A 57,671-nucleotide genomic window follows, 5' to 3' on the forward strand; every position below is an offset into this window, starting at 1 on the left:
GAATGGAGGACGGCGACACAAGCTCTCCCACGGGCTCGAGCGCCCAGAGGTGTGTCGTGCTCCCGTCCGCCGCCGCACCCGCTACCTTAGCAGATGCGGACGTATTCAAGTTACAAGGTGGATCGGCGAAGCCGAGACGGAGAGGGGTCACCCCTTGTGCAACACCTTCATTGCCGCCTCGTGCAGTTCGGGCGTGCCGGCAGCTATGATCTCGCCGCCGTTTTCGGCCGGACCGCCCTCCCAGTTGGTCACCACGCCGCCGGCCTTCTCGATGATCGGGATCAGCGCCACGATGTCGTAGGATTGCAGCCCGACCTCGACGACGAGGTCGACATGGCCGGCCGCCACCATCGCATAGGCGTAGCAATCGGTGCCGTAGCGCGGCAGCCGCACGGTGGCTTCGAGTCGGTTGTAGGCCTCGCGGCGGCCGCCGAGGAACAGCGCAGGCGTCGTCGTGCAGAGCGTCGCTTCTTCCAGCGCAACCGTTTTGCGTGTCGCGAGCTTGCGCTTGCCGGTCGGGCCTTCGTGATGGGAGCCGCTGCCGTTCGCGTAGAACAACTCTTTCGTGAACGGCTGCGCCATCATGCCGGCGACCGCGTCGCCATCGATCGTCAACCCGACCAGCGTGCCCCACAGAGGCAGGCCCGAGATGAACGAGCGCGTTCCGTCGATCGGGTCGATGACCCAGATATGCGGGCTGCTGGTGTTTTCGGCGCCGAACTCCTCGCCCAGGATGCCGTGGTCCGGATACTCGGCGTTGATGACGGCGCGGATCGCCTTTTCCGCCTCGCGGTCAGCCTCGGTGACCGGGTCGAAGCCCGATTTCAGCTTGTTCGACACGGCGCCCTGCTGGCGGAATCTGGGCAGCGTCTCGGCAGCGGCAGCCTCGGCTATCTTGCGGAAAAACGCCGCGCTCACATGCAGTTCTGGTTTGGTCATGATGCCCCGATAAGTACTGGTCCAGCCGTTGCGGCGAATTGGCACATAAGAGTGAATTAAAAAAGGATGAAAACCCGATTGACATTTGTGCAGCGCACAATAAATTGTCAGTCGGACAGGTTGTTCCTGTCCATGCCCTCCTTGGGCGTTTCCTCCCTAGACTTCGACCGCGTCGTGCAAGCGATGCGGTCTTTTTTCAAGCCGAAACGTTTCGCGCCGTCATTCCGCCGCCAGCGGCAGCCCGTAGAAATGATGCTCGGGCAGCGCCATCAGGTCGGCGATGAAGCGCGCTAGATCGTCGGCCAAGGCGTCGAAGCCCGCCGATTTCTGCAGCGTCCGCTCGTTCATGTAGAGACCCCGATTGACCTCGATCTGCAGCGTGTGCAGGCCCCTGGCCGGCCGGCCGTAATGTTCGGTGATGAAGCCACCCGCGTAAGGCTTGTTGTGGGCGACGGTGTAGCCCATGGCGATGAGCAGGCCGATCGCATGTTCCGTCAGCGCGGGCGAGGCCGAGGCGCCGAAACGGTCGCCGACGATGAAATCCGGCCTCACACCGTTTTCGCCGACGCGGATGCTTGCCGGCATCGAATGGCAGTCGACCAGCACGGCGAAGCCGAACCGCGCGTGCGTTCGCGTGACCAGCCGCTTCAACTGTTCGTGATACGGCTTGTAGACCGTCTCGATGCGGTCGAGCGCTTCCGAAAGCGGCAGCCGGGCCGGATAGATGTCGAGACCCTCGCCGACCAGCTTCGGCACCGTGCCGAGCCCGCCCGCGACCCGCGCCGAACGGATGTTGGCGAACGACGGCACCGGTTCGGCGAACATGCGCGGGTCGAGTTCCCAGGGCTCGCGGTTCACGTCTAGGTAGGCGCGCGGGAAGTTGGCCGCCAGAAGCGGCGCGCCGAGCGCCACCGCGCTGCCGAAAAGCTCGTCGACGTAGCAATCCTCGGAACGGCGGATCGCGATGCGGTCGAGCCGCGCCATGCAAAGGAAACGCTCGGGATAATGGCGGCCGCTGTGCGGCGAGTTGAAGACGAAGGGGACGCGCTGTTCGGCTGGACAACGAATTTCGAACGGGGCCACCGCCGAGAAATCCTCCGCTACCGTCATGACCCCTGCCCGAACTGCCGCATGCTACGCTTCATCGTGTTCGAAAGGTGCCACCACGCCGCCTGCCTGTCCAGTCTCCCAGGGGATTCCTTTAGGTCACCGATACCTTGTTTCGCCAGCATTCACTTGATGTTTACTCTCGGCTCTTCATATAGAAGACATGGTTAACGGGCTGCGTCGCGCGGACGCATTCTGATTCGGACGGGATACATGGCCAGAATTCTGCTCGCTGAAGACGACGACGACATGCGCCGGTTCCTGGTCAAGGCGCTGGAACGCGCCGGCTACGATGTCAGCGACTTCGACAATGGCGCCAGCGCCTACGAGCGGCTGCGCGAGGAACCGTTCTCGCTGCTCCTGACCGACATCGTCATGCCGGAGATGGACGGCATCGAACTCGCACGCCGCGCCACCGAGATCGATCCCGACCTGAAGGTGATGTTCATCACCGGTTTTGCGGCTGTCGCCCTCAATCCCGATTCGAAGGCCCCCAAGGACGCCAAGGTGCTGTCGAAGCCGTTCCACCTGCGCGATCTCGTCAACGAGGTCGAGAAGATGCTGCAGGCCGCCTGAGCGGCCGAAAAGCCGCCTTTCGGCCGCGCGGGAAGGTTCACCGCGACCCGCTTTTCCGAGCAAAACCAGCTATTGACGCGCCCATGCAAAAATGGTGTATGCGCGGCTTCGGATGGGCGTGTAGCTCAGCGGGAGAGCACTGCATTGACATTGCAGGGGTCACAGGTTCAATCCCTGTCACGCCCACCATCCAGATCCCCAACTGCCTGATTCCAGCTATCCCAGCCTCAGCGCGATCACGCCTGCGATGATGCAGAGTGCTGCCGCGATGCGCCACGGCGTCATCCTTTCGCCCAGGAACACCAGCGAGATGACCATGGCGAACAGGATGGAGGTCTCGCGCAGCGCGGCGACCGAGGCGATCGGCGCTTTTGTCATCGCCCACATGGCGATCCAGTAGGAGGCGGCGCTGAGCAACCCCGCGAGCAGGCCGACCTTCCATTCCCTGGCGATGACCGCCAGGAGCTTCCGCCCCCGGTAGAAAAACCCGATCGAGATCGACATCAGGCCGTCGCACAGGAACAGCCACGCCGCATAACTGGAGGCGGTTTCCGCGAGCCTTGCGCCGCTGCCGTCGACCAGCGTGTAGCCGGCGACGAACACCGACGTGGCGAGCGCGAAGCCGACGGCGCGGCGGTCGAAATGTCCGATGCCGGCGCCGCCGCGAACCGACATCAGCAACGTGCCCACCGACAGAAGCAGGATGCCAGCGACGGCAAGCGGCCCGGGCACTTCCGCGATCAGGAAAATGCCGCCGATCGTCGTCATCAGCGGCGCGGTGCCGCGCGCCAGCGGATAGGCCTGCGCCAGATCCCCGGTTTCGTAGGCGAGGATGAGGAAAAGCCGGTAGCCGACGTGAATGATCATCGACGCGACGATCCAGGGCCAGACATGCAGTCCGGGCACCGCGACGAACGGCAGAGCGGGCAGAGCGGCGATCGACATGCCGAGCGACGTCAGCGAGATCGAAGCGAAACGGTCGGCGCGCACCTTGATGAGCGCGTTCCAGGTGGCGTGCATGGCGGCGGCGGCCAGCACGGCCAGGAAGACGGTGAGCGTCATTCCGGCATCGGCGTTTCGAGATCGATGTCGATCCAGACCGGATGATGGTCGGAGGCGATCTCGTCATTGTCGACGCTGACGGACCGGACCCGCGATGCGAGCGAGGCGCCGACGAAGCAATAATCCAGCCGCCGCTTCTGGACGCGCCCCTCGACCGTGCGGAGATGTGTGAAGGAACCGTCGGGCTGCTGCCCGGCGGCGACGGTGGCGTCAACGAAGCCGCCCGCAGCCATGCGCTCGTATTCGGCGCTGCCGGGCAGGCTGTTGAAATCGCCCATCCAGATCGCCTCTGGCGGGCTTTCGGGTTCCGGCTCGCCATTCGTCCAGTTGCGGTGCGGCTCGTCGTCGGCGCCGCTCCACGGCCCGCCCGCGGCAGGCGCCCGCTGGTGCAACTGGTTGACGAAGTCGAGCTGTTCCAGGCGCTCGCCGGCATCGATATGGGCGAGATGCAGGGAGAAGAAGCGGATCGGCCCGGCTGGCGTGCGAACCATGCATTCGAGTGCGGGGTTCTGCGTGTTGAGGCGCGCCGTCATGCGCCGCATCGGCAGCAGATGCAGGCGGGACCACACGATCGGCAATCGCGACAGGACCATGGTGCCGAATTGCCGCCGCCGGTTGACGACGCGGCCATCCCGGCGCGTGCTGGCATCCATGTCGAAGGCGGGACCGTAGACCCAGTAATGGTCGGGCAGCAGGCGGCCCAGCATTTCGGGCTGGTCGTCGTCGTTGGTGCGTTGCCAGTGCCGCTCGACCTCCTGCAGCGCGATGATATCCGCGCCGGCGACGACATGCGCGGCGCGTTCGAGATCATAGCGGCCGTCGGCGCCGAAGCCGTACTGGATGTTGTAGCTGACGAGTTTCAAGGCAACGGTCCGCAGCCTGCAGGAGACATTGCGGATTAGCCGGTTAACTTAACCGGCGCAACGCGCATCGGCGCGGCAACGCTTGGACCACGTCCACGAATGCCCCCCGGACGCCAGGCGAAGCCGTCAATGCAGGACGAGAAGGTCCTTCGACGAGAAGCTGATCTCGGTCTTTTCGCCGACCGAGGGCGGCGGCGTCGCCGGGCTGTTGAAGGTATCGAGCGAAACCACGCCGCTGCCGACGCCGACACGGACACGGATGACCGAGCCGAGGAAGTGGACATCGGCGATCTCGCCGGAGAGGCGGGCATCGTTGCCCGGCCGGCGACCGAGCGAAATGGCTTCCGGCCGCAACGCCAGCGACATCGTATCGCCGGTCTTCGAGCCATTGAGCCTGCCTTTCATGGCGATCTCCTCGGCGTTGATGCGCACCTTGCCGGCGGCGGCGTCGCTGACCGTGCCTTCCAGCACGTTGAGCGTGCCGACGAAGTTGGCGACGAACTTGGTCGCCGGGCGGTTGTAGATCTCGAACGGCGTGCCGACCTGCTCGGCCTTGCCGCCATACATCACAGCGATGCGGTCGGAGATGGAGAGCGCTTCCTCCTGGTCATGGGTAACGAAGATGGTGGTGATGCCGAGGTTCTTCTGGATCGCCCGGATTTCCTCGCGCAGCGACACGCGCACCTTGGCGTCGAGCGCCGACAACGGCTCGTCGAGCAAAAGCAGCTTGGGCTTCGGAGCCAGGGCCCTGGCCAGCGCCACACGCTGCTGCTGACCGCCGGAGAGCTGGTAGGGGTAGCGTTCACCGAACTGCGGCAGCTTGATGATCTCGAGCATCTCGGCGACGCGTTTGTCCTGGTCGGCCCTTGAAGCGCCGGCGACCCGCAGGCCGAAGGCGATGTTCTGCGCCACCGTCAGATTGGGGAACAGTGCATACGCCTGAAACACCATGCCGATGTTGCGCTGGTTGGGCTTCAGCCTGGTGACGTCCTTGCCGCCGATCATGATCTTGCCGGCACTCGGTTCTTCGAATCCGGCGACCATCCTCAGCACCGTCGTCTTGCCGCAGCCGGAAGGTCCGAGAAAGGAAACGAACTCGCCGGGTGCCACGTCGAGGTTGAAGTCCTGCACCACGGTGACGTCGCCGAACGACTTGTTGACGTGCTGGATGGAGAGGAAGGAGTCGGCCATCGGCTGGTTCCCGTCAGTTCGGTTTGTTGGCGGAGCGCGGCGCGTAGCGCGCCAGGAACTGGATCGCCGTCATGCAGCCCCAGGTGAGAAGGAAGGCAATGATGGCGAGCGCCGCCGGTTCGTAGGCGCGGTTGGCGCCGAGGTTCTGCATATAGGGGCCGAAAGCCGGGCGGTTGAGCAGCGACGCCATGGTGAATTCACCAAGCACGATGGCGAAGGTCAGGAAGGCGCCAGACAGCACGGCGATCAGCACATTCGGCAGGATGACGCGGCTTATGATGGTCACCCACCCCGCTCCCATGATCTGCGCCGCCTCGGTCAGCGTCGTCACGTCGATGGTGCGTAGGCCGGTGTCGACCGCGCGGTACATATAGGGAAGCGCCAGCACGGCATAGCCGATGACCAGCAGCAGATTGGTGCCGTGGATGGTGCCGAGGAACGGCAGCCACGAATTGGTGCCGTACATGCGGATATAGCCGAACACGATGACGATGGCCGGAATGACAAGCGGCAACAAGGTGATGAATTCGATGACCGGCCGCAGGTGAGGCACGCGCAGGCGGACCCAGTAAGCCGTCGGCACCACGATCAGGACGCCGAGGATGATGGTGCAGATCGCCGCCACGACCGAATAGGTGAAGGTCTGCTGGAACTGCGGACTGGCGAACACCACCCGATAGGCCTCGAACGAATACTCGCCGCGCTTCATGCGCATGGAAAACTCGAACGTCGCGATCAGCGGCACAATGAAATAGACCGCTCCGAGGAAGAAAGTGAGCCAGGCCCACCAGGCGCCGCCTTTCCTCATTTGAGCCACCTCTCCGAGCGCGTGCGGAACCAGATGTAGAAGATGTTCGCGACGCCGGTGATAAAAATCATGCCGAAGGCCAGCGCATAGCCGAGATTGGGATCGCCGAGCACGTCGCCGCGGATCTGCGCGTAGAGTTTGATGGGCACGATGTTGAGGGACGAGCCGGTGAAGGCGTAGGCCGTCGCGATGGCGCCGAACGCATTGGCGAAGAGCAGGACCAGCGTACCGAGGAAGCTCGGCCACAGCACCGGGATCAGCACCATACGCCAGAACTGCCAGGTCGTCGCCCCGAGCGTCGCCGCCGCCTCGCCCCACTCCTTCCGCAACCCGTCGATTGCAGGGGTGATGATGACGACCATCAGCGGGATCTGGAAGTAGAGATAGACCGCGATCAGGCCCCAGGACGAGAGCAGGTTGAAGTTTGTCGCGTACAGATTGAACCCGAACAGATCGCGCAGGATGAGGGTGACGAGACCGAGCCTGCCGAGCGTCGCCAGGAAGGCGAAGGCAAGCGGCACGCCGGCGAAGTTCGACGCCACGCCGCTGAAGGTCATGGTCGAGGCGCGCACCCAATCGGGCAGGCCGCCGCGAACGATGGCCAGGGCGATCGCCAGACCGGCAAGTGCGCCGAGGATCGCCGACCAGAAACTGATCTTGATGGAGACCCAGTAAGACTGGCGGATCGATTCATCGCTGAAGAGCTTGGCGATGTTGTCCAGGGTGAAACCGCCATCCCTGTTCTGAAACGCGCCGACGATGAGATACATCGTGGGCAGGACCAGAAACAGCAGCGCGAACAGGAAGAACGGCGCGACGCCCAGCCATTGCGTCGGCAACCGCATGCCGCGCGCGGCGTCGGGTGGCGGCGTAACCGCCGTTGGACCGCGTCGCACCGCGCCGGGTTCGATGGCTGTGATATCGCTCAAACGGATGCCCCGGATTCACATGGAGATACGGGCGGCCCGAAGGCCGCCCGTATCGAGGTTTACTGCACGTTGGCGCCGACGACCTTGTCCCAGTTCGTCGTGATCGCCGTCTTCATCTTGTCCTGATCCTCGAGGGTCGGGAACACGGCGGCTTCGTAAGCAGCAGCCGGCGGCATCTTGTCCAGCATCTCCTTCGGAATCACGCCCTTCTTGGCGAGATCGTTGAAGCGGATCGGATGGCAATAGCCGGCGAGCCAGCCAAGCTGGCCTTCATCCGAATAGAGGTGCTCCATCCACAGCTTGGCGGCATTCGGGTGCGGCGCGAAGGCGCTGATCGCCTGCACGTATACACCGGCGACAACGCCGGTCTTCGGCACGATGACGTCGACCGGCGGGTTGCCGTTCAGCGTGTCGCGGCCGCCGAGCGCGTTGTAGTCCCAGGTGATCAGGATCGGTGTCTGGCCCTGCGCCAGGGTCGCCGACTTGCCGATGACAGGAACGAAATTGCCCTTGGCGTTGAGCTCCTTGAAGAACTCGAGCCCGCTCGTGCCGGCGGCTTCGCCGGCAGCGCCGCCCTTCGACAGGCCGGCGGCATAGACGCCGAGGATAGCCTGGTTCGAGGCGCGCGGATCACCGGCCAGCGCGACCGAGTTCTTGTACTCGTCCTTGAGCAGGTCGGCCCAGTCGGCCGGCGGATTCGGCACCAGGTCCTTGTTCACCTGGAAGGAAAGCACGCCATAGTAATCGCCGTACCAGTAGCCCTCGGCATCCTTGGCGGTGTCGGGGATCGAGTCCCAGGTGGACACCTTGTAGGGCATCAGCAGGCCTTCAGCCTTGGCGGAAGGACCGAAGGACAGGCCGACGTCGATGACGTCAGGCGCCTGCGGGCCCTTGTTGTCCTTGTTGGCCTTGATCGCCTCGATCTCGTCGCCCGAACCGGCATCGGGATTGAGCTCGTTGACGGTGATCTCCGGGTATTTCTTCTTGAACGCGTCGATGACGGCGCCGTAGCCGCACCAGTCGTGCGGCAGCGCGATCGTCGTGAGCTGGCCTTCCGCCTTGGCCGCAGCAACCAGCTCGTCCATCGATTGTGCCGACGAAATAGCCGAAGTCACCATAAGTGCAGTTGCCGTAAGGGAAAGTATTTTTCCCGTGAATTTGAACATGTGTTCTCTCCGTTGAACTGACGCCATTCGACGCCTGCGAAGCCCGTTACCGCTGTCGAATGACAGTCGGATGAAAATCGTGTGACACGGACCCGCCCGCGGCGAAAAAGTTAACTACTTTTCTTTGTGAGTGACAATCTCGGCACCGCTGCGAAACAAACGCGGTGCTTTCGACTTGCACATGCCCTTTTTCCTCCTACCCCGTTCACGTTATTCTGACAGTTAAGCACGTCCTCATGTAGCCGGCAAAAGAGTTTTTGGCGTCCGTGGGCCGATCAGACCGTTCCGGCGATCGAATTCTCGAGCAGCGTCAGCGCCGCCTTTTTCGTCAGCTTGACCGGGTTGCCACCGGCGGTCGGATCGACGATTGCCATGTCGGCAATCAGGGTCTTGCGTTTCTTGTCCATGTCGAGGCCCTTGATCAGCCCCGGCAGCGTATGCGGCACCTTGAGTTCCTTGCGCAGCTTCAGCACCGCTTTGGCGAACCCATCGAAACCGCCCTTGATCCCGACATAGGCCGCCAGGCGGGCGATCCGATCCTCGATCGCGTCGCGGTTGAAGGCAAGCACGTAAGGCATGAACACGGCATTGGTCATGCCGTGATGGGTGTCATAGAGCGCGCCGATCGGGTGCGACAGCGAGTGAATGGCGCCGAGGCCCTTCTGGAACGCGGTGGCGCCCATCGCGGCGGCGCTCATCATGTTGGCGCGCGCGGTGATGTCCTTGCCGTTGGCGAAAGCCTTCGGCAGGTTCTCCAGCACGAGCCGGATACCCTCGACGGCGATGCCGTCGGCCATCGGATGATAGCCGGGCGCGCAATAGGCTTCGAGGCAATGGGCGAAGGCATCCATGCCGGTGCCGGCGGTGATGAAGGGCGGCATGCCGACCGACAGTTCCGGGTCGGCAATCACGATGGCCGGCAAAAGCTTCGGATGGAAGATCACCTTTTTGGTATGCGTCGCCTCGTTGGTGAGGACGCCGGCGCGGCCGACCTCGGAGCCGGTACCCGCCGTGGTCGGGACGGCGACGATGGGCGCTATCTTGTCCGGATTGGCGCGCGTCCACCAGTCGCCGATATCCTCGAAATCCCAGACCGGGCGCGTCTGGCCGGCCTGGAAGGCGATCAGCTTGCCGAGGTCGAGCGCCGAACCGCCGCCGAAGGCGATGACGCCGTCATGCTTGCCCTTGCGAAACGCCGCGACGCCGGCCTCCAGATTGGATTCGACCGGGTTGGGGCGAACCTCGGAGAAGACGCCGTACCGGATTTTCGCGTCATCGAGGATCTTCAGCGTCGAGGCGACGACCGGCAATTTGGCCAGACCCGGGTCGGTAACGAACAGCGGCCTTTTGATACCGGTCGCTGCCAGCGCATCCGGCAGTTCCTTGATGCGGCCGGCGCCGAAGCGGACGGTGGTGGGGTAATTCCATTTGGAGACGAGTTTGGACATGGGTTCTCTCAGAAGCAGATCCGAAAAATAGGCGAAGCCAACGAAGTCGCGCCCCCTCCACCGCCTTCGGCGGTCCCCCTCCACCGCGAACGGGGGAGGGGGACCATGCGAAGCATGGTGGAGGGGGCGCTCTCGCTCATACCTTCTCCCGCAGATGATAGCTCTTCGGCCGGGTCAAATTGTCGTAGCCGATCTGCGACAGCGCCGCGCCCTTGCCGGTATCCTTGACGCCGGTCCAGACCAGCGCCGGGTCGAGATAGTCGCAGCGGTTCATGAACACCGTGCCGGTCTCGACGCGGTCGCCGATGGCCACGGCATGGTCCGTGTCGGCGGTCCAGATCGAGGCGGTCAGGCCGTAGGGAGAATCATTCATCAGCGCGATCGCCTCCTCGTCATTGCGCACCTTCATGATGCCGACGATGGGGCCAAAACTTTCCTCGCGCATGACGCTCATCTGGTGGTCGACATTGGTGAGCACCTCGGCCGGCAGATAGGGCGAGCCTTCCTTGTCACCATCCGCCTTGGTGTTCATGTGCGCGACAGCGCCCTTGCGCAGCGCCTCGGCCTTCTGTTCGCGGATGAAATCAGCGAAGCGCGCCTGCGCCATCGGCCCCATCGTGGTTGCCTGCTCGAGCGGATTGCCGAGCGTGTAGCTTTTCGTTTCGGTGATGAAACCCTCGACGAAGTCGTCATAGATGTTCTCGTGGACATAGACGCGCTCGATGCCGCAGCAGCATTGGCCCGAGTTAAAGAAGGCGCCTTCGACCAGATTGGCGACCGCGTGGTCAAGCTTCGCGTCGGGCAGCACATAGGCCGGGTCCTTGCCGCCGAGTTCAAGGCCGAGCGTCATGAAGGTGCCGGCCGCCGCCTTCTCGATGGCACGGCCGCCGGCGACCGAGCCGGTGAAATTGACGTGGTCGACCTTGCCCGAGCCGAGCAGCTTCTCGGTCTGTGCGTGGTTGAGCACGATATTCTGGAAGACGTGCCTGGGCAAACCTGCGGCTTCGAACGCCCTGGCGAAGCGCTCGCCGACCAGCAGCGTCTGCGCGGCATGCTTGAGGATCACCGTCGAGCCGGCGATCAGCGCCGGCACGATTGTGTTCACGGCAGTGAGATACGGATAATTCCACGGCGCGATGACCATCACCACGCCGAGCGGATCCTTCTTCACATAGCGGCGGAAGCCGTCCTTCGGATTGGAGGCCGGCACCGGCTTCAGGGCCTGTTCGGCGATCTCGACCATGTATTGCGTGCGTTCCTTGACGCCGCCGAACTCGCCGCCGTAACGCACCGGCCGGCCCATCTGGTGGGCAAGCTCCGGCACGATCTCGTCGCTCATGCCGACCAGCGCTTCGAGCATCTTGAGCATGTATTGAGCTCGTTCCGCGACCGGCACTTTTGCCCAGTCGGCCTGCGCCGCCCTCGCCTTTTCGACTGCCGCGTTGACCGCCTGGTCTGTGGCAACAGGCCGCTCGACATAGATCGAGCCGTCGATCGGGGATTTCAGTTTGATGGTTTCGGTCATTTCAACCTCGTACTCGCATGCTTGCCGTCAATACCGCTCGAAGCCGCGGTGCAGTTCCCAATCCGTGATGCGGCGGTCGTACTCGAACTGCTCCCAGCGGGCGGTGTGGACATAGTGTTCGACCACCTCCTCGCCGAGCGCTTCCTTCAGCATCCTGGACTTCGCCAGCGTCTCGGTCGCCTCGCGCAGTGTCTTCGGGATCTCCGGCAGCCGGCTTGCCTGGTAGGCGTCGCCGACGAACGGCTTCTGCAATTCGAGCTTCTCGTCGATGCCGGCGAGGCCCGCGGCGATCAGCGCCGCGAAAGCGAGATAGGGGTTGAGGTCGGCGCCGCCGATGCGGCATTCCATGCGGATGCCTTTGGTACCCTCGCCGCAGAGCCGGAAGCCGGCGGTGCGGTTGTCCTCGCTCCACATGATCTTGGTCGGCGCGAAGGTGCCTGACTGGAAGCGCTTGTAGGAATTGATATAGGGCGCCAGGAACCAGGTGAATTCCTTGGCGTATTTGAGCTGTCCGGCCGACCATTGCTGGCCGAGCGGCGACAGCGTCCACTCAGCCTTTTTATCGTAGAACAACGGCGTCTTGCCATCGGCGCTCCACAGCGAATTGTGGATGTGGCTGGAGTTTCCGGCGAGCCCATAATTGTATTTCGCCATGAAAGAGATCGCCTTGCCCTCCGAGGCGGCGATTTCCTTGGCGCCGTTCTTGAGGATGACGTGGCGGTCGGCCATCTCCAGCACTTCGGCGTAGCGGACGTTGATCTCCTCCTGGCCGGGGCCCCACTCGCCCTTGGAGTTCTCGATCGGAATGCCGGCCGCCTGCATCTCGTTCCTGAGCCGCCGCATCACGCCTTCTTCCTTGGTGGTGATGCCGATCAGGTAGTCGCCGATATAGGGCGAGGCGGTGTCGAGGCCCTGCCAGTGTTTTCCGCGCGCGGAATCGTAGGTTTCGGAGAACAGGTAGAATTCGAGTTCGGAGGCGAAATAGGCGAGATAGCCGCGCTCCTGCAGCCGCTTGACCTGCTTGCGCAAGATGGCGCGCGGCGAATGCGGCAGGTCGCCATGGGTGTGGTGGTCGAGGATGTCGCACAGCACGAGCGCGGTCTTTTCGAGCCACGGGATTTTGCGCAGCGTCGACAGGTCGGGCTTCATGACGAAGTCGCCGTAGCCCTTCGACCAGCTGGCCGCCTTGTAGCCGGGAACAGGTTCCATATCGATGTCGTTGGCGAGCAGGTAGTTGCAGCCATGCGTTTCGTCATGCGCGGAATCGACGAAATATTGCGCCAGGAAACGCTTGCCGACGAGCCGGCCCTGCATGTCGACGGCACAGGCGAGCACAGTGTCGATGCTGCCGTCCGCTACCGCTTTCTTCAACTGATCGAACGAAAAGGTTCCTGCCATTCTTTATTACTCCGTGTGATGGGCCAAAACGGGACGACTCTTAAACAAACGTGGCCGGCCTGACGCCGGCCACGGCAGGATGAAGGGTGGCTCAGTGCCCCGTTTCGCCGACAGCCTTTTCCGCTGCCGCGATTTCAGCGGCGCGTCGCGCCACCTCGTCGCCAATCGGCGGCCCGCGGAAGCGCCCGCGCTCGAAACCGAACCAGACGATGGCGGTGACGATCAAGAAGCCCACCGTGATGTAGAGCGCCCAGTCGTTCGGCGGCTGGATGCCGAGGACGAAGATCAGGACCATCGCGATGATCGACAGAACGGCAAACAGCTTGAAGGTGCCCTCGCCCATGTCGAACGGCCCCATCTTGTCCCACTTCGCGGTTCCCCATGCCAGCAACCCGAGCGCGATCGGAATGGTGAAGGAGAAGAACAGGAAGATGACCGTGCAGGCGACCACGATGGTGTAGACCGGCGTCTCGCCGATCGAGACCAACGAGGAGCCCCAGACGAAGAGCACGGCCAGGATGGAGCCGGTCCAGATCGCCGCCACCGGCGTGCGGTAGGTCGGGCTGACCTTGGCCAGCGCCTTCGAGCCCGGCAGGCCCTTGTCGCGCGAGAAGGCGAAGATCATGCGCGAAACCGAGGTCACGGTCGCCAGGCCGCACAGCCACTGGGCGACGAAGATGGCGAGGTAGAGGATGTCCTTGATGACCGGGTGAACCTGCTGTTCCATGCCCCAGAAGAACACGTTCCAACCCTGCGCGGCGGCCTCGTCCATGCTGGGCAGCATGAGGACGAACGAGCAGAGCATGATGTAGCCGAACAGCGCCGACCACAGCACCGAGCCGATCATGGCGCGGGGCACCGAATGCGCGGCCTTCAGTGTCTCTTCCGACGTGTGCGCCGAGGCATCGTAGCCGGTGATCGTGTAGATCGGCAGCAGCAGTCCGAGCAGGAATACCCAGGTCGCCGAATTGGTCGGCCAGACATTGGCGCCGGCCTCACCCGAATAGTTAGCGAAGGTGAAAAGGCGGCCGATTTCGTAGCTGTCGGCGGCCGCCAGACAGACGATCGCCAGGATGATCGAAGTGGCGAAGATCAGGTAGCCGGAGAAGTCGGTGAGCTTGGCGGTGAGGCCGATGCCCATGTGGTTCACCAACGCCTGCAGCCCGGTGATGATTGCCAGGAAGATGATGCGGACTGTCGTCGAATCCTCGAGGCCGAGATAGGGCGTGCCGAAGGCGCCCATGAAGAAATAATAGGTGCCGACATTGATGGCGCCGAGCACGGTGACCAGGCCGAGCAGATTGAACCAGGCCGTCAGCCAGCCGGTGAACGTGTTGCCGAGGATCGAGCCCCAGTGATAGAGGCCGCCGGCGGTCGGATAGGCGGAACTGATCTGCGCCATGGCGACGGCGAAGACCAGCGACACGAAGCAGCCGAGCGGCCAGCCGATGCCGATCGCCGCACCTCCGGCGCCGGACGTCGCCTGCGCCAGCGAATTGATGCCGCCGGAAAGGATGCAGATGATGGAGAAGGAAACCGCGAAATTGGAGAACTGGCTCATTCTCCTTTCGAGTTCTTGGGCGTAGCCCATGCCATGAAGGACCTTCATGTCCTCGCTTTTGTCGGTTTCGCTATATCCTGGCGCAGCCATATGAATGTTCCCCTTTATTTAAGAAGTAGCCTGTTCCACCGAGTTGCTGGTTGATTGCCGGCCGGACGTCTTGGTCCTTGGTTCCGGCTCGAGATCGGAAAAAATGCCAGTGAGCAGATCCGCCCATTTCCGCTGCCCGGCAGTCGCCGAAATTTCATCGTTGCGGATTTCGATCATCGCGCAGGCAAGGCCCCGCGAACGCGCATGCCGCTCCAGCGTGAAATACACGCGGTCAGCCGGCGAATAAGGTTCGTTGACGCCGACGACGATGCCTTTCAGCGAGCGCAGCGCCGAAATCAGCGGTGCCGCCAGCCGCTGGTCGTCATCATGGATGATGCCGATGTGCCAGGGCCGCGCCACCCGCCTGTAGACGGGGGTAAAGGAGTGTACGGAAACCAGCCGCGTCTCCAGGCCTGCCGCCAGCCGCTCGGAAATCACGCTCTCGATCTCGGCATGGAAGGGCTCGTAGGAGAGCGCGATGCGCCTCGCCCGCTCTGCTGGCGACAAGCGGGCATTGCCGGGCACGGCGGTGGTTTCACTGACTGCCGGAATGAGGTCGGGAGCATCGAGCGGCCGGTTGCAGTCGATGACCAGCCGTGAAATCCGCGATTCGATCAGCACCGCGTCGAGGGCCGCGGCCATGCGCTGGGCGACAGGCGCCGCGCCCGGATCCCAGGCGATGTGGCGAGCCAGTTCGCTTTTCTCGAGATCGAGCGATCCGAATTCTTCCGGGATGAAGTTGGAGGCGTGGTCGCAGACGAACACTACCGGACTGCGACCCTTGCGGTTCGTCGTCCGGACCGCACTCGACGGATTGTGCGGTACGCGCCGCGTTCTCTCCATCCGCTGTCCCCATAGCGCTGTAACGTATGTTACGTATTTTATATCTTTGCGCCGTTGCGGATGATTTCATACGCCTTATTATCGTTTGTCAAACGTGTTTTCCGCGCAAAGCGGTCCGCGCGGAAAAAACAAGGGGAAACCGGCTTGCGCCGTCAACTCCGGCACAGGGGGGATGGATGGGGATCAATATCGCCGAACTGATCGCCGATCGCATCGACAGCATGCCTGCGGGCGAAAGGCGCGCCGCCCAGACGCTGGTCGCCAACTATCCGCTGATCGGCCTGAAGACCGTCGCCGATTTTTCGGCCCAGGCCGGCGTCAGTTCGCCGACCATCCTGCGTTTCGTCGCCCGCCTCGGGTTCCAGAATTATCCGGAATTCCAGACCGCCCTGCAGGATGAACTGGCAGCGCAACTGCAATCGCCGCTGTCGCGCACCACCGGCTCCCCGGCGTCGTCGCGCGGCACCTCGCCGGCGCTTGAAGCGACGCTGGAGAACATCCGCGAAACGTTCCGGCATATCTCCGAAAAGCAGCTGGGCGACATCGTCACGCTGCTTTCCAACCAGCGCGCCAAGACCTTCCTGATCGGCGGCCGCTTCACCGATCCCGTAGCCCGTTACATGGCCGCCCACCTGACCATCATCCGGCCCAACGTCTTTCACCTGACCGGACAGGAGAGCAACTGGCGCGACCGCCTGATCGACATGGGCAAGCGCGACGTGCTCGTCATCTTCGACATCCGCCGCTATCAGGAAAGCCTGATCCGTTTTGCCGAAAAAGCCCATCTTCGCGGCGTTCACATCGTGCTTTTCACGGATCAGTGGCTGTCGCCGATCGCCCGCTTCGCCCGCCATGTGATCGCCGGACGCACGGCCGTGCCATCCGCCTGGGATTCATCCGCGGCGCTGTTCGTGGCCGCCGAAGCACTCATCGGCGAGATAACCCGGCAGCTCGAGGCAGACAGCGCCAAGCGGATACGAGAGATGGAAAACCTCAGGTAGAGGCGCCCGCTGTTCACACGCATCTTCAAACAAGCTGGTCACGTTACGTATATTTAATGATAAAGTAAGTGCACGCTGCCTGGAGAATTGTCATAAAGGCGGTATAGGGACTGCCGGTGCTTGTCGCCGGGTTTGCGTTTTGTCTAGTCCGCAAACCGGACCGAAACGTTTCTTTTGACCCGGAGTGCTGAATGTCTGCCTGGAAACAGATCGTTCTATCGATCGTGATACTGCTGGCTGCTTTCGTCGGCTGGGCATCATTTTTTCCGGGAGCGCCTCAGGTGCTTGCCCGCTGGGGCATAGACTGGGCCAGCGCCGCCAATCCGAAAGCCGAAACCGGCGCCCGCCAGAATGCCCGTCAGGGCGGCGGCAACATCATGCAGGCCATGGTGGTGACGGCACCGGTCCGCGTCGCCACCATCAACGACCGCCTGCAGGCAATCGGTTCGGGCCGCTCCAACGCATCGGTTACCGTCAATCCCTACACCGCCGGCCGGCTGCTCGAATTCCTGGTCCAGTCAGGCGCCCATATCGAAAAAGGGCAGGTGATCGCCAAGCTTGATTCCGAGACCGAGGAGATCCAACTCGAGCGCGCCAAGATCGCCGGCGATGACGCGGCCGCCAAGGTCGAGCGCTTTCGCGCGCTGCGCAAGTCGAACACCGCCACCGCGGTCCAGCTGACCGAAGCCGAACTGGCACTGCGCAATGCCGAGCTTGCGATCCATGACGCGCAGGTGGCGCTCGACCGGCGCTCGGTCGTGGCCCCGATTTCCGGCATCGTCGGCATATTGCCGATAGAGGCCGGCAACTACGTCACCAGCCAGTCGGCCATCGCCACGATCGACGACCGGTCCAGCATCCTCGTCGATTTCTGGGTGCCCGAACGCTTCGCCGCCGCCGTCAAGGTCGGAACCGAAATCCAGGCGCGGCCACTCGCAAACCCCAAGGACGCGTTCACCGGTACCGTTTCGGCAATCGACAGCCGCATCGACCAGAAGAGCCGCACCCTCTGGGTCCAGGCAAAGATCGCCAATCCGGCCGATTCCCTGCGCGCCGGCATGTCCTTCCAGGTCACCATCCAGTTCCCCGGGGATACATATCCAGCCGTCAGCCCGCTGGCGATACAGTGGGGCGCGGACGGCGCCTTCATCTGGACGGTTGAAGACGGCAAGACCAAGCGCGTGCCGGTGCGCATTATCCAGCGCAACACCGACGACGTGCTCGTCGACGCGCCGATCGTCAGCGGCGACATCGTCGTGACCGAGGGTGTGCAGAGCGTCCGCGAGGGCAGCGAGGTTCGCATCGCAGGCAGCGAACGCCAGCCGGCCATCGGCGGATCGTAACGAGGCGGCCATGACCGAAATCAACGGCAAGGGTAGCGAAACCGGCCTGACCGCGCTTTTCGTCCGGCGACCGGTACTGGCTTTCGTGCTCAACACGCTGATCGTGGTCGCCGGCCTTGCCGCCCTCTACGGCGTCGAGATCCGCGAGTTGCCGGACGTCGACCGCGCCGTCATCACCGTCTCCACCGAGTTCGAGGGCGCCGCGGCCGAGACCGTCGACCGCGAACTGACGGACACCATCGAGGGCGCGGTCGCTCGCGTATCGGGGGTGAAGTCGATCTCGTCCACCTCGTCTTTCGGGCGCAGCCGCGTCACCATCGAATTCAATGACGGCGTCGACCTCAACGTCGCCGCTTCCGACGTCCGCGACGCGGTCGGCCGCGTCACCAACCAGCTTCCGGACGAGGCCGATGCGCCGCGCATTGTCAAGGCCGATGCCAATTCCGACGCGGTGCTGCGGCTCGCTGTGACGTCGAGCACCATGCCGATCGAGGACATGACGGTCTTTGTCGAGGACCAGATCGAGGACGCGCTGGCCGCCGTGCCCGGCGTCGCCGACGTGCAGGTGTACGGCGACCGCGAGAAGATATTCCGGATCGATGTCGACCAGAGCAAGCTTGCCAGCCGCGGCCTCACCGTCGCCGACCTGCGCAACACGCTCGCCTCGGTCGCCTTCGACACGCCGGCTGGTTCGATCACCACCACCGACCAGGATCTCATCGTGCGGACCACTGCCGATGTGACGACGCCGGAACAGTTCGAAAGCCTGATGATCGGCGACAACACCTACATCCGCGACGTCGCCTCGGTGACGCTCGGCGGCGACATCGGCCAGAGCACGCTGCGCTCGGACGGCAAGATCGGCATCGGCATCGGCATCGTGCGCGCCGCTGAATCGAACACGCTCGACATCTCCACCGGCGTCAAGGCGGCGGTCGCCAAAATCCAGGAAACCCTGCCGGAAGGCATGTCGATCAAGATTACCAGCGACGACGCAGTCTTCGTCGAAGGCGCGGTGCACGAAGTCGAAATCGCGATCGGCCTGTCGGTCTCGATCGTGCTTCTGGTCATCTACATATTCCTGCTCGACTGGCGCGCCACGCTGATCCCGGCGCTCGCCATGCCGGTGGCGCTGATCGGAACCATCGCCGCGATCTACCTGGCGGGTTTCTCCGTCAACATCCTCACGCTCCTGGCGCTCGTGCTGGCCACCGGCCTTGTGGTCGACGACGCCATCGTCGTGCTGGAGAATATCGTGCGGCGGCGCAACGAGGGCATGGGGCCGCGGGCGGCGGCGGTGCTCGGCGCGCAGGAGGTCTTCTTCGCGGTCATCGCCACCACCGCGACGCTGGTCGCCGTCTTCGTGCCGATTTCCTTCCTGCCCGGCCAGACGGGCGGACTGTTTCGCGAATTCGGCTTCGTGCTGGCCATGGCGGTGCTTCTGTCCTGCGTGGTGGCGCTGTCGCTCTGCCCGATGCTGGCATCGCGCATGCTGTCGAGCGCCTCGCTGCATCACGAAGCGCGGACCGGCATCATGGGCAGGCTGGGCGGCTGGCTGGTGGCGCTGTACCGCCGCTGCCTGCATGCCTGCCTCGACGCACCGATCCTGGTGCTGCTGGTCGCCGTGCTGTTCGCCGGCGCGGCGTTCGCCCTGTTCGGCACCATCCGCCAGGAACTGACTCCCACCGAGGACCGTTCGGCGGTGCTGCTGCGCATCAACGCCCCACAAGGCGTGAGCCTCGACTACACCTCGCAGCAGATGCGCCGCATCGAGACGCTGATCCAGCCGCTGCGCGATTCCGGCGAGATCGAGAGCACCTTCGAAAGCGCCGGCAACAACGGCTCCTACAACACCGGCTTCATGGTGATTACGCTGGCGCCGTGGGACCAGCGCGAGCGCAGCCAGCAGGAAATCGCGGCGGAGATCAGCCAGCTCGCCAAGCAGGTGCCGAGCGTGCGCATCTTCCCCGTGCAGCCCAACAGCCTCGGCATCCGCGGCGCCGGCAACGGCCTGCAGTTCGCGCTCGTTGGCAACGACCGCAAGGCGCTGAGCGAATCCGCGTTGAAGATCATCGACGAGATGCAGAAGGATCCGCGCTTCCAGCAGGCGCGCCTTTCCGTCGACCCGACCCAGCCGCAACTAGCAGTGGAGATCGACCGCGAACGCGCGTCGGACCTCGGCATCGACATCACCGGACTTGCCGACACCATCCAGGCCATGCTCGACGGAAACGACATCGGCGACGTCTACATCGCCGACCGCAGCTACGGCGTGAAGCTGGTCTCGACAACCAACCCGATCAACGACCCGACCGATCTCGAGAACATCTTCATCAAGACCGCCGACGGCCGCTACGTGCCGATGTCGACCATCGCGGCGCTGACCGAGCGGGCCGTGCCGCCGTCGCTGACGCGCGAGCAGCAGCAGCCGTCCGTCGCCATCACCTCGAACCTGCGCGACGACTTCGCGCTCGGCGACGCGGTGTCGGTGGCCGAGGCGATCGCCACGCCATTGCTGCCGCCCGGCGCGCGCATCGTGCCGCTTGCCGAGGCGGCGACGCTGGGCGAAACCAACAGCGGCATGATCGCCATTTTCGGTTTCGCGCTGGTCATCATCCTTCTTGTGCTTGCCGCGCAGTTCGAGAGCTTCGTCAGCGCCGTCATCATCATGGCGACGGTGCCGCTGGGTCTCGCCTGCGCGATCTTCGCACTGATCCTGACCGGCACCAGCCTTAACGCCTACAGCCAGATCGGCCTTGTGCTTCTGGTCGGCGTCATGGCCAAGAACGGCATCCTCATCGTCGAGTTCGCCAACCAGCTGCGCGATCGCGGGCTGGGGGTGCGCGAGGCGATCGAACAGGCATCCAACATCCGGCTGCGGCCGGTGATGATGACGATGATCTGTACCGTGCTAGGCGGCCTGCCGCTGGTGCTGGCTTCCGGCGCCGGCGCCGAAGCCCGCATCGCGCTCGGCTGGGTTATCGTCGGCGGCCTCGGCCTCGCCACCGTCTCGACGCTGTTCCTGACGCCCGTCGCCTACCTGCTGCTCGGCCGCTTCGTGACGCCGAAGGTCGAGGAAGAATCGCGGCTGAAGCGCGAACTGGAAGAAGCCGCCTACACCAACGTGGAGCCGGCGGAGTAGCATCTTCGTCCGAATGCCCCTCACCCTTGCCCTCTCCCCGTAAACGGGGAGAGGGTGTCGCCGTTTTGCGGCTATTCGCGAGAAATTTCCTTCCACGAGCCGCCTTCGATCTTCGAGATCAGGATGGCGTTGCCGCCCTGGTGGTCGGTGGCGCTGAAGTCGACATCGACATCGGCGATCTCGTCGCGGAACTTCAGCGATTCAAGCGCCTTCACGAAGGATTCCGAGGTCAGGTCCTTGCCGGCCGCGTCGAGCGCCTTGACGAAGGTCTCGGCGGCGGAACGGCCAAGCAAGGCGCCGGTGCCGGGATCCTCCTTGAAGGCCGTCTTGTAGCCCTCGACGAAACTCTTCACCGCCGGATTGTCCATGCGCGCCTCGAGGTCGGACCAGCCGGCCGCGGCGTAGAAGCCGTCGGTAACACCGCCCGGCACCTTGGCGATCGCCGTGTGGAAGGAGGCCGATGTTCCGAAGATCGCCACGTCGTTCCAGCCCATCTTCTTGGCGGTGCCGAGCACGGTGATGACCTGGCGGATGCCGAGCGCCACGCCGATCATGTCGCAGCCTTCTTCCTTCAGCTTGGTCAGCGAGCCGATGAAATCCGCCTCGTCGACCTTGTGCGTGGTTTCGGCCTTGAAGGTGATGCCGGCTTCCTCGGCGCCCTTCTTGGCGCCCTCCTCCATTTCCTGGCCAAAGTCGGTCGGCAGGTACATGGCGCAGACTTCCTTGGCGCCGGTCTCCTTGGCGAGGTATTTCACCGCCGCGCGGCTCTGGTCGTAGTAGGACGAGAAACCGGTGAAGCGCAGCGCGATCGGCTCCTCCACCATCTGGCGGGCCGCCGACAGCGGCAGGAAATTGACGATGCCCTTCGGCTCCTGCAGCTTGAAGCCGGCGATATTGATCGGGGTGCCGAGCGTCATGAAGGACGCGAAGATCTTGTCGGAATTGATGAGCTTGTTGAAGGCCTGCATCGCCTTCGGCACCTGATAACCATGGTCCTCGACGATCAGCTTGATCTGTCGGCCATGCACGCCGCCCTTGGCATTCACCTCGTCGAACACCTGCTGCGCCGCCTTCATGGCCGGCACGCTGAAGCCGGCAAACGGGCCGGAGAGGTCGGCATTGGAGCCGATCACTACTTCCGTGTCGCTGACACCTTGCGTTTCCGCGAGGGCTGTCGATGCGAGGCCGGCGGCGAGTGTGAATGCAAGGATCGATTTTGCGATCGTTGATGTCATTTCAGGTCTCCTCCTTGGTTTTGTTCCCTGATACGGCCGCCTTATGGCTAACCGTACATTTCCTCGATCAGTCTCCCGTGCTTCTGTTCGACGAAGCTGCGCTTCAGTTTCATCGTCGCCGTCAACTCGTCATCCTCCGCCGTCAGAAGCACGTCGATCAGCCGGAAATCCTTGATCTGTTCGACCCGCGCAAATTCGCGGTTGGTTTCGGCAACGACGCCGCCGATGAGTTCGCGCACCTCGCGCGCCGCGCAGAGCGACTTGAAGTTCGAGAACGGCACGCGCCGGTCCTGCGCGAATTTCTCGACATTCTCCTGGTCGATCATCACCAGGCAGGTAAGGTATTTGCGCTTGTCGCCGATGATGACGGCATCGGAAATGTAGGGCGAGAACTTCAGCCGGTTCTCGATTTCGCTCGGGCTGATGTTCTTGCCGCCGGAGCAGATGATGATGTCCTTGGCGCGGCCGGTGATCGAGAGGAAACCCTGATTGTCGATGCGGCCGAGGTCGCCGGTCCTCAGCCAGCCGCCCTCGATGATTGTCTCTTCGGTCTTGTCCGGCTTGTTCCAGTAGCCCTTGAAGACGTTGCCGCCGCGATACTGGATCTCGCCGTCGGGCGCGATGCGCAGTTCGCCGCCCGGCACGACCTTGCCGATCGAGCCGGTCTTGCAGTCGTCCATCAGGTTGAGCGAGATGACGCCCGAACTCTCCGTCATGCCGTAGCCTTCGAGCACGGTGACGCCGATTGCCTGGTACCACCTGAGAAGGTCGGGAGAGATGGGGGCTGCGCCCGTTGTGCCGCGCCGCAGCCGGTCGAGGCCGAGCATGCGGCGCAGATTCTTCAGTACCATGAAATCCCAGAAGGCATAGGCCGCGGCGGTCGTCAGCGGCACCTTGCGGCCCTCCTCCAGCCGGTCGGCGCGTTTCCTGCCGGTGGCTATGGCCCGGCGGTAGGCCCACCGTCCGAGATGCGTGGAATCGCCGGCCATGATGGTGACGCGCGAATAGATCTTCTCCCAGACGCGCGGCACCGCGGTGAACACATGCGGGCTGACCTCCCGCACATTGTCGAACACGGTTTCCGGGCTTTCAGCGAAGTTGACCGTCGATTTCAACCCGATCGGCTCGAACACGGTGATCAGCCGCTCCAGGATATGGCAGAGCGGCAGGAAGCAGACCTGCTCGTCGGTGTCCCTGACCGGCAGCGTCAACAGCGCCCCGGTGATCGAGCACATGATGTTCGCGTGCGTGATCATGGCGCCTTTCGGCGGTCCTGTCGTGCCCGAAGTATAGACCAGGATGGCGGTGTCCTCAGGCCGGGACCGATCGATCTCCTCCTCGAAGCGGTGGGGATTGGCCTTCAGGAAATCGCGGCCGATCCGGTAGAGATCATCAAGGAAGATCACCTTGTCGTCGGAAAACCCGTGCAGCCCGTCGCGATCGTAGACGATGACCTTGGCAAGCCCAGGCGTGTCGTTCCTGACCGAGAGGTACTTGTCGAGCTGCTCGTCGTTTTCGACGAACAGGAAACGACTGTCGGAATCGTTGACCAGATAGCGCAGCTGGCTGGCCGAATCCGTCGTGTAGACGCCGGACGCGATGCCGCCGACCGACTGCACGCCGAGATCGGTGTAGATCCATTCCTTGTTGTCTTCGGAGAGGATCGAGACGACCTCGCCGCGCTTCAGCCCGAGCGCTGTCAGGCCAAGGCCGATCAGCCGCGCATGTTCGTAAAAATCGGTCCAGGAGTAGGCGAGCCAGATGCCGTAATCCTTTTCGCGGTGAGCGATCTTGGGCCCGAGTTCCCTGCAGCGCTGGCGGAACAGTTTCACCAGCGTGTCGCAACCGTCGAAGAAGAACGGCCCCCTGGTGACGTCGGCGTTGATGGTGAACCCGTCGACAGTGCGCTGGGGAGGCATGTTCGCAGTGATTGTCATGGAAGCCTCCGAATCTTGCCAAGTCTGATACCCCCACCCCTAACCCCTCCCCCTTGTGGGGAGGGGTTAGGGGTGGGGGTTGCGCCAGATAGGGTGACCTTCTCCATCGGGATGAAAGGGGAGCGCTGACGGCCGTTCATTTGCTTCCCCATCATCGCCATGTCTTCTTCTGCTTCCAGCGTTTCTGGCCGCGCTGCGACTGCTCCTGGACGCCGAGATAGAACTCCTGCACGTCCTTCGATTGCAAAAGGCGCTCGGCCGTGTCTGCCATGACGATGCGCCCAAGCTCCATCACATAGCCGTAGTCGGCGATTTCCAGCGCGACGCGCGCATTCTGCTCGACCAGCATCATGGTGACGCCCTGCTCGCGGTTCAGCCTGCGGATGATCGAGAAGATCTCCTTCACCAGCAACGGCGACAGGCCGAGGCTCGGCTCGTCGAGCAGCATCAGCTTCGGCCGCGCCATTAATCCACGGCCGATCGCCAGCATCTGCTGCTGGCCGCCAGACAGGGTGCCGGCAGCCTGCCTGCGCCGCTCCGCGAGGATCGGGAAATACGAATAGACCATCTCCTCGTCGGCACGGATGCCATCGGCATCCGACCGCACGAAGGCGCCCATCTGCAGGTTTTCCTCCACCGTCAGCAGCGGAAAGACCTCGCGGCCCTCCGGCACGTGCACGATGCCGGCGCGCACCACCCTGTCCGGTTCGGCGCTGGCGATGTCGTCGTTGCCGTAGAGGATTTGCCCTTTTTGCGGATTCATCACCCCGGAGATGGTCTTCATCAGCGTTGTCTTGCCGGCACCGTTGGCGCCGAGTACGGTAACGATCTGGCCTTCGCGCACGTCGAGGCTGACGCCGCGGATCGCCATGATCGGCCCATAGTAGGTTTCGAGATTCCTGATCGCGAGAACGGGTGCCGGAACCGGTTCGGGCAACGCAAGGATTTCCTCCAGCGTTGTCATGCCACCACCTTCTGGTGCGGGTCGGAAACGCCGATATAGGCCTCGATCACCTTGGGATGGTTCTGCACTTCATGCGCGGTTCCGAGCGCCAGCGCCTTGCCGTCGGCGAGCGCCAGCACGCGATCGGAGACCGCCGAAACGAGATGCATGTCGTGCTCGACCATCAGCACGGTGACGCCCATCTGCGACTTGATGTCTTCAACCCAGAAGGCGACATCCTGGGTCTCTTCCACCGAAAGGCCCGAAGCCGGCTCATCCAGCAGAAGCAAACGCGGCTCGATGGCCAGCGCCCGGCCCATCTCGACCACCTTGCGGACGCCGTAGGGCAGACCGGCGATGTATTTATCGCGATAGGCTTGCAGGTCGAGGAAGTCGATGACCTTCTCGACCGCCTCGCGGTGCCGCCGCTCCTCCTGCCGCACGAACGGCGTGAACAGCAATTCGTTGACGAGATTGCCCTTGCGGTGCCGGTGACGTCCGACCAGCAGGTTCTGCAACACCGTCGCCTGCTCGAACAATTCGATGTTCTGGAAGGTACGGGCGATGCCGAGCCGCGCCATCTCGTGCGGCGCCTTGTCGAGAATGCTCTTGCCGTCGAAACGGATATCGCCCTCGACTGGATCGTAGATGCGCGACACCAGGTTGAAGAGCGTCGACTTGCCGGCGCCGTTCGGTCCGACCAGCGCGAACACTTCGCCCTCCTCGACCGAGAACGACACCTTGTTGACTGCGACGACGCCGCCGAAGCGCAAGGTGACGTTGTCGATCTCGAGCAGACTCATCTCAACCGCTCCGTCTTCAGATAGCTTTTCTGGCGACGGAACATGTCGCGGCGGTAGAAGGGGAACAGCTCGAAATAGGTGCGGATCTTGACCCAGCGGCCATAGATGCCGGTCGGCTCGAACAGGATAAAGAGGATCAGGATAACCCCGAAAACCGCGCTTTCGAGCCCGGGGATTGCCATTGAGCCGGTGCCAAGCAAGCCGCCGATGAAATCGCGCGACAGCGCGATCGCCTGCGGCAGCAGCGCCACCACGATGGCGCCGAAGAAGGCGCCGTGGATCGAGCCCAGCCCGCCGATGACGATCATCAAAAGCAGCTGGATAGAGATGATGATGGAGAAGGTCTCGTTGTTGAAGACGCCGGCGAAATGCCCCATCAACGCACCGGCCAGCCCGGTGATGGCGGTCGAGATGCCGAAGGCGGTCGCCTTGGTGCGGGCGACGTTGACGCCCATCGCCTGCGCCGAAACCTCGGAATCGCGCACCGCCGCGAACGCCCTGCCGAGCGGCGCCCGCAACAGGTTGCGGTAGACGAGTACGGTGAGGACGACGACCAGCAGTACCAGCCAGTAGAAGCGATCCGGCGTCACGTAGCGATCGATCTCCAGCCCGAACATGCTGATGGTGGGCGTCATCAGCCCGGTGACGCCACCGGTGAGCGGCTCGGCCAGCACGATGATGTCGTCGGTGAGGATGGCGATCGCCAGCGTCGCGATGGCGAGATAGATGCCGTGCAGCCGTGCCGTCGGGATAGCGAGCAGCACACCGGCAAACCCCGCGATCAGTCCGGCCAGCGGGAACGACACGATGAACGGCAGGCCAAGCCTTTCCTGCAGGAGTACGTTGGCGTAGCAGCCGATCGCCAGGAACGCGGCGTGGCCGAGGCTTGCCTGCCCGCTCTGGCCGACCAGCACCATCAGCCCCATGCCGGCGATGGCCCAGATCAGCATGTTGGTGACCTCGCCGAGCAGGAAAACGTCGAGCAGGACGGGCAGCACGAGCGCCAGCGCCAGCAGCGCCAGATACCATGCGGCCTGCGCGCCATGGCGGAAGAGATTGATGTCGGCGTCGTAGGAGGTTTTGAAGACCGTCCGCATCGCCGCTCAGACCTTCTTCCGATGGACCTGGGCGAGAATGCCGTGCGGACGGAACACCAGAATCAGGAAGAGCAGCAGGTAGGGCATGATCTGCGAATAGCCGGCGGCGATGTAGCGCGAAGCGAACGGCTCGATCAGCCCGACGATGATGCCGCCGAGCAGCGCGCCGGGCAGGCTCCCGAACCCGCCGATGACCGCCGCGGCGAAGGCCTTGATGCCGAGCAGTCCGGCCGAAGGATCGATGGCGCCCTTGGAAGCGAAGAGCACGCCGGCAATGGCCGCGACGGCGCCGGCCAGCGCCCAGATCAGCGAGTGCACCCGCTTGACGGGTATGCCCATGTAGTAGGCGGCAAGCTGGTTCTGCGATGCGGCCTGCATGGCGATGCCGAGCTTGGTGCGGTTGAAATAGAGATAGAGCATGACTGTCAGAAGCACGGTGACGACGATGACCGACACCTCGTCGAGGCCGAGCACCACGCCGCCGAAACGCAGATCCTTGCCGGCGATCGGCGATTCCAGCGATACCGTCTCGTGGCCCCAGATCGCTCCGGCGATGAAACGCAGCACGAAACCCAGCGCAATGGTAAGGATGACGACGGCGATCTGCGATTGGCCGAACATGCGGCGAAGGACGATCAGGTCGAGCAGGTAGCCGAATACGCCCATGATGAAGATGGCGATCGGCACCGAGAGCCAGAACGGCAGGCCGAGCCAGGCCTGGTTGGTGAGCCCGACGGTGATGAAGGCACCGAGCATCATGAAGTCGCCCTGGGCGAAGTTCACCGCTTCCGTCGCCTTGTAGATCAGCACGAAGCCGAGCGCGATCAGCCCATAAACGCAACCATTGGCCAAGCCGCTGACGACAAGCTGCAATACGTCCAAAGACGTCCTCCTCCTCTTCCCGCGATCTTGCGCCGCGTTTGTTCAACTATAAGCTGCCGTTCCGGAACGGCAACAAGCCCTACTTCAGTCTGGCTTGATGAACACCTTTCCATTCGGTTTGGCGAGTGCGGGCGGCACGTCAGCCATCGCCTTCGAAAGCGGCACTATAGCCGTCACATCGGTTGCCCAGCGCCCGTCCGAAAACCGTTTCTGTGCTTCCATCACCGCCCGATTGCGGCGCTCCGGCGATTCGCGCATCCACATCGGCAGCCAGAAACCCTCGATCACCTTCTGCTGGAAGATCAGTTGGCCGGGCTCGAGGATCGGCGTCGTCGAGGGGTCGAGCCGGCCGTAGACAATCCAGCGCGAGCGCTTCGGCATGACGTGGAAGATGCCGGCCGCGAGCGGCCCGGTCATTGCATCGAGGAAGATGCGTGGCTGCTCGGCCTTGACGACGTCCTTGAGACTGGACTTGAAGTCCTCCGCTTCGGAATTCAGCACATGCGCGGCGCCGATTTCCTTGAGAAGCGTTATCTGGTCGTCGCGCCGCACGATGGCGATCGGCCGGAAACCTTCCTCCCTGGCCACGGCAATGATCAGCTTGCAGAGCTGGCTGGCGCCGGCCGTCACGATGAAGGCCTTTTCGCCTTCGTCCTTGACGATGCCGAACATGGCGAGCGCCGTCAGCGGATTGACGATCATCGCCGCGCCGTCCTCGTCGCGGACCGTGTCGATGAGCGGAATGCAGGCGGCGGCCTCCGCCACCGCATAGTCGGCCCAGGAGCCCCAGCCGCTCGTACCTGTCGCGAAGGCGACACGCTTGCCGGCGAAGCTTTTCGCCAGCGGTTCGTCGCCGGTCGCCGCGACGGTGCCGACGCCTTCGAAGCCGGCCGGCTGGCCCTTCTGGCGCGGTTGCCCGTACATGCCCTTCAGAAACATGACATCCGACGGGTTGATCGAGGCGAGATTGACCTTGATGAGGAGCTGTGTCGGCTTCGGCGACGGAACCGGCACGACACCCGGCACGACATAAGGCTCCATCGCTTCCAGCGCGCTGCCCGATGGCTTCGGCGCATAACCGTCGTTCGTCTGCAGCAGCGCTTTCATCTCGGCGGGGATAGCCATGGGTCGCACTCCGATCAGGGTTTCAGGATCAGCTTTCCGACGGCGCCGCGGCCGATGACACGGGAGAGTACCTTGGCGGCATCGGCAAGCGGATATGTTCCTTCGACGACCGGTTTGATCTTGCCGGCCATGTACCAGCCTATCAGTTCCTTCATGTTTGCCGAATAGACCTCCGGCTCCTTGCGCGTGAAGGCGCCCCAGAACACGCCGACCACGCTGAAACCCTTGACCAGCGACAGGTTGACCGGAAATTTCGGGATCGTGCCGGAGGCAAAACCGATCACCAGCAGCCGGCCGTTCCAGCCCATCGAACGCGACAATGCATCGAACACCTCGCCGCCGACCGGATCGAAGGCGACATCGACGCCCTCGCCGCCGGTTGCCTTCTTCAGCTCGTCCTTGAGGTTTTCATAGCCGAGCACGATGTCGGCACCGGCGCTCTTGGCGACCGCGCGCTTCTCGTCGGAGGAGGCGACCGCGATCACCCTGGCGCCCATCGCCTTGCCGATCTGCACGGCGGCGACGCCCGTTGCGCCGGATGCGCCGAGCACGCACAGCGTTTCGCCCGGCTTGAGCTGTCCGCGCTGCTTCAGCGCATGATGCGAGGTGCCGTAACCGCAGATCAGCGCGCAGGCGTCGGCGGCGCTCATACCGTCCGGCAGCTTCATGACGGCGGACTCCTTGACGCCGACCTTTTCGGCGTAGCTGCCGATCGTCGAGAGTGCCGCTACCCGGTCGCCCACCTTCACCGACTTGACGTCGGGCCCGACCGCGACGGCGCGTCCCGCCGCTTCCATTCCCGGCACGAACGGCACTTGCGGCTTCATCTGGTAGAGGCCCTGGACCAGCAGCCCGTCGGGGAAATTGACGCCGATCGCCTCGGCCTCGATCACCACGGTGTCGCCGCTGACTTCCGGTTCGGGCCAGTCCGCATAGTCGAGTGCTTCGATGGGACCAAATTCGCGTGCGATAATCGCTTTCATACCGGTATCAGACCTTTTCCTGCGTATATTTGCGCAATTCGTTGCGTGCCACCTGCCGGCGATGCACGGCGTCAGGACCATCGGCCAGCCGCAGCGTCCGCAGATGCGTCCAGGAGCGCGCCAGAGGCGTGTCCTGGCTGATGCCCTGCCCTCCATACATCTGCACCGCCTCGTCGGTGACCTTCAGCGCCACCTTCGGCGCCACCACCTTGATCTGGCTGATCCACGGAGCGGCCGCCCGTGCGTCGCCCTGGTCGATCATCCATGCGGCCTTCAGGCAGAGCAGCCTGGCCATCTCGATTTCCATGCGGCACTCGGCGATGATGTCGTAGTTGGCGCCGAGCTGCGCCAGCGGCTTGCCGAACGCCTCGCGGCGCATCGAACGCTTGCACATCAGCTCCAGCGCCATCTCGGCCTGGCCGATGGCGCGCATGCAGTGATGGATGCGGCCGGGCCCGAGCCGGCCCTGCGATATCTCGAAGCCACGCCCCTCACCGAGGATCAGGTTGGTTTTCGGCACCCGGACATTGTCGAAACGGAGGTGGAGATGGCCATGCGGGGCATCGTCGTCCCCATAGACCTTCATGGCGCGAAGTTTGGTCACGCCCTTGGTATCGGCGGGCACCAGCACCATCGAGTGCTGTTGGTGCCGGACATCGCCGCCGGTCCTGACCATGACGATGTAGATGGCGCAGCGCGGGTCGCCGGCGCCGGAGGACCACCACTTCTCGCCATTCAGCACATAGCTGTCGCCATCGGCCTCGCATTTCATCGAAATGTTTGTCGCGTCGGAAGAAGCGACATCCGGCTCGGTCATCAGATAGGCCGAACGGATCTTGCCTTCGAGCAGCGGCTTCAGCCAGCGTTCCTTGTGATCCTCGGAGCCGTAGCGTTCGAGTACCTCCATGTTGCCGGTGTCCGGCGCCGAGCAGTTGAAGGTTTCCGCGCCGAGATGCGCCTTGCCCATCTCCTCGGCCAGGTAGGCATATTCGACAGTGGAAAGGCCGTAACCCTTGTCGGAGCCAGTCAACCAGAAGTTCCACAGACCACGCTCACGCGCCTTGGCCTTCAGCCCTTCAAGGATTTCGGTCTGCCTGTCCGTGTAGGTCCAGCGGTCGCCGCTCTTGCCGACCTCGGCAAGAAACTCTTCGTCGAGCGGGATGATCTCCTCGCGCACCATACGGCTGACCCGTTCGTGGATCGGCTTCAACCGATCGGTCATACCCAGGTTCATGTCGGCCATTCACACAGTTCCTTCCGTTGCACCAAGGCCGCCGAGTGCGTATGCGACCACCTGTTCGACGATCCTGTCGATGTCTTCCGATGTTTCGCCGTCGCGCGGCGTGTACCAGAAGATCGGCGAGTTCAGCGTCATGAACATGAGCTGGTTGGCGATGCTGAGATTGGCGAAGCGCATGGCGCCTTCCCGCTGCGCTTCGGCGATCGTCTCGCGAAAAATGTTGCCGTACTTGGTGCGGTCTTCGAGCAGCTTGCCGAACACGTCGCGCTGCTGCGGCGTCGTCGAGCCCCTTAGGTGCATCTCCACGCCTTCCCAGACGGCGCGCTGGAACGACTTGGTATCGATCATCAGGCGAACATGGATGGTGGCCATCTTCTTCCAGCGTTCGACCGCCGGACCCGGCATATCCCGGCAGGGTGCGATCGCGGCGTAGATCATGTCGATGCCGGTGCGAAAAACCTCCGCGAAGAGATCGGCCTTCGAGGGAAAGTGATGATAGATGCGGCCCTTGGTGGCGCCAAGCGCCCGCGCCACGTCGTCGATCGAAGTCACCGCATAGCCGCGTTCGAGAAAACAGGCAGCGGCGGCGCGCAAGATGTCGGCGCGCGAATCCTCCACTCCAAGTTCCCCGACGCTGAGCGCCATCGGTCTGCAATCCTCCCTGTGGGCAGCGGCGATTGACAATCGCTGCTTTCGGGTCTTTACGGCCCGTCAAATGATGAACATACTACCGGGTATGTTGTCAACGCGGCATCCCATTTATGAACGCCGCGGCAGGGAGGAATGATGGCCTATCTCGATGAGTTGTTTTCGGTCGCCGGCAAGAAGGCCCTGGTAACGGGGGCCGCCACCGGCATAGGCAGGATGGCCGCGACGGCGCTGGTGCAGGCGGGCGCCGAGGTGATGATCGCCTCGCGCAAGGGTGCCGATTGCGAGCGGGTGGCCGGCGAACTCAATGCGCTTGGCGCGCCCGGAAAGGCCGAGGGCTTTGCCGGCGACGTGAGTTCGGAAGCCGGGATCGACGCTCTGGTCGGCGGGGTCAAAAATCGCACCGACAGGCTGCATATCCTGATCAACAACGCCGGCGTTTCCTGGGGGGAGCCGCTTGAAACCTTCCCCTATCACGCCTGGGGCAAGGTCTTTAACGTCAACGTCACGGCGGTTTTCCATCTCACCCGCGAATTGCTGCCATTGCTGGACAAGGCGGCAAGCGACGCCGACCCGGCCCGAATCATCAATCTGGGCTCGGTGATGGGTACCCAACCGCTTGCCGACGATGCCTATTCCTACACCGCCTCCAAGGCTGCCGTTCATCACCTGACCCGCACGCTCGCCAGCGAATTCGCCAAGCGGCGGATTACCGTGAATGCTTTTGCGCCGGGGCCTTTCCAGAGCCGGATGACCGCCTTCGCTACCGGCACGGACGAAAAGGCCGAGCGGGTCGCCAGCCGCGTTCCCATCGGCCGGATCGGCTCACCGGGTGACATTGCCGGCGCAACATTGTATCTGTGCAGTCTGGCCGGCAGCTACGTCACCGGAGCCATCCTTCCGATCGACGGCGGCCAATCGGTGCAGCATGGCATGACGCTCTTCAAGGAGTGACGTGCGCTGGAATGGAGTGCTTCCCTTGAGCTCGATCACGCTTGATGAATTGCTGGGTAACACCGGCAAGGAAGTTGGCATTTCGCCATGGCGGGTGGTGACGCAGACCATGATCGACCAGTTCGCCGATGCCACGGACGATCACCAATGGATCCACGTCAATCCGGAGCGCGCGGCGGCTGAAACGCCGTTTGGCGGCTCCATCGCGCACGGGTTCCTGACGCTGTCCCTGCTCTCGGCGATGACCTACGAAACCTTGCCGACCCTCGAAGGCGCCGGCATGGGCATCAATTACGGCTTCGACAAGCTGCGTTTCATCACGCCGGTCAAGACCGGCGCCCGCATCCGCGCCCGCTTTTTCCTTGCCGACGTCAACGCGCGACCGTCCGGCTGGATACAGATCACCTACAATGTGACCATCGATATCGAGAATTCGCCGAAACCGGCGATCACTGCGAAATGGCTGACGATCGCCGTCATGGAACGAAAGGAAGAGACTGCATGAGCGACCCGAATGCGCTTGATGCCGTTCTTCTTGCCCCTTATCTCGAAGCCCACATTCCAGGATTTTCCAATCTCGAGTCGGTCGAGAAATTCAAAGCCGGCCAGTCCAATCCGACTTACCTGCTGACGGCGTCCAGCGGCCGCTATGTGCTGCGCGCCAAGCCGCCCGGCGAGTTGCTGAAATCCGCCCATCAGGTCGACCGCGAGTTCCGTGTCATGCAGGCGCTGGCCAGCACCGCCGTTCCGGTGCCCAAGGTCCTACACCTTTCGGGCGAGGATTCGCCTATCGGCCGCATGTTCTATGTCATGGATTTCATCGACGGACGCATCTTCTGGGATCCGGCCCTTGCCGACATTGCGGACAATGCGGAACGCGCCGCGATCTACGATTCCATGAATGCCACGCTGGCAGCACTGCACGACGTCGACATCGAGGCGGTCGGCCTCGGCGGCTACGGCAAGCCCGGGAATTATTTCGAACGCCAGTTGGGCCGCTGGTCCAGCCAGTACCGGGCTTCCGAAACGGGCGCCGTCGCCGATATGGACAGGCTGATCGGGTGGCTGGAAGAAAACCAGCCCGCCGATGACGGGCTGGTGTCGCTCGTTCATGGCGACTACCGGCTGGACAACATGGTCTTCGCGCCGGACCGGCCCTCGGTCATCGCCGTGCTCGACTGGGAGTTGTCGACGCTCGGCCACCCCTTCGCCGATATCGCCTATCAGTGCATGCAGTGGCGGTTGCCGCATTTTTCGTCGAGCTTCCGTGGCCTTGGCGGCGTCGACCGCGCAGCAATCGGCCTCCCCTCGGAAGAAGACTACGTCGCGACATATTGCAAAAGACGGAAAATTGCCGGGATCGGCAACTGGACATTCTATCTTGCTTTCTCCTTCTTCCGTCTCGCCGCGATTTGCCAGGGTGTGTACAAACGCGCACTTGACGGCAATGCTTCGAATCCCGAAAAGGCGAAGCTTTACGGTGACGCAGTGAAACTGTTGGCTGGTCTTGCGGTGCGGCTGATCGACGGAAAGGAATGAGATGAGCCGCTTTCAAGGCTTGACGGTTCTTGTAACCGGCGCGACCGGCGGGTTTGGACGCCGGACCGCCGAGCGTTTCGCCGACGAGGGCGCGCGGCTGGTATTATCCGACCTCGACGAAAGCTCGCTGACGGAATTCGCGTCCTCGTTGCAGACGGAGGTCGCCACGCTGGCGGGCAACGTCGCCGACGAAACGCTGTCGGAATCCCTTGTCGAACTCGCTGTGAAGCGCTTCGGTTCGCTGGATATCGCAATCAACAACGCAGGCGTCGCGCAAAGTTTCGTCAAGCTGCCGCAGGTGCCCTCGGATGAGGCACGGCGCATCATAGAGATCGATCTCCTGGGTGTGTTCTACGCCATGAAGCACCAGATCCCGGTTATGGAAAAGCAGAACCGGGCAAACGGCCACGGCGGAACAATCGTCAACATCGCCTCCGTTGCCGGCCTTGCCGGCGCGCCCCGCCTGTCCGTCTATGCAGCCGCCAAACATGGCGTGATGGGCCTTACCCGTTCGGCCGCCGCCGAATATGCCTCCAAGGGCATCCGCGTGAACGCGGTCTGCCCCTCATACGCGCGCACCAACATGGTAGGCGATTTCGTCAAGCTGGCCGGCGGCCGCGAAGCGGAAGCAATCGCCGAACTGACGCGCGGCGTGCCGATGAAGCGGGTCGCCGAGATCGACGAGGTGATCGAGGTCATCATGTTCGCCGCCGATCCTAAGAATTCCTTCATGACCGGACATGCGCTGTCGGTGGATGGCGGCATAACGGCGATCTGAAAATCCTCGCCGCAGCGCACCTACCATGGAAAATAAACAACCAGGGACCGACCGCGCGCTCGGTCAATCGCCTTTTTTGCGCCGCTTCGGTTCTCCGGGAATGGATGTGATGGTGATCGAGACGGGATCGCTGGCCGGGAACGAATCCTCCAGTCCGATATCGAGTTCTTCCTCGAGCGTGGCCTTCGAGAGGCCGCGTCGACCGATGTTGCCCTGCTCGGTCTTGCGTTCGCTCGGCCGATCCTGGGGCCGGTGACGGTCCTCGCCCGAAATGTCGTCGTCCTTGTCGGTCGGGATGTGGTCGATCATCAATGGTGCTCCTGTGGCTCACGGAAACGCCATCATATCTCGAAGGTTCCTGGCAATCGGCGGCTTTCGAGAGTCCGGCTACGCCGCCGCATCGCGCGCCGCGTCCGACAGGAAGGCGAAGACGTAGTCGGAAAACGACCGCCAGCATTCGACGCGGAATTCATTCTCCGCCGTCCGCCAGAGCACGATCTCGGCCTTGCCGAGCACTGTGCGCGAGCAGGCACCGGTGGGAAACGCGGCAAGCGACAAGTCCTGCGGGCAGCCGGAATTGACCGTGGCGGCGGCTGCCGGGCCTGAAACGGCAATGCCGATGTTGCGGTGAGAAATCCCCACAGCCGAATGCAGCACCCTGGCTGAAGCCAGGTCCGCCATCGGATCTTTCCCTGCTTCGTCGATAACCAGCCATTCGTCGGGTCCGAGCCACAGCGCCGTGCGGCCTGCCCTGGAGGCCGAGGACTTCGGCATCTGAGGCAGCTTCACGCCCAGCGCCTTGGACAACGCCGCGACCGAGGCTGCCGGCGCACGCAGCGAAATGCGCTCCGCCGGCGGCAGGATCGCAAGCGTGACATCCCTGGCGGAGACCTTGCTGCCCGCCAGTGCGGGGCATCGCTCGGCGGAAACCGCGGTGACGGTCCTTTTTGCCGCTGCCTTAGCCATTGAGACGCTCTCCCTTCTCGTCGAAGAACACCATGCCGGTCACCTCGACCTCGATCGTCTTGTCCGGCATTGGCACGTAGAGCGTTTCGCCCATACGGTCGCGGCCGCCGGCGACAAGCGCCAGGGCAATGCCGCGGCCGCAGTTTTCCGACCAGTAGGACGATGTGACATGGCCGATCATGGTCATCGGGATCGCCTGGTTGGGATCGGCGACGATCTGCGCGCCTTCCTCCAGCACCACCTTGGGGTCTTTCGTCTTCAGGCCGACCAGCTGCTTGCGGCCCTTGGCGACGAGATCGGGACGGGTCATGCCGCGGATGCCGACAAAATCGGTCTTCTTCTTGCCGACCGCCCAGTCGAGCCCGGCATCGTTGGTGGTGACGGTGCCGTCGGTGTCCTGCCCGACAATGATGTAACCCTTCTCGGCGCGCAGCACGTGCATGGCTTCAGTGCCGTAGGCGCAGGCGCCATGCTTTTGGCCTTCCGCCCACAGCGCCTCCCAGACGGCTTGCCCGTAGTCGGCCGGTACGTTGACCTCGAAACCGCGGTCGCCGGTGAACGACATGCGGAACAACCTCGTCGGCACGCCGCAGATATTGCCCTCGCGCACCGACATATGCGGCATCGCTTCGTCCGACATGTCGATGCCTTCGACCAGCGGCTCGATGATCTTGCGCGAGTTCGGCCCCTGCACGGCGATCACCGCCCACTGCTCGGAAATCGAGGTCAGCCAGACGTTGAGATGCGGGAACTCGGTCTGGAGGTAATCCTCCATGTGGTTCATGACGCGCGCCGCGCCGCCGGTGGTCGTGGTGACGTGGAAGCGATCCGACGCGAGACGGCCGACGACACCGTCATCGTAGATGAAGCCGTCTTCGCGCAGCATGATGCCATAGCGGCAGCGGCCGGGCTCCAGCTTCTCCCAAGGGTTGGTGTAGAGCAGTTCCATGAATTTCGCCGCGTCCGGCCCGACCACCTCGATCTTGCCGAGCGTCGAGGCGTCGAACAGGCCGACGGACTTGCGCACCGTCACGCATTCGCGGTTGACGGCGGCATGCATATCCTCGCCGGTCCGTGGGAAATACCAGGCGCGCTTCCACTGGCCGACGTCTTCAAACACCGCGCCTTGCGCCTCGGCCCAAGGATGAATTGCCGTCTTTCGCGTCGGATCGAACAGCGGCCCGCGCGCATGGTTGACGATGGCGCCGAACGTCACCGGCGTATAGGGCGCGCGGAAGGTGGTGAGGCCGACTTCGGGTATTTCCTTGCCCAGCGACTCGGCTGCGATGGCCAGCCCGTGCATGTTGGAGGTCTTGCCCTGGTCGGTCGCCATGCCGTTGGTTGTGAAGCGCTTCACATGCTCGATCGAGCGCATGCCTTCATGCACGGCCTGCCGGATATCCTTGGCGGTGACGTCGTTCTGGAAATCGACGAAGGCCTTGACGGTGGTGTCGGCGCCGGCGCCCGGACCGGCGCCAAGCATGCCGCCTGTCCAGGTTTCGGACGTTTCGGCGTTCAGCCTGATGCCCTTCGCTGCCTTCGCGCCGGCTTCCCTGGCCGCCTTTTCACCGGCGGAAAGTGCCTCGGCAACGGTGGCCGCCAGTCCGTCAGTACCGGCGCACGCGCCAACCGAAACGCAATCTTGCGCATAGTTGCCCGGCAGGAACCGCCTCGTCGCATCGTCGAACGCAACCTTGCCGCGCGACTGCGAGAAGAGGTGCACCGATGGTGTCCAGCCGGACGACATCAGCAGCGCATCGACGGGAATGGTCCGCTCCGCACCGCCGTTCTTCGGCTGGATGACCATCGACGAGACGCGCAGCTTGCCACGCGCCTTGACGACTGCGCGGCCATGGTTGATTTCGATACCGAGCGAGCGCGCCTCTTCAACGGCAGGGCCGGACGGGTTGTCGCGCAGATCGACTATCGCGGCGATCTCGACACCGGCTTTTTTCAGGTCGATGGCGGCGGCGTAGGCGGAATCGTTGGCGGTGTAGACGCCGACGTTGCGGCCGACCGCAACGCCATGATGATTGAGATAGGTACGGGCCGCCGAAGCCAGCATCACGCCCGGGCGGTCATTGTCGGCGAACACCATGTGCCGCTCGATGGCGCCGGTGGCAAGGATGACGCGTTTGGCGCGCACCTGCCACAGACGCTCGCGCGGCAGGTCGTGGCCGGGATTGGCGAGATGCTCAGTCACGCGCTCGACCAGCCCGACGAAATTCTGCGCGTAGTAGCCGAAGGCCGTGGTGCGCGGCAGCACGCGCACATTGTCCATCTTCGCGAGTTTTGCGGCCGCCGCCTGGGCCCAATCCCAGCCGCCCTCGCCGTCGACCTTCGCTCCCGATTCGAACCGCAAGGCGCCGCCGAACTCCGCCTGCTCGTCGCAGATGATGACGCGCACACCGGTTTCCGCAGCCGCCAGCGCTGCCGCCAGACCGGCCCCGCCGCCGCCCAGCACCAGCACCTCGCAATTCGCGTAACGGGAAGAATAGTGGTCGGGATCCGGCTGGTCCGGGGCGATGCCGAGACCGGCGGCCGAGCGGATGTTCGGCTCGTAGATGCTCTTCCACGCCGACTTCGGCCACATGAAGGTCTTGTAGTAGAAGCCTGCCGAAAACAGCGGCGAAGCGATGTCGTTGACCGCGCCCACGTCGAATGACAGCGACGGCCAACGGTTCTGGGAGTTCGCGGTTAGCCCGTCATAAAGCTCCTGCACGGTGGCGCGGACATTCGGCGTCTTGCGCGCGGCGTCGCGTTCGACCGAGACCAGCGCATTCGGCTCCTCGGCGCCGGCCGAGAGAATGCCGCGCGGCCGGTGATATTTGAAGGAGCGTCCGACCAGATGGACGCCGTTGGCAAGCAGCGCCGAAGCAAGCGTGTCGCCCTCGACACCAGCATAGGATTGTCCGTCGAAAGAGAACCGCGCGGTTTTCGCCGGCGTCAGCCGGCCCTGTCCGGCGATGCGATAGGTGCCGGCCATCAGGCTTTCCCCTTCTTCGACGGCGTTCGTTTCGCTGCCGGCTTCTTCACATTGAGCTGGTCCGGAGGCCGATTGGCCCACGCCGCCGGCCCGCTATCGTTTGCCGCGCGCGAAATATCAGGCTTCGGCTCACCTGCCTTGTAGGTGACGATGAACTTGTCGGTGACGGTGTCGCGCGCCGCGTTGAAGAAACGCGCGCAGCCATGGATGTGCCGCCACCGCTCGTAGATGACGCCCTTCGGATTCGAGCGGATGAAGAAGAATTTTTCGAAATCCTCGTCCGAAATTCCGGTTATCTCCGTCGAGCGCGCAATATGCGCCTCGCCGGCGCTGCGGAATTCGAGTTCCGGGCGCTCTTCCTCGCAATAGGGGCAGCGGATGAGAAGCATTTTTGTCCCTGCGAAATCAGTGTGCGACGGCGGCGGCCGCCGCCTCGTCGATCAGCCGGCCAGTGCGGAAGCGCTCGATGGTGAACGGCGCGTTGATCGGGTGCGGATTGTCGTTGGCGATGGTGTGGGCAAACACATGTCCCGAGCCCGGCGTCGCCTTGAAGCCACCCGTTCCCCAGCCGCAATTGACGTAGAGCCCGGGCACCGGCGTCTTGGCGAGGATCGGCGAGCGGTCCGGCGTCACGTCGACGATGCCGCCCCATGAGCGCAGCATCTTCATGCGCGTGAACATCGGGAACATCTCGCAGATGGCATCGAGCGTGTGGGTGAGAATGTGCAGGCCGCCGGTCTGCGAATAGGAGATGTACTGGTCAGTGCCGGCGCCGATGACCAGTTCGCCCTTGTCAGATTGCGAGATATAGGCGTGCACGGTGTTCGACATGACGACACACGGGAATACCGGCTTCACAGGCTCGGACACCAGCGCCTGCAGCGGATAGCTTTCCAGCGGCATGCGCACATCGGCCATCTGCATGATTACCGATGAATGGCCCGCCGCGACGACACCGACCTTCTTCGCGCCGATGAAACCACGCGTCGTGTCGACCCCGGTCACATGGCCGTTGGCTGATCGCCTGACGCCTGTCACTTCGCAATTCTGGATGATGTGGACGCCGCGGTCGGAAGCAGCGCGGGCATAACCCCAGGCGACCGCGTCATGGCGTGCGGTGCCGCCGCGCCGCTGCAAAGCCGCACCCATCACCTGATAGCGGGCGGCTTGCGAAATGTTGAGCGGCGGGCAGTACTCCTTTGCCTGTTCCGGCGTCAGCCATTCGTTGTCGACGCCATTCAGCCGGTTGGCATGGATGTGGCGCTTGAACACTTGGATATCGTGCACGTTGTGGGCCAGCATCATGACACCGCGCGGCGAATACATGACGTTGTAGTTCAGATCCTGGCTGAGCCCGTCCCACAGCTTGACCGCATGATCGTAGATGCCGGCGCTCTCGTCGTAGAGGTAATTCGAACGGATGATCGTCGTGTTGCGGCCGGTGTTGCCGCCGCCGAGCCAGCCCTTCTCCAGCACCGCCACATTGGTGATGCCGTGCTCCTTGGCGAGATAGTAGGCGGTCGCCAGGCCGTGCCCACCGGCGCCGACGATGATGACGTCATATTCTTTTCTCGGCTCCGGCGAGGACCACTGTTCCTCCCAGCCCTTGTGGCCGCGCATGGCTTCGCGGGCAATGGCAAAGACCGAATATTTCCGCATGTTTCCAAGCCTCGCAGTACCGGAACGGACGCACGCTCCGTTGAGTGGCGAGGTGTATCACTAGCGAAAAGCCGGTGCCAGCTTTGCGCTGTTTGCGACGGAGGTTGCCGTTTTGCGCCGGGTAGCCGGAGCACTCAGCGGCCGGTTGCCGCCACATGAAGCGGCGGCGCCGCGGGAAACAGATGCAGGAGGCCGGAATCGATGCGCCGGCGAAGATGCACATCGATCGCCTGCCGGTCGGGACATGAATGAAACGCCCCATGGCAAAGATCGCGCAAGGCGATGAGGTCTCTCATCATCGGAGACATCGGCAGCCCGGCCGCGTCGAGCAGGCTGGCTCCGACGAAACCGATATCCAGCGTCTCCGCGTCGGGAATGGGATGGGCCAGTGGGTGATTGAACGTGGTGAGCGTGTAGAAGGTGCGATAGGCGAGCGAACCTGGATCGCTGAGTGCGCCATCCCCGGCGAGAGCGTCGACAAGCGGCTTGGTCGCCGAGGACTGGTGGTCGCCGAACTCGAACACCACCGAGGCATGCTCCGCCGACTGGGCGGCACGCGCCTCCAGAAACGCCTGAAAATCGCCGCGCGCGATCGCCATGCGCCGCAGATACTCGGAAATGTCGAAATCCGGCGAAAACGGCTCGCCGTCGACCTTCAGTTGCGGCTCCAGCCTATCGTTGTAGGGAGAATGCGGGAACATCGTCTGGATTTCGAGAAAAAGCGGACGGCCGTCCGTCCTGTGGTGTTCGGCGATGAAGGTTTCCGCCGCCCGATAATAGAAATCGTCGCGCAGGTGGTAGGACGGCGCGGCGATGTCGGCTATGTCGAGCACTGTCTCGAAGCCGATCGACTTGAGGAATGGTCCCTCATTGACGAAGGTCTCGTTCATCGGCAGCAGCACCGCCGTGCGGTAGCCGCAGGCACCGAGGACCTCCGGCAGCGCGCCGCCCACCCTGCCCTCCAGCGTGATGGTGAGGTAGGGGCTTCGCCAACCGAAATCCGTGGATGAAAGGCCGGTCATCAGCGAGAGATTGGTGATCCAGGTGCCGCCGCCGAACGTCTCGACAGTCATCGGATGCGGCTTGCCGGCACCCGGCGCAAATTTTTCGGCAAACCTGCCGCCATTGTCGATCTGGCTGAAATAGGCGGGATCGGACTGGCTTTCGCTGAGCACGACGAAAACATCCGGAAGTTTCGTGCGGTCGCCGCAGTCAACGGTGTCCGGGAAAGGAGGCTGCGGCGCCATCGCCTCCAGCCGTGCCTCGAATGCCGGCTGAACGAAAAGATTCTTGAGATCGACCAGTGAAACGAAGAACGCCGACAGGTGACGCCCTTGCATATAGTAGAACTGCCGCTCGACCGACGCCTCCGCTGGGAACGTCAGCGGCACTATGGCTGCGAATACCGCCAGCACGGCGGAGCGGGTCGACAGCGCGTAGTTTGCCTTGCTGTCCGCCCTGTAGAGGCCGATCGCGAACGCGAGGATCAGGGCAAGGAGGACGAGGACCGGAAGGATGACATGCAGGTATGAACTGAACAGGAAGCTGTAGATCTCCGGATCGCCAGCGACAAAGACCGTGTCGTAGAAATGGAAGGAAAAGCCCTTCAACCGGTATTTGGTCGCCGAGACGACGGTGAGGACGCCCACGGTCATCCAGCCCAGATAGATCGAAAAAGCCGGCCGGTCCGACGCCAGGAACGCCAGGGCCGAAATCACCGCGACCACGGCCAGCGAGAACGGCACAGAAAGCCAGCCGTTTTCCGCATTGCGGACCAGAAATACGCCGGCCACGCTGCACAGCCCGACGGACATCGGGTGGCAGAGCAGCAGAAACAGGCTGTGAAGAGCACGGCGCAGGATGCGCATCATCGGACCCCCTCCGATCCTTGACGCTGGTTTTCAGTCATCCGCCCCGCAAACTCAATTGCTTATTCGGCTTAACGTTAATCCGACGCATCCGTCGCATGAGGCGATAGCGCCGCCGGCGCATGTATCGGGTGTCGCCCGCCTCCCCCTCTTGCGAAAACCATGTCGGTTGTCGGCGGTTGACCGGCGCGAAACAAAAGGATGCATAAAAAATGTTCGCACTCACCAAGAAGGTCGCCATCGTCACCGGCGCCAGTTCCGGCATCGGCCGCGCAACCGCCGTGCTGTTTGCAAAACAGGGCGCCAAGGTCGTGGTCGCGGCGCGGCGCCAGGCGGAACTCGACGCGCTTGTCGCGGAGATCGCCGATCAGGGCTGCAATGCCACGGCACTGGCCGGCGACGTCAGGGACGAGGCATATGCGAAGGCACTGGTCGAACTGGCCACGAGGGAATATGGCGGCTTGGACATTGCCTTCAACAATGCCGGCAGCACCGGCGAAATGGGGCCTGTCTCCGAACTTTCGCTGGAAGCCTTCCGCGACACACTCGACATCAACCTGACCAGCGGCTTTCTCGGCGCCAAATACCAGGTGCCGGCGATGATCGAGCGCGGTGGCGGTTCGCTGATCTTCACTTCGAGCTTTGTCGGCCACACGGTCGGCATGCCCGGCATGGTCGCCTACGCCGCCGCCAAGGCCGGGCTGATCGGGCTGACGCAGGTCCTCGCTGCTCAATACGGCGCGCAAGGGGTGCGGGTGAATGCGCTGTTGCCCGGCGGCACTGATACGCCGGCGGCCACCTTCAAGACGCCGGAAGAATGGGCGTTCGTCGAAGGCCTGCATGCGCTGAAGCGCGTCGCCAAGCCGGAAGAGATCGCGCAGTCGGCGCTCTACCTTGCGTCGGACGCGTCAAGCTTCACGACAGGCGCCGCCTTGCTCGCCGATGGCGGCGTATCGATCAACCGGACCTGACGCCATCATGCGGTCGGCCGATTTCGGCCGGCCGCATCACGCTCGGGTTCAGCGCCGTCGCTATTGCCCGAGACGCTTTCTGATCGGCTCGAATTCCGGCGTCGGCTTCCGCTGTACCGGATCGGGCTCGCCAGCTTCGATGGCTTCCCAGTATTTCCAATTCACCTTGTCGCTGCCGAGCTCGTAGTCCATGCCGTCCCAGCTGTCCTCGCGGAAGCTGTAGAAAGCCCAATGGACATTTTGGGCATCGAGCCTGGTCAGCACGTCCTCCAGATACTGCTTGCAGCCGGGCAGGCGCCGCATGCAGCCGAACTCGCCGGCGACCAGGCGGTTGGGTGCGATTTCGTGCTTGTCGGCCCAATCGAGCGGAAGCTGCAGATAGGCACTCACCCGTCCGCCGTTCCATTCTTCCTGCTGCTCGCCGAACGGCACCACGCCGGGATAGGCATAGGGCTTTTCACGCTTGAGGTTGGGCGCGCTGGTGGCAGCGTAAGGCTCATACATATGGAATGCATAAAGCACACGCGCATCGCCGAGCGGCCCCGGCCAGTAGGCGAAGGCATCGGCGGCGGCATACCAGCCCGCGTCGGCCATCACCGGGGTGACCGGATCGACCTCGCGAATCGCCTTGATCACCGTTTCATAGAAAGCCGGCAGATCGCGTGCGGTGCCCTTCTGCTTGCCATACCAACCCTGCATCGCCGACGATTTGGCATGTTCGGCAAGTCCGCCCTTCTTTTCCGGCGCGGGTTCATTGACGAGATTATAGGCGGCGACCGCCGGATGATCCTTGAGTTCGGCCGCAAGATCGCGCCAGAAAGCGGCGGCTTCGTTCCAATAGGCCTTATCCTGCCAGAGCCGATCGTCGAACTCGTTGTTGTTGTTCTGCGCCCAGCGCATGCCCGGCAGCGACAGCGGCGCGATCACCACCTTCAAACCGGCCTTGTGTGCCCGGTCGAGCGTCGCCTTGAGCGTGGCGAGGTCATCCCGCATCAAGCCGGCATAATGGTCGGCGTCGCCGATCAGGAAATCGCGCTTCTGCGGCTTCCATTTGTCGTAGGAGAGCCGAACCCAGTCGGCGCCATAACCCGCAAGCGCATCGAAATAAGCCTGATCCGGCGGCAGCCGGTTGAAGCTGTTGCCACCCTTTTGCGGCGTATCCCAAAAACGCATCAGGTCGGCAGCCTGAGCGCCGGAGAAAAGGCAGGATGAGAGCAGCAGCGCGGCCAGAAATCTCAACGGGTCACTCTTCGGTCGTGGAAGGCAAGATGCGCTACTCGGGCCGGAATGAGGCGGAAGTGCGTTGTTGAGGCTCTCCGGGCACCCGCTCCGTTCAAATACCGTTGCAGTCATTCTCCTCTCGACATCGGCACATGATTCTGCTATCAGCCGCCACAATTCGCGGTGGAAAGCCACTGCGGAGGCATGATGGTATTGCCGTCTGCCTCTTGGTCCACAACGGAAAGAACGGTAGGCAGGATCCCACGTGCAGGTACTCGTCCGCGACAACAATGTTGATCAGGCGCTTCGCGCGCTGAAGAAAAAGATGCAGCGCGAAGGCATTTTCCGCGAAATGAAGATGCGCGGACATTACGAGAAGCCATCCGAAAAGCGTGCACGCGAGAAGGCGGAAGCCGTTCGCCGCGCCCGCAAGCTGGCGCGTAAGCGCGCCCAGCGCGAAGGTTTGCTTCCCGGAGCCAAGCCTGCGGCGGTGACGGCACGCCCGGCGCGCTGATATCGCCCCGTTTTGTCCTTTTTCCGGCGTTAGTGCAGAAGGTGGGGCGATGAAAAATCGCCGCCACCTTTTTGTTTCAGCTGCGTTGTTGGAATACTGAACGACGGCAAGTAAGGTAATGACAGGCATGCGCGACATCACGAATGCCCAGAGGCTGGACTGGCGCCGCAGCGCGTTCGTCCTCGTCGTTCTCGCAGGCTTGCCGCTTGCCGCATGCCAGACCGACGGTCCCGCGGGCGAAATCACCACAATCGACACCGCACAAGGGTCCGACCAGAACATATCGTCGCTGAGTTCAGTCATCGCGCGCAATCCAAGCGACCCCGAAGCATACAATGTCCGCGGCTCCGCCTATGGACGCGCCGGAAAGTACCGCGAAGCGCTCAGGGATTTCGACAAAGCGCTCGAACTCCGCCCGGATTTCTACCAGGCCTATGCCAATCGCGCCCTCATCCACCGCTATCTCGGCGACCAGACAAGCGCGCTCAACGACTACAACCGCTCCATCCAGCTGAATGCCAGCTATGACGCCGCCTATATCGGCCGTGGCAACCTGTATCGCCGGGCCGGCCGGACCCAGGATGCGTTCAACGACTTCCAGAAGGCGATCCAGCTCGATACGACCGACCCGCGCGCCTACCACAATCGCGGCCTGATCTATCAGCAGCAGGGCCAGCACGGGTTTGCCATCGAGGATTTCTCGACGGCGATCTCGCTCGCCCCGGATTCGGCGGAGCCCTATAACGGCCGTGGCCTGTCCTATCTCGCCCAGAACGATGAAGACAACGCCTTCGCCGACTTCAACACGGCGATCAAGCTCGACGGCAGGAACGCCGAGGGCTGGGCCAACCAGGCCCTGATTTATGAGCGCCGTGGCGAAAAGGACAAGGCGGCGAAATCCTACGCCCAGGCGGTTAAGCTCGACCCGAATTACAAGCCCGCCGCCGATGGCCTGGCGCGCACGCGCGGCGCTTGATCGGCAACACAGGCGGGGAAACTCGCTCTTCGGCTGATCAGAGCGTTCGAGCGCCGGAATCCCGTCAGCCACTCCCTACATTGCGGATAGCCCGGCGTTGCGGAGACTCGCACCGTCACGGAACCTTGTGTTCGCGTTCCAGTTATCTGCGGACGAAGCGCAATCGGGAGATGCTGTCATGAAGAATTTCGCCCTGGCCGGCCTGGCCATACTGTCCTTGGCAGCCACGCCCGCAATTGCTCAGGAAGGGGTCGAGCTTGGCGTCCTTGAATGCACGATCGAGGGCGGCACGGGTTACATCATCGGCTCCAACAAGAATCTGGCCTGCACATTCAAGCCGACCGAGAGCAGTTTCGCTCCGGAAAGCTATTTCGGCGTGGTCAATAAGTTCGGGCTGGATATCGGGACGACCAAAGATACGTTCATGCAATGGCTGGTGCTGGCTCCCAGCAACAACATCTACGCGCCCGGCGCTCTCGCCGGAGATTATGTCGGGGCAAGCGCCGAAGCCTCGGCCGTGGTGGGCGCCGGTGCAAATCTCCTGATCGGCGGCTCCAGCAAGAGTTTCACACTGCAGCCGATCAGTGTCCAGTCGCAGACCGGCCTCAACCTGGCGGTCGGCGTCAGCCAGTTCCAGCTGCGTTCAGCGGACAACTAGCCGCGCATCGGGACAAGACGATGCCGACGGCAAAAACGTCAACGCCGCTTCCGTGAGCCCCGAAAAGCCTCAGTGATCCATCGCCTTGACGATTTCCTCGGTCATCTTCTTAGCGTCGCCAAGCAGCATCATGGTACCGTCCTTGTAGAACAGCGTGTTGTCGATGCCGGCATAGCCCGAGCCGAGCGAGCGTTTGACGAACAGGCAGGTGCGCGCCTTGTCGACGTCGAGGATCGGCATGCCGAAGATGGGGCTGCTCTTGTCATCCCGCGCTGACGGGTTGGTGACGTCGTTGGCGCCGATGACGTAGGCAACATCGGCCTGCGCGAACTCGGAGTTGATGTCCTCGAGTTCGAACACCTCGTCGTAGGGCACGTTGGCCTCGGCCAGCAGCACGTTCATGTGGCCTGGCATGCGGCCGGCGACCGGATGGATGGCGTATTTGACCTCGACGCCTTTCGACTTGAGCTTGTCGGCCATTTCGCGTAGCGCGTGCTGCGCCTGCGCCACCGCCATGCCGTAGCCCGGCACGATGATGACCTTCTGGGCGTTTGCCATCAAATAGGCGGCGTCGTCGGCCGAGCCCTGCTTGACCGTGCGCTCGATGCCGTCGTCGGCGGCTGCCGCCGTCTCGCCGCCGAAGCCGCCGAGGATGACCGAAATGAACGACCGGTTCATGCCCTTGCACATGATGTAGGACAGGATCGCGCCGGAGGAGCCCACGAGCGCGCCGGTGATGATCAGCGCCAGGTTGCCGAGCGTGAAGCCGAGCGCCGCCGCCGCCCATCCCGAATAGGAGTTGAGCATCGACACGACGACCGGCATGTCGGCGCCGCCGATCGGGATGATCAGCAGCACGCCGAGCAGCAGCGAGGCCAGCACGATCAGCCAGAAGATCAGGGTGCTTTCGGTCGTCACCAGAAGCACGATCAGCACGACCAGTGCGATGCCCAGCGCGATGTTGATGGCATGCCGCATCGGCAGCATGATCGGCTTGCCGGACATGCGCCCGTCCAGCTTCAGGAAGGCGATGATCGAGCCGGTGAAGGTGATGGCGCCGATGGCGACGCCCAGGCTCATTTCCACCAGCGCCTGGCCGTGGATGTCGTTGACCGTGCCGATGCCGAAGCTTTCCGGCGCATACATCGCAGCAGCCGCCACCATCACGGCGGCGAGGCCGACCAGCGAGTGGAAGGCCGCGACCAGCTGCGGCATCGAGGTCATGGCGATGCGCCGCGCGGTGACCGCGCCGACGCTGCCGCCGATCGCCAGGCCGAGCACGATCAGCGCGAAGCCGCCCCACGACGGCGTGGCCAGCGCCAGCGTCGTCAGGATGGCGATGCCCATGCCGATCATGCCGTAGGTGTTGCCCTGGCGGCTGGTCGTCGGATGCGACAGGCCGCGCAGCGCCAGGATGAACAGGATGCCGGAGACGAGGTAAAGGAAGGAAGCGAAGTTGGCGTTCACGTCACTTTTCCTTCTTCTTGTACATGGCCAGCATGCGCTGGGTGACGAGGAAGCCGCCGAAGATGTTGACCGAAACGAGCATCAGCGCGACGAAGCCGAAGCCCGTCGCCAGCCCGCTGGCGGAAATGCCGACTGCAAGCAGGGCGCCGACCACGATGACCGACGAGATGGCGTTGGTGACCGCCATCAGCGGTGTATGCAGCGCCGGCGTCACCGACCAGACGACATAGTAGCCGACGAAGATCGCCAGCACGAAGATCGCAAAGCGGAAGACGAAGGGGTCGATTACCCCACCGGAGATGGCGTGCGCCGCATCGCCCGCCGCATTGGCTGCACCCTCGGCCTTTTCGAGGTCGGTAAAGGCGAGGCGGACACCGGCGACAGCCTGCTCCAGCTGGTCGAGTGCCTGTTCGAGCGCGGTCTTTTCCATCACGCATCCCCCCTGGATTTCGGCGCGGTCGGCTTTGCCGCTGACGGTTCAGGTCTTTCGACGTGCTTGTAGGGAGCCTTGGCGTCCGGCTTCGCTGCCGTTTTGGGTTTTGCCGGCTTTGCCGCCTTGGGCGCGCCCGGCTCGGGCTTCTCGACATGCCTGTAGGGAGCGGATTTCGTCGCGGCCGCTGCCTTCGCCGGCTTTGCTGCAGCCGGTTCCGCCGCGGGCGTGGCCGCATTGGCGAAGTTCGGATGCACGATCTTGCCGCCGTCGGTCAGCATCGTCGCCTTGACGAGTTCGTCCTCGCGATTGATCGCAAGCTGCTTCGTCACCTTGTCGACCATGGTTTCGAGGAAGGCGAAGAGGTTCCTTGCATAAAGAAGCGACGCCGAAGCGGCGATGCGGCCGGCAACGTTGAGATGCCCGACGATCTTTACGCCGTTGGCGGTGGTTACCACCTTGCCGGCGACAGCGCCCTCGACATTGCCGCCACGCTCGACGGCAAGATCGACGATCACCGAGCCGGGCTTCATCGACGCGACCATCGCCGCCGAAACCAGCTTCGGCGCGGGACGTCCGGGGATCAGCGCCGTGGTGATGACGATATCCTGCTTTGCGATATGGTCCGCCGTCAGCGCGGCCTGCTTGGCCTGGTATTCCTTCGACATTTCCTTGGCGTAGCCACCGGCGGTTTCGGCGGCCTTGAACTCTTCGTCCTCGACGGCGAGGAATTTCGCGCCGAGCGAGGCGACCTGCTCCTTTGCCGCCGGGCGCACGTCGGTTGCGGTCACCACCGCACCCATGCGCCGCGCCGTCGCGATCGCCTGCAGGCCGGCAACGCCGACGCCCATGATGAAGATCTTGGCCGCCGGCACGGTGCCCGCCGCCGTCATCATCATCGGCAGGGCGCGGTCGTATTCGGCGGCCGCATCGACCACCGCCTGGTAGCCGGCGAGATTGGCCTGGCTGGACAACACGTCCATCACCTGCGCGCGCGTGATGCGCGGCATGAATTCCATCGCGAACGCCGTGACGCCGGCTTTCGCCATCGCCGCGACCGCAGCCTCGTTGCCGTAAGGGTCCATGGTGGCGATCACCGCCGAGCCGGACCTGTAGCCCTTCAACTCGGCATCGGTCGGTCGGCGCACCTTGAGAACGACATCGGCCCCGGCCGCATCGGCGGCCTTTCCTATTTTGGCGCCGGCCTTGGCGAATTCCTCGTCCGGAATGCGCGAGAGCGTGCCGGCACCGGTCTCGACGATCACATCGAGGCCAAGGCCAGCCAATCGCTTGACCGTATCCGGCGACGCCGCAACGCGCGGCTCGTTCGCATCAGATTCCTTCGGTACAAAGACTATCTGTCCCACCGCGTGGTCCTTTTAGCTGGAACGTTGACCGGACGCGGAGGCCCCGCGTCCGCGGGAGAAAAATGCGTCAGGTGATGTGCGTCGGCAGGTCGCGCATGAGGAAGCCGCCGATCGCGCAAATCACGATGAAAAGGAGGAGGCCAGAAAAGAAGCCGGCTGTCGTGAAGAAGCTGAACGCCATGGCGATGAGCAGGGCTATGCATATCAGCGATGTATATTTCGCCAGCGAGAGGAACATACGATAGGTCTTCTCGTGCTCGCTGTAGTCCATCTGGGCGCCCAGTTCGATCGGGCCGGTCGGGGTGTTGTCAGCCATAGGAATTGCCTCTCGGATCGCTTCTTGCGCACATAGCGAAAAGCATGGCCAAGGGCAATGCCTCCACGTGTCGCGCCTGCTCGAAAGACGGAGAGAGACTTTACGTTTTTATATGACTTGAAACATCGGCATTTCGCATTTCCCGCGGATTTTCGCAGGTTTCAGCAGCGGCAGCCCGGTTGAATGGATTTAAACGCCAAAGTGATACTATTTTACGACACTTAGGACTTTTCTGTGCAAATCCGATCAAGCGAGCCAGCGCTTGCGCCGCTTGTAGTGTTTGACGTCCTTGAAGGACTTGCGGCCTTCGCCGCCGATGCCGAGGTAGAATTCCTTGACGTCCTCATTCTCGCGCAATGCCTTGGCCTCGCCGTCGAGCACGATGCGCCCGGATTCCAGAATGTAGCCATACTTGGCGAAGCGCAGCGCGACATTGGTGTTCTGCTCGGCCAGCAGGAAGGAAACGCCCTGCTCCTCGTTGAGCTTCTTCACGATCTCGAAGATTTCCTCGACGAGTTGCGGCGCCAGTCCCATCGACGGCTCGTCCAGCAGGATCATCTTGGGTTTCGACATCAGCGCCCGGCCGATCGCCGTCATCTGCTGCTCGCCGCCCGACGTGTAGCCGGCCTGGCTTGCCCGCCGTACCTTGAGGCGGGGAAAATACTGGTAGACGAGGTCGAGGTCGTCGCGGATGGCGGCGTTGCCGTCGCGCCGCGTGAACGCTCCGGTCATCAGATTGTCCTCGACCGACAGGTGGCCGAAGCAATGGCGTCCCTCCATCACCTGGATGCAGCCGCGCCGTACCAGTTCGTTCGGCGACAGCGACTGCACCTGCTGTCCTTCGAAGATGATGTTGCCCTTGGTCACTTCGCCGCGTTCGGCGTGGAGCAGGTTCGAGATCGCCTTCAGCGTCGTCGTCTTGCCGGCCCCGTTGGCGCCGAGCAACGCGGTAATGCCGCCTGTCGGCACCGTTAGCGACACCCCTTTCAGCACGAGGATGACGTGATCGTAGATCACCTCGATATTGTTGACCGAAAGGATCGGGGTTGCGGGCGCAGGAGCAGGGTTTGCGTTGTTCATTCTGGTCGTTCTTTCGGATGGCGCCGCGATCGCGGCAGCGTCCCTTCTCCCCGTTCACGGGGAGAAGATGCCGATAGGCAGATGAGGGGCGGCGGCAAGTCCCGAACTTCGCGCTGCCCCTCATCCGGCTCTTCGAGCCACCTTCTCCCCGTTAACGGGGAGAAGGAAGAAGTGCTGTTACTTGCACTCTTCGTTGATCGGCCAGGGCGCATTGGCGTCGGCGTACTTCTTGGCTTCGGCCTCGACCAGCGGCGCGATCATGTCCTGATCCGCCTCGAGATGGTCGGAGACCTTCACGAACTTGGCGCCGTCCCACTCCATCATCCAGCCGCCCGCGTGGCCGGCGTGATTGTTGCAAGCCGTGGAAAAGGTGCCGATCATCCCGGTCATGCCGATCTCGGCAAGTTTCGCCTCGTCGATCTTCAGGTTTTCGAGGCCCCAGCGAAGCTGCTCGGCATTCACCACCTTGGTGTCGAAATGCGCCTGAGCCGCCTTGATGCCCTCGACGGCGAACATCGAAATGAGCACGCCGCGCTGATAGAAGACCCAGTCGAATTCGCCTTCGCCGATCAGCGATTTGCCGGTGTCGACGACGTGCTTCTTGATGTCCTGCATGACCGGAGCGTTGGAATCCGGCAGGCTCCAGGAGATCGAGCGATAGCCTTTCGCGGCCTCTCCCGCCGACTTCATGTCGCCGTCATGGCCGGACCACCAGATGCCGACGAACTTTTCCATCGGAAACTTAGTCTTGACTGCTTCGGTAACGGCACCGGCGTTCATCGCGCCCCAGCCCCACATCAGCACGAAGTCCGGGCGTTCGCGCCGGATCTGCAGCCATTGCGCCGACTGGTTCTGCATTTCCTTCAGGCCGACCGGGATCGGCAGCAGCGTGAAGCCGTGCTTTTCGGCATAGGCCTGCAGCAGCGGTATCGGCTCCTTGCCGTACGGCGCGTCGAGATGCAGCAGCGCGATCTTCTTGCCCTTCAGGCTGTCGAGATTGCCGTCCGAGATGGCCTTCAGGATCATCGACGCGCCATCCCAGTAGGACGCCGGCGGATTGAACGCCCACTGGAAGATCTTGCCGTCGGTCATCGGTGAGAAGCCGTAACCGGGTGCCAGGATCGGGATCTTGTCCACATTGGATTTCGGCAGGACCTGTAGGGTGATGCCGGTCGACCAGGGTTGCGTGACGATGCTCGTCGCCTTGGTCTTTTCGTAGCACTCGGCGCCCTTTTCGGTGTTGTAGCCGGTTTCGCACTCATCGTAGTTGAGCTTGACCCCGTTCACGCCGCCGTCGCGCTCGTTCAGCATCATCATGTAATCACGCTGGCCGTTCATGAGCGGAATGCCGGTCGCCGCGAACGGCCCGGTACGATACGACAGATTGGTCACGTTGATCGCGTCCTGCGCCCACGCGGCAGGCGCAAGCGCCGTACCCAGCAGCAACAGCGCCACCCCCGTTTTCATCAGATTTTTCATGCCCGTTTCCTCCACTTGTTATGGTTTGCCGAATGGTCGCCGCGGCTCCTCCGGAACCGCAAATCCTTCAATGCGGGAATGGCCACATGATCAGCTTTTCCCGGATGATTGCCCAGAACCGCGCCAGCCCGTGCGGCTCGACGATCAGAAACACGATGATCAGCGCTCCGACGATCATCGTGTTGAGATGCTCGACGGTCGCCGACGCGATGGGAATGCCGAGCGCGGAAGGCAGCGCGCTGATGACCACGGGAAGCGCGACGATGAGGATCGCACCGAGGTAGTTGCCGAGTATCGAGCCGAGGCCGCCGATGATGGCAATGAACAGCACCCGGAAAGACAATGGGATATCGAACAGCACCGGTTCGGCTGCGCCACGCCACAGGAAGACGAATAGCGCACCTGAAATGCCGACAATGTAGGACGACACCGCAAACGCGGACAGCTTGGCCTTCATCAGGTTGATGCCGACCAGTTCTGCCGCGATATCCATGTCGCGCACCGATTTCCAGATGCGCCCTATGCGTCCGCGCGTGATGTTGATGGCGAACCAGGTGACAAGACAGACCACGCAGAGCACGAAGTAGTACTGCACGATCGCCGTCGCATTCGGGCCGGCGACGGTGACCCCGAACATGTCGATGTTGGGCACCTGGATCGCGCCGGACGCGCTGTAATTATAGAGCCAGGCCCACTTCTCGAAGAGCCATACCAGGAAGAACTGGGCGGCGAGCGTCGCGATCGCCAGGTAGAACCCCTTGATCCTGAGCGACGGCAGGCCGAACGCCACGCCGACAGCCGCCGAGAAGAACCCCGACAGCGCGATGGCAAGGACAATGTTCAGCTCCGGAAAGATGCTGGTCAGCTTGTAGCAGGCATAGGCGCCCACCCCCATGAACGCGCCGGTGCCCAGCGAAAGCTGGCCGGCATAGCCGGTAAGAATGTTCAGGCCGAGCGCCGCCAGCGCATAGATGAGCACCGGGATGAGCATGGCGCGGAAGGTGAATTCGCTCGCCGTCAGCGGGAACACCACAAACGCCAGAAGCAGGATGAAGCCGAGCAGGATGGCATCCTGCCTGACCGGGAACAGCGCGTGGTCGGCGTGGTAGCTGGTCTTGAACTGGCCGGCGGTGCGGTAGAGCATTTTCCCTCACACCCGCTCGATGATCTTTTCGCCGAACAGGCCCTGCGGACGGAACAGCAGGACGAGCAGCGCGAACACGAAGGCGAACCAGGTTTCGGTGTTGCCGCCAAGCAGCGGCTGGCCCCAGTAGATCTCGAACAGCTTTTCGAGTACGCCGATCGCCAGGCCGCCGATGATGGCGCCGAGCACGCTTTCCAGCCCGCCGAGCATCAGCACTGGCAGCGCCTTGAAGGCGATCACCTCCAGCGCGAACGACACGCCGGCGCGGGCGCCCCAGACGATGCCCGTGGCAAGCGCGATGACGCCGGCGATAAACCATACCAGAACCCAGATGGTCGATAGCGAGATACCGACCGAAAGGGCTGCCTGATGGTCGTCGCCGAGCGCCCGGATGGCGCGGCCCATCTTCGATTTGTTGAGGAAAAGCAGCAGCCCGGCAACCAGAACGATCGCACCGACAACGGCGGTCAGGTCCTTCTGTTCGATGGATACGAAGCCGCCGAATGGTTCGAATTCGAAGCTGCCGGTCGGAATATGCAGCTCCTGGGTGATCATCACCTTGTTCTCGCCGCCGAAGATGATCTCGCCGAAGCCCACGAGGAAAAGCGTGATTCCGATCGTCGCCATGAACAGGATGATGTCGGGCTGGTTGACCAGCGGACGCAGCACCACACGTTCTATGGCGACCGCCAGGATGAACATCACCAGCAGGGTGAGCGGCACCGCAAGCAGCGCCGGCACCCCCTTTTCGTGCAGGCCGACCAGCGTCAGCGCCGCAAACACCACCATGATGCCCTGCGCGAAATTGAAGATGCGCGAGGACTTGTAGATCAGCACGAAGCCAAGTGCGATCAGCGCGTAGAGAACGCCCGAAACGAGCCCCTCCCACAGCACCTGCAGCAGGAAATCCGGCGCGCCGAACATGTCGGCGAAAGGTTTGACGAGGATCGAATTCAAGAAATCCATGATCTAGCCTTTCCCTGTGAAGTTCGGCGCGCCGGGGATCATTCTGCCGCGCTCAGTTGGCCAGTTGCGGAAACAGGCCGAGCAGCCCGACGACGATCAGGTAAATCGCCACGATGTAGTTCAACAGCCGCGGCATCACGAGGATCAGGACGCCCGCAAGCAATGCGATGAGCGGCGAAAGCGGCAGATTTCCAAGGTCCATCGGTAACTCCTTTCAATGCGCGACGCCCAGATAGGCGTCGATCACCTGTTTGTTGGCTTTGACGGCATCGGGAACGCCGTCGGCAATCTTCTTGCCATAGTCGAGAACGACGACGCGGTCGGAAAGGTCCATGACCACGCCCATATCGTGTTCGATCAGTGCGATCGTGGTGCCGCGTTGCTGGTTCACGTCGATGATGAACCGGCTCATGTCTTCCTTCTCTTCGAGATTCATGCCGGCCATCGGCTCGTCCAGCAAGAGCAGCGAGGGCTCCATCGCCAGCGCCCGGCCAAGCTCCACGCGCTTCTGCAACCCGTAGGGCAGCTTGCCGACAGGCGTGCGGCGGATGTGCTGGATTTCGAGGAAATCGATGATCTCCTCGACCTTCTCGCGGTGCTCGATTTCTTCGGCGAGCGCCGGCCCGTGCCACAGCATCTGCCAGCCCAGGCCGCGCTTCATCTTCACCGACCGTCCGGCCATGATGTTGTCGAGCGTCGACATGCCCTTGAACAGCGCGACGTTCTGGAACGTGCGCGCGATGCCTTGACGGACGGCGTGATGCGGCTTCATCGCCCGGCGTTCCTCGCCGCGGAAGACGATGGTGCCCTGCTGCGGTGTGTAGAACCCGTTGATGACGTTGAGCATCGATGTCTTGCCGGCGCCGTTGGGGCCGATGATGGCGCGGATTTCCCCTTTCAGGATGTCGAAGGAAATATTAGTGATCGCCTTCACGCCGCCGAACGAGAGCGAGACGTTCTTCACCTCAAGCAGCATTGCGCCCTTTGCGATCCCATCGTCCGGCGCTGCCAGTTCCCTCGGGTCGGGGCGCAGATTCATTCCGCCGCCTCGCGGAACTTTTCCACCTTCGCGTCGTAGACCCTGGCGTCCTCGATCCGCACGGTGGCGTGGACTTTTCCCTTGCGGCCGTCCTCGAAGGTCATCTCGGTTTCGATGTATTTGTCCTTCGACCCGTCATACAGCGCCTCGATCAACTCGCCGTAGCGCTCGCCCACGAAGGAACGCCGAACCTTCAGTGTCCGCGTCAATTCGCCATCGTCGGCGTCGAGTTCCTTGTGCAGCACCAGGAAGCGCTTGATCTGGGCGCCGGCCATCAACGGCTCCCTGGAAAGCCTGAGATTGGTCTCGTCGACGTGCTTCGCGATGATCCTGTAGACCTCCGGGTGGCCGGCCAGTTCCTGATAGGAGGCATAGGCGATGTTGTTGCGCTCGGCCCAGTTGCCGACCGCCTGCAGGTCGATGTTGATGAAGGCGGCGCAGAAATCGCGGCCGTCGCCGAAGGCCACCGCTTCCTTGATGTTGGGGAAGAATTTCAGCGTGTTCTCGATGTATTTCGGCGCGAACAGAGCCCCCGATTCCAGCTTGCCCACGTCCTTGGCGCGGTCGATGATCTTCAGCTGGCCGTCCTTGTCGAAGAACCCGGCATCGCCGGTCTTCACATAGCCATCCCTGGTCAGTGTCTCCCTGGTCTGCTCGTCCTGCTTGAAGTAGCCTGAGAACATGCCCGGCGAACGGAACTGGACCTCGCCGTCATTGGAGATGCGGATATCGACATTGGGTGCCGCCGGCCCGACCGCGTCCGACCGCACCTCGCCGTCCTTCTGCACGGTGACGTAGAGAAACGCTTCGGTTTGTCCGTAAAGCTGCTTGAGGTTGATGCCGAGCGAGCGGAAGAACGAGAAGAGATCCTCGCCGATCGCTTCGCCGGCGGTGTAGGCCACCCTGATCTTCGAAAGGCCGAGCACGTTCTTGAGCGGCCCGTAGACCAGCATTTCGCCGAGTGCGTAATTCAGCCTGCCAAGCAGCGGCACCGGGCGGCCTTCGAGAATGGCCTGCCCATGCTTGCGCGCCACGCCGACATAATGGTCGAATATCTTCCGCTTCAGCCAGCCGGCATCCTCCATGCGGATCGTCACGCTGGTCAACAATCCCTCGAAGATGCGCGGCGGCGCGAAGTAGAAGGTCGGGCCGATCTCGCGAAGGTCGTGCGCGATGGTCTGCTGGCTTTCCGGACAGGCCATGCAGAAGCCTGAAACATATCCTTGCGCGTAGTTCAGGTAGTGATCGCCGACCCAGGCGAGAGGCAGGTAGGCAAGCACGCTGTCCTGTTCCGACAATTTGTCGAACTCAGCCGTGTCGGCTGCGGCGTTAACCGCGTTCACAGCCTTGATCATCACGCCCTTCGAGCGGCCGGTGGTGCCGGATGTGTAGAGCATCACCGAAACGT

The 57,671-nt window shown here is 63.1% G+C and carries 53 protein-coding genes and 1 tRNA gene (1 of these 54 running past the window's edge); 13 read left to right on the forward strand and 41 right to left on the reverse strand.

The window, feature by feature from the left end; translation table 11 throughout:
* Positions 1-147: 147 nt before the first annotated feature.
* Both hisN and OHD58_RS00010 read right to left on the reverse strand, forming a co-directional pair.
* Complete coding sequence (gene hisN, locus OHD58_RS00005; protein WP_412177142.1) at positions 148-939, reverse strand: histidinol-phosphatase; 792 nt, start codon at positions 937-939, stop codon at positions 148-150.
* A 219-nt stretch (positions 940-1,158) separates the two neighbouring features.
* Entirely contained in the window at positions 1,159-2,049 is an 891-nt protein-coding gene (locus OHD58_RS00010; RefSeq protein WP_263800960.1) for an N-formylglutamate amidohydrolase, read from the reverse strand.
* Positions 2,050-2,259: 210 nt separating this feature from the next.
* On the opposite strand from OHD58_RS00010, the gene cpdR reads away from it, so the two are divergent.
* Both cpdR and OHD58_RS00020 read left to right on the forward strand, forming a co-directional pair.
* Entirely contained in the window at positions 2,260-2,622 is a 363-nt protein-coding gene (gene cpdR / locus OHD58_RS00015; protein ID WP_008835384.1) for a cell cycle two-component system response regulator CpdR, read from the forward strand.
* Between the two features lie 114 nt (positions 2,623-2,736).
* A tRNA-Val gene (locus OHD58_RS00020) sits at positions 2,737-2,811 on the forward strand.
* A 27-nt stretch (positions 2,812-2,838) separates the two neighbouring features.
* Here the strand turns inward: OHD58_RS00020 and OHD58_RS00025 are convergent.
* From OHD58_RS00025 to OHD58_RS00075, 11 genes are all read right to left on the reverse strand, one after another.
* Positions 2,839-3,684: an EamA family transporter gene (locus OHD58_RS00025; RefSeq protein WP_263800961.1), complete on the reverse strand. Its 846-nt coding sequence runs from the start codon at positions 3,682-3,684 to the stop codon at positions 2,839-2,841.
* Positions 3,681-4,547 (reverse strand): endonuclease/exonuclease/phosphatase family protein, encoded by an 867-nt coding sequence (locus tag OHD58_RS00030; protein ID WP_263800962.1) that lies wholly within the window; start codon positions 4,545-4,547, stop codon positions 3,681-3,683. Before OHD58_RS00030 ends, OHD58_RS00025 begins: the two co-directional genes overlap by 4 nt.
* A 126-nt stretch (positions 4,548-4,673) precedes the next feature.
* Positions 4,674-5,738: an ABC transporter ATP-binding protein gene (locus tag OHD58_RS00035; protein ID WP_263800963.1), complete on the reverse strand. Its 1,065-nt coding sequence runs from the start codon at positions 5,736-5,738 to the stop codon at positions 4,674-4,676.
* Between the two features lie 13 nt (positions 5,739-5,751).
* Complete coding sequence (locus tag OHD58_RS00040; RefSeq protein ID WP_263800964.1) at positions 5,752-6,546, reverse strand: ABC transporter permease; 795 nt, start codon at positions 6,544-6,546, stop codon at positions 5,752-5,754.
* Positions 6,543-7,391 (reverse strand): ABC transporter permease, encoded by an 849-nt coding sequence (locus OHD58_RS00045; RefSeq protein ID WP_263801568.1) that lies wholly within the window; start codon positions 7,389-7,391, stop codon positions 6,543-6,545. Before OHD58_RS00045 ends, OHD58_RS00040 begins: the two co-directional genes overlap by 4 nt.
* 143 nt (positions 7,392-7,534) lie before the next feature.
* Complete coding sequence (locus tag OHD58_RS00050) at positions 7,535-8,641, reverse strand: ABC transporter substrate-binding protein (RefSeq protein WP_263800965.1); 1,107 nt, start codon at positions 8,639-8,641, stop codon at positions 7,535-7,537.
* A gap of 275 nt (positions 8,642-8,916) precedes the next feature.
* Positions 8,917-10,089 (reverse strand): iron-containing alcohol dehydrogenase, encoded by a 1,173-nt coding sequence (locus OHD58_RS00055; RefSeq protein WP_263800966.1) that lies wholly within the window; start codon positions 10,087-10,089, stop codon positions 8,917-8,919.
* Between the two features lie 136 nt (positions 10,090-10,225).
* Positions 10,226-11,614, reverse strand: a complete 1,389-nt coding sequence (locus OHD58_RS00060) for an aldehyde dehydrogenase family protein (RefSeq protein WP_263800967.1) — start codon at positions 11,612-11,614, stop codon at positions 10,226-10,228.
* 27 nt (positions 11,615-11,641) lie between these two features.
* Positions 11,642-13,012, reverse strand: coding sequence for a glutamine synthetase family protein (locus OHD58_RS00065; RefSeq protein ID WP_263800968.1), 1,371 nt, complete (start codon positions 13,010-13,012; stop codon positions 11,642-11,644).
* A gap of 91 nt (positions 13,013-13,103) precedes the next feature.
* On the reverse strand, positions 13,104-14,663 hold the full coding sequence (locus OHD58_RS00070; protein ID WP_263800969.1) for an amino acid permease: 1,560 nt from the start codon (positions 14,661-14,663) through the stop codon (positions 13,104-13,106).
* An 18-nt stretch (positions 14,664-14,681) separates the two neighbouring features.
* Complete coding sequence (locus tag OHD58_RS00075; protein WP_263800970.1) at positions 14,682-15,506, reverse strand: N-formylglutamate amidohydrolase; 825 nt, start codon at positions 15,504-15,506, stop codon at positions 14,682-14,684.
* Positions 15,507-15,682: 176 nt separating this feature from the next.
* On the opposite strand from OHD58_RS00075, the gene OHD58_RS00080 reads away from it, so the two are divergent.
* From OHD58_RS00080 to OHD58_RS00090, 3 genes are all read left to right on the forward strand, one after another.
* The gene (locus OHD58_RS00080) at positions 15,683-16,507 is read left to right on the forward strand and encodes a MurR/RpiR family transcriptional regulator (protein ID WP_263800971.1); all 825 of its coding nucleotides are present in this window, start codon (positions 15,683-15,685) and stop codon (positions 16,505-16,507) included.
* 191 nt (positions 16,508-16,698) lie between these two features.
* Positions 16,699-17,850, forward strand: coding sequence for an efflux RND transporter periplasmic adaptor subunit (locus OHD58_RS00085; RefSeq protein ID WP_263800972.1), 1,152 nt, complete (start codon positions 16,699-16,701; stop codon positions 17,848-17,850).
* A 10-nt stretch (positions 17,851-17,860) separates the two neighbouring features.
* Entirely contained in the window at positions 17,861-20,992 is a 3,132-nt protein-coding gene (locus OHD58_RS00090; protein ID WP_263800973.1) for an efflux RND transporter permease subunit, read from the forward strand.
* Positions 20,993-21,063: 71 nt separating this feature from the next.
* On the opposite strand, the gene OHD58_RS00095 is transcribed toward OHD58_RS00090, so the two are convergent.
* The 10 genes from OHD58_RS00095 to OHD58_RS00140 form a co-directional block, all read right to left on the reverse strand.
* Positions 21,064-22,227, reverse strand: coding sequence for an ABC transporter substrate-binding protein (locus OHD58_RS00095; protein WP_263800974.1), 1,164 nt, complete (start codon positions 22,225-22,227; stop codon positions 21,064-21,066).
* A 47-nt stretch (positions 22,228-22,274) separates the two neighbouring features.
* Positions 22,275-24,164 (reverse strand): AMP-dependent synthetase/ligase, encoded by a 1,890-nt coding sequence (locus OHD58_RS00100; RefSeq protein ID WP_263800975.1) that lies wholly within the window; start codon positions 24,162-24,164, stop codon positions 22,275-22,277.
* A gap of 151 nt (positions 24,165-24,315) precedes the next feature.
* The gene (locus tag OHD58_RS00105) at positions 24,316-25,128 is read right to left on the reverse strand and encodes an ABC transporter ATP-binding protein (RefSeq protein WP_263800977.1); all 813 of its coding nucleotides are present in this window, start codon (positions 25,126-25,128) and stop codon (positions 24,316-24,318) included.
* Positions 25,125-25,910 (reverse strand): ABC transporter ATP-binding protein, encoded by a 786-nt coding sequence (locus OHD58_RS00110; protein WP_263800978.1) that lies wholly within the window; start codon positions 25,908-25,910, stop codon positions 25,125-25,127. Before OHD58_RS00110 ends, OHD58_RS00105 begins: the two co-directional genes overlap by 4 nt.
* Entirely contained in the window at positions 25,907-27,007 is a 1,101-nt protein-coding gene (locus OHD58_RS00115; RefSeq protein WP_263800980.1) for a branched-chain amino acid ABC transporter permease, read from the reverse strand. The genes OHD58_RS00110 and OHD58_RS00115 overlap by 4 nt, the downstream gene beginning before the upstream one ends.
* A 6-nt stretch (positions 27,008-27,013) precedes the next feature.
* Entirely contained in the window at positions 27,014-27,889 is an 876-nt protein-coding gene (locus tag OHD58_RS00120) for a branched-chain amino acid ABC transporter permease (protein WP_263800981.1), read from the reverse strand.
* 84 nt (positions 27,890-27,973) lie between these two features.
* Entirely contained in the window at positions 27,974-29,014 is a 1,041-nt protein-coding gene (locus tag OHD58_RS00125; protein ID WP_263800982.1) for an alcohol dehydrogenase catalytic domain-containing protein, read from the reverse strand.
* Positions 29,015-29,028: 14 nt separating this feature from the next.
* Complete coding sequence (locus OHD58_RS00130; protein WP_263800983.1) at positions 29,029-29,997, reverse strand: NADPH:quinone oxidoreductase family protein; 969 nt, start codon at positions 29,995-29,997, stop codon at positions 29,029-29,031.
* A gap of 7 nt (positions 29,998-30,004) precedes the next feature.
* Positions 30,005-31,240: an acyl-CoA dehydrogenase family protein gene (locus OHD58_RS00135; RefSeq protein WP_263800984.1), complete on the reverse strand. Its 1,236-nt coding sequence runs from the start codon at positions 31,238-31,240 to the stop codon at positions 30,005-30,007.
* Complete coding sequence (locus OHD58_RS00140; protein WP_263800985.1) at positions 31,241-31,882, reverse strand: TetR/AcrR family transcriptional regulator; 642 nt, start codon at positions 31,880-31,882, stop codon at positions 31,241-31,243.
* A gap of 141 nt (positions 31,883-32,023) precedes the next feature.
* On the opposite strand from OHD58_RS00140, the gene OHD58_RS00145 reads away from it, so the two are divergent.
* The 4 genes from OHD58_RS00145 to OHD58_RS00160 are packed head-to-tail and all read left to right on the forward strand — an operon-like array spanning position 32,024 to position 35,156.
* Entirely contained in the window at positions 32,024-32,839 is an 816-nt protein-coding gene (locus OHD58_RS00145) for an SDR family oxidoreductase (protein WP_263800986.1), read from the forward strand.
* 25 nt (positions 32,840-32,864) lie between these two features.
* Positions 32,865-33,344 (forward strand): MaoC family dehydratase, encoded by a 480-nt coding sequence (locus OHD58_RS00150; RefSeq protein WP_263800988.1) that lies wholly within the window; start codon positions 32,865-32,867, stop codon positions 33,342-33,344.
* Positions 33,341-34,378: a phosphotransferase family protein gene (locus OHD58_RS00155; protein WP_263800989.1), complete on the forward strand. Its 1,038-nt coding sequence runs from the start codon at positions 33,341-33,343 to the stop codon at positions 34,376-34,378. The genes OHD58_RS00150 and OHD58_RS00155 overlap by 4 nt, the downstream gene beginning before the upstream one ends.
* A gap of 1 nt (position 34,379) precedes the next feature.
* A complete protein-coding gene (locus OHD58_RS00160; RefSeq protein WP_263800990.1) occupies positions 34,380-35,156 on the forward strand; it encodes an SDR family NAD(P)-dependent oxidoreductase in 777 nt (258 codons plus the stop codon).
* Between the two features lie 63 nt (positions 35,157-35,219).
* On the opposite strand, the gene OHD58_RS00165 is transcribed toward OHD58_RS00160, so the two are convergent.
* From OHD58_RS00165 to OHD58_RS00190, 6 genes are all read right to left on the reverse strand, one after another.
* Positions 35,220-35,465 (reverse strand): hypothetical protein, encoded by a 246-nt coding sequence (locus tag OHD58_RS00165; RefSeq protein WP_263801607.1) that lies wholly within the window; start codon positions 35,463-35,465, stop codon positions 35,220-35,222.
* 78 nt (positions 35,466-35,543) lie between these two features.
* Positions 35,544-36,122 (reverse strand): sarcosine oxidase subunit gamma, encoded by a 579-nt coding sequence (locus tag OHD58_RS00170; protein ID WP_263800992.1) that lies wholly within the window; start codon positions 36,120-36,122, stop codon positions 35,544-35,546.
* Positions 36,115-39,108, reverse strand: coding sequence for a sarcosine oxidase subunit alpha (locus OHD58_RS00175; protein WP_263800993.1), 2,994 nt, complete (start codon positions 39,106-39,108; stop codon positions 36,115-36,117). The genes OHD58_RS00170 and OHD58_RS00175 overlap by 8 nt, the downstream gene beginning before the upstream one ends.
* Positions 39,108-39,497: a sarcosine oxidase subunit delta gene (locus OHD58_RS00180; protein ID WP_263800994.1), complete on the reverse strand. Its 390-nt coding sequence runs from the start codon at positions 39,495-39,497 to the stop codon at positions 39,108-39,110. The genes OHD58_RS00175 and OHD58_RS00180 overlap by 1 nt, the downstream gene beginning before the upstream one ends.
* Positions 39,498-39,513: 16 nt before the next feature.
* Positions 39,514-40,767, reverse strand: coding sequence for a sarcosine oxidase subunit beta (locus OHD58_RS00185; RefSeq protein WP_263800996.1), 1,254 nt, complete (start codon positions 40,765-40,767; stop codon positions 39,514-39,516).
* A gap of 134 nt (positions 40,768-40,901) precedes the next feature.
* Positions 40,902-42,638, reverse strand: coding sequence for a sulfatase-like hydrolase/transferase (locus tag OHD58_RS00190; protein ID WP_263800998.1), 1,737 nt, complete (start codon positions 42,636-42,638; stop codon positions 40,902-40,904).
* A gap of 209 nt (positions 42,639-42,847) precedes the next feature.
* Here OHD58_RS00190 and OHD58_RS00195 point away from each other — a divergent pair, with 209 nt between their 5' ends.
* Positions 42,848-43,606 (forward strand): SDR family oxidoreductase, encoded by a 759-nt coding sequence (locus tag OHD58_RS00195; protein WP_263801000.1) that lies wholly within the window; start codon positions 42,848-42,850, stop codon positions 43,604-43,606.
* 60 nt (positions 43,607-43,666) lie between these two features.
* Here OHD58_RS00195 and OHD58_RS00200 read toward each other — a convergent pair whose 3' ends face one another.
* Positions 43,667-44,845 (reverse strand): glycoside hydrolase family 5 protein, encoded by a 1,179-nt coding sequence (locus OHD58_RS00200; protein ID WP_263801001.1) that lies wholly within the window; start codon positions 44,843-44,845, stop codon positions 43,667-43,669.
* A 247-nt stretch (positions 44,846-45,092) separates the two neighbouring features.
* Between OHD58_RS00200 and rpsU the strand changes: the two genes are divergently transcribed.
* The 3 genes from rpsU (at position 45,093) to OHD58_RS00215 (ending at position 46,975) form a co-directional block, all read left to right on the forward strand.
* Complete coding sequence (rpsU, locus tag OHD58_RS00205; RefSeq protein ID WP_149760728.1) at positions 45,093-45,341, forward strand: 30S ribosomal protein S21; 249 nt, start codon at positions 45,093-45,095, stop codon at positions 45,339-45,341.
* A gap of 127 nt (positions 45,342-45,468) precedes the next feature.
* Positions 45,469-46,317, forward strand: coding sequence for a tetratricopeptide repeat protein (locus OHD58_RS00210; protein WP_263801003.1), 849 nt, complete (start codon positions 45,469-45,471; stop codon positions 46,315-46,317).
* A 178-nt stretch (positions 46,318-46,495) separates the two neighbouring features.
* Positions 46,496-46,975, forward strand: coding sequence for a DUF992 domain-containing protein (locus tag OHD58_RS00215; protein ID WP_263801005.1), 480 nt, complete (start codon positions 46,496-46,498; stop codon positions 46,973-46,975).
* 69 nt (positions 46,976-47,044) lie between these two features.
* Here the strand turns inward: OHD58_RS00215 and OHD58_RS00220 are convergent, their stop codons facing one another.
* The 11 genes from OHD58_RS00220 to OHD58_RS00270 all read right to left on the reverse strand — a co-directional run.
* Entirely contained in the window at positions 47,045-48,442 is a 1,398-nt protein-coding gene (locus OHD58_RS00220; RefSeq protein WP_263801006.1) for an NAD(P)(+) transhydrogenase (Re/Si-specific) subunit beta, read from the reverse strand.
* Position 48,443: 1 nt separating this feature from the next.
* On the reverse strand, positions 48,444-48,872 hold the full coding sequence (locus OHD58_RS00225; protein WP_263801007.1) for a proton-translocating transhydrogenase family protein: 429 nt from the start codon (positions 48,870-48,872) through the stop codon (positions 48,444-48,446).
* On the reverse strand, positions 48,872-50,239 hold the full coding sequence (locus OHD58_RS00230) for a Re/Si-specific NAD(P)(+) transhydrogenase subunit alpha (protein WP_263801009.1): 1,368 nt from the start codon (positions 50,237-50,239) through the stop codon (positions 48,872-48,874). Before OHD58_RS00230 ends, OHD58_RS00225 begins: the two co-directional genes overlap by 1 nt.
* A gap of 67 nt (positions 50,240-50,306) precedes the next feature.
* Positions 50,307-50,555 carry an aa3-type cytochrome c oxidase subunit IV gene (locus tag OHD58_RS00235; RefSeq protein ID WP_263801010.1) on the reverse strand — a complete coding sequence of 83 codons (249 nt, stop codon included), beginning with the start codon at positions 50,553-50,555 and terminating at the stop codon, positions 50,307-50,309.
* Between the two features lie 246 nt (positions 50,556-50,801).
* Positions 50,802-51,635 carry an ABC transporter ATP-binding protein gene (locus tag OHD58_RS00240; RefSeq protein ID WP_263801011.1) on the reverse strand — a complete coding sequence of 278 codons (834 nt, stop codon included), beginning with the start codon at positions 51,633-51,635 and terminating at the stop codon, positions 50,802-50,804.
* A gap of 177 nt (positions 51,636-51,812) precedes the next feature.
* Positions 51,813-53,114 (reverse strand): ABC transporter substrate-binding protein, encoded by a 1,302-nt coding sequence (locus OHD58_RS00245; RefSeq protein WP_263801012.1) that lies wholly within the window; start codon positions 53,112-53,114, stop codon positions 51,813-51,815.
* Between the two features lie 67 nt (positions 53,115-53,181).
* Positions 53,182-54,258: a branched-chain amino acid ABC transporter permease gene (locus OHD58_RS00250; RefSeq protein WP_263801014.1), complete on the reverse strand. Its 1,077-nt coding sequence runs from the start codon at positions 54,256-54,258 to the stop codon at positions 53,182-53,184.
* A 6-nt stretch (positions 54,259-54,264) separates the two neighbouring features.
* Complete coding sequence (locus tag OHD58_RS00255; RefSeq protein WP_263801016.1) at positions 54,265-55,224, reverse strand: branched-chain amino acid ABC transporter permease; 960 nt, start codon at positions 55,222-55,224, stop codon at positions 54,265-54,267.
* 52 nt (positions 55,225-55,276) lie between these two features.
* Positions 55,277-55,426 (reverse strand): DUF3096 domain-containing protein, encoded by a 150-nt coding sequence (locus tag OHD58_RS00260; RefSeq protein ID WP_263801017.1) that lies wholly within the window; start codon positions 55,424-55,426, stop codon positions 55,277-55,279.
* A 12-nt stretch (positions 55,427-55,438) separates the two neighbouring features.
* Positions 55,439-56,263, reverse strand: coding sequence for an ABC transporter ATP-binding protein (locus OHD58_RS00265; RefSeq protein WP_263801018.1), 825 nt, complete (start codon positions 56,261-56,263; stop codon positions 55,439-55,441).
* Positions 56,260-57,671, reverse strand: partial view of an AMP-dependent synthetase/ligase gene (locus OHD58_RS00270; RefSeq protein ID WP_263801569.1) — the 3' portion only. The gene runs 577 nt beyond the window's last position; 1,412 of the gene's 1,989 nt are visible here — the last part of the coding sequence; its start codon lies off the right edge, out of view — the gene reads right to left on this strand; it ends in the stop codon at positions 56,260-56,262. Before OHD58_RS00270 ends, OHD58_RS00265 begins: the two co-directional genes overlap by 4 nt.

It is taken from the genome of Mesorhizobium sp. ZC-5 (assembly GCF_025753855.1).
Taxonomy (GTDB): Bacteria; Pseudomonadota; Alphaproteobacteria; order Rhizobiales; family Rhizobiaceae; genus Neomesorhizobium.

Coding starts and splice junctions, on each gene's coding strand:
- OHD58_RS00050 (WP_263800965.1), bottom strand. CDS start 8,641: ATGTTCAAATTCACGGGAAAAATACTTTCCCTTACGGCAACTGCACTT.
- OHD58_RS00055 (WP_263800966.1), bottom strand. CDS start 10,089: ATGTCCAAACTCGTCTCCAAATGGAATTACCCCACCACCGTCCGCTTC.
- OHD58_RS00210 (WP_263801003.1), top strand. CDS start 45,469: ATGCGCGACATCACGAATGCCCAGAGGCTGGACTGGCGCCGCAGCGCG.
- OHD58_RS00190 (WP_263800998.1), bottom strand. CDS start 42,638: ATGATGCGCATCCTGCGCCGTGCTCTTCACAGCCTGTTTCTGCTGCTC.
- OHD58_RS00175 (WP_263800993.1), bottom strand. CDS start 39,108: ATGGCCGGCACCTATCGCATCGCCGGACAGGGCCGGCTGACGCCGGCG.
- OHD58_RS00040 (WP_263800964.1), bottom strand. CDS start 6,546: ATGAGGAAAGGCGGCGCCTGGTGGGCCTGGCTCACTTTCTTCCTCGGA.
- OHD58_RS00170 (WP_263800992.1), bottom strand. CDS start 36,122: ATGGCTAAGGCAGCGGCAAAAAGGACCGTCACCGCGGTTTCCGCCGAG.
- OHD58_RS00130 (WP_263800983.1), bottom strand. CDS start 29,997: ATGAAAGCGATTATCGCACGCGAATTTGGTCCCATCGAAGCACTCGAC.
- OHD58_RS00145 (WP_263800986.1), top strand. CDS start 32,024: ATGGCCTATCTCGATGAGTTGTTTTCGGTCGCCGGCAAGAAGGCCCTG.
- OHD58_RS00195 (WP_263801000.1), top strand. CDS start 42,848: ATGTTCGCACTCACCAAGAAGGTCGCCATCGTCACCGGCGCCAGTTCC.
- hisN (WP_412177142.1), bottom strand. CDS start 939: ATGACCAAACCAGAACTGCATGTGAGCGCGGCGTTTTTCCGCAAGATA.
- OHD58_RS00250 (WP_263801014.1), bottom strand. CDS start 54,258: ATGCTCTACCGCACCGCCGGCCAGTTCAAGACCAGCTACCACGCCGAC.
- OHD58_RS00095 (WP_263800974.1), bottom strand. CDS start 22,227: ATGACATCAACGATCGCAAAATCGATCCTTGCATTCACACTCGCCGCC.
- OHD58_RS00070 (WP_263800969.1), bottom strand. CDS start 14,663: ATGGCTGCGCCAGGATATAGCGAAACCGACAAAAGCGAGGACATGAAG.
- OHD58_RS00260 (WP_263801017.1), bottom strand. CDS start 55,426: ATGGACCTTGGAAATCTGCCGCTTTCGCCGCTCATCGCATTGCTTGCG.
- OHD58_RS00160 (WP_263800990.1), top strand. CDS start 34,380: ATGAGCCGCTTTCAAGGCTTGACGGTTCTTGTAACCGGCGCGACCGGC.
- OHD58_RS00075 (WP_263800970.1), bottom strand. CDS start 15,506: ATGGAGAGAACGCGGCGCGTACCGCACAATCCGTCGAGTGCGGTCCGG.
- OHD58_RS00255 (WP_263801016.1), bottom strand. CDS start 55,224: ATGGATTTCTTGAATTCGATCCTCGTCAAACCTTTCGCCGACATGTTC.
- OHD58_RS00180 (WP_263800994.1), bottom strand. CDS start 39,497: ATGCTTCTCATCCGCTGCCCCTATTGCGAGGAAGAGCGCCCGGAACTC.
- OHD58_RS00165 (WP_263801607.1), bottom strand. CDS start 35,465: ATGATCGACCACATCCCGACCGACAAGGACGACGACATTTCGGGCGAG.
- OHD58_RS00045 (WP_263801568.1), bottom strand. CDS start 7,391: ATGCGGTTGCCGACGCAATGGCTGGGCGTCGCGCCGTTCTTCCTGTTC.
- OHD58_RS00035 (WP_263800963.1), bottom strand. CDS start 5,738: ATGGCCGACTCCTTCCTCTCCATCCAGCACGTCAACAAGTCGTTCGGC.
- OHD58_RS00135 (WP_263800984.1), bottom strand. CDS start 31,240: ATGGCCGACATGAACCTGGGTATGACCGATCGGTTGAAGCCGATCCAC.
- OHD58_RS00090 (WP_263800973.1), top strand. CDS start 17,861: ATGACCGAAATCAACGGCAAGGGTAGCGAAACCGGCCTGACCGCGCTT.
- OHD58_RS00060 (WP_263800967.1), bottom strand. CDS start 11,614: ATGACCGAAACCATCAAACTGAAATCCCCGATCGACGGCTCGATCTAT.
- OHD58_RS00155 (WP_263800989.1), top strand. CDS start 33,341: ATGAGCGACCCGAATGCGCTTGATGCCGTTCTTCTTGCCCCTTATCTC.
- OHD58_RS00215 (WP_263801005.1), top strand. CDS start 46,496: ATGAAGAATTTCGCCCTGGCCGGCCTGGCCATACTGTCCTTGGCAGCC.
- OHD58_RS00100 (WP_263800975.1), bottom strand. CDS start 24,164: ATGACAATCACTGCGAACATGCCTCCCCAGCGCACTGTCGACGGGTTC.
- OHD58_RS00105 (WP_263800977.1), bottom strand. CDS start 25,128: ATGACAACGCTGGAGGAAATCCTTGCGTTGCCCGAACCGGTTCCGGCA.
- OHD58_RS00115 (WP_263800980.1), bottom strand. CDS start 27,007: ATGCGGACGGTCTTCAAAACCTCCTACGACGCCGACATCAATCTCTTC.
- OHD58_RS00085 (WP_263800972.1), top strand. CDS start 16,699: ATGTCTGCCTGGAAACAGATCGTTCTATCGATCGTGATACTGCTGGCT.
- OHD58_RS00245 (WP_263801012.1), bottom strand. CDS start 53,114: ATGAAAAATCTGATGAAAACGGGGGTGGCGCTGTTGCTGCTGGGTACG.
- OHD58_RS00225 (WP_263801007.1), bottom strand. CDS start 48,872: ATGGAAAAGACCGCGCTCGAACAGGCACTCGACCAGCTGGAGCAGGCT.
- OHD58_RS00080 (WP_263800971.1), top strand. CDS start 15,683: ATGGGGATCAATATCGCCGAACTGATCGCCGATCGCATCGACAGCATG.
- OHD58_RS00265 (WP_263801018.1), bottom strand. CDS start 56,263: ATGAATCTGCGCCCCGACCCGAGGGAACTGGCAGCGCCGGACGATGGG.
- OHD58_RS00065 (WP_263800968.1), bottom strand. CDS start 13,012: ATGGCAGGAACCTTTTCGTTCGATCAGTTGAAGAAAGCGGTAGCGGAC.
- cpdR (WP_008835384.1), top strand. CDS start 2,260: ATGGCCAGAATTCTGCTCGCTGAAGACGACGACGACATGCGCCGGTTC.
- OHD58_RS00010 (WP_263800960.1), bottom strand. CDS start 2,049: ATGACGGTAGCGGAGGATTTCTCGGCGGTGGCCCCGTTCGAAATTCGT.
- OHD58_RS00240 (WP_263801011.1), bottom strand. CDS start 51,635: ATGAACAACGCAAACCCTGCTCCTGCGCCCGCAACCCCGATCCTTTCG.
- OHD58_RS00125 (WP_263800982.1), bottom strand. CDS start 29,014: ATGGCTATCCCCGCCGAGATGAAAGCGCTGCTGCAGACGAACGACGGT.
- OHD58_RS00025 (WP_263800961.1), bottom strand. CDS start 3,684: ATGACGCTCACCGTCTTCCTGGCCGTGCTGGCCGCCGCCGCCATGCAC.
- OHD58_RS00185 (WP_263800996.1), bottom strand. CDS start 40,767: ATGCGGAAATATTCGGTCTTTGCCATTGCCCGCGAAGCCATGCGCGGC.
- OHD58_RS00235 (WP_263801010.1), bottom strand. CDS start 50,555: ATGGCTGACAACACCCCGACCGGCCCGATCGAACTGGGCGCCCAGATG.
- OHD58_RS00110 (WP_263800978.1), bottom strand. CDS start 25,910: ATGAGTCTGCTCGAGATCGACAACGTCACCTTGCGCTTCGGCGGCGTC.
- OHD58_RS00140 (WP_263800985.1), bottom strand. CDS start 31,882: ATGGCGCTCAGCGTCGGGGAACTTGGAGTGGAGGATTCGCGCGCCGAC.